The organism is Colwellia sp. BRX10-9 (genome assembly GCF_014077405.1).
Lineage (GTDB): Bacteria > Pseudomonadota > Gammaproteobacteria > Enterobacterales > Alteromonadaceae > Colwellia_A.
Map to the genome: position 1 here is coordinate 1 of NZ_JACGVV010000007.1, position 57,671 is coordinate 57,671.

48 protein-coding genes and 1 pseudogene (1 of these 49 running past the window's edge) are annotated in these 57,671 nt (G+C 38.0%); 28 read left to right on the forward strand and 21 right to left on the reverse strand.

From position 1 onward, the window contains the following. Positions 1-417: 417 nt before the first annotated feature. Positions 418-1,344 carry a LysR family transcriptional regulator gene (locus H4J69_RS06000; protein WP_182244149.1) on the reverse strand — a complete coding sequence of 309 codons (927 nt, stop codon included), beginning with the start codon at positions 1,342-1,344 and terminating at the stop codon, positions 418-420. A gap of 115 nt (positions 1,345-1,459) precedes the next feature. On the opposite strand from H4J69_RS06000, the gene H4J69_RS06005 reads away from it, so the two are divergent. Together H4J69_RS06005 and H4J69_RS06010 are read left to right on the forward strand one after the other, a co-directional pair. Further along, entirely contained in the window at positions 1,460-2,101 is a 642-nt protein-coding gene (locus H4J69_RS06005) for a LysE family translocator (RefSeq protein WP_182244148.1), read from the forward strand. Positions 2,102-2,408: 307 nt separating this feature from the next. Then, entirely contained in the window at positions 2,409-4,661 is a 2,253-nt protein-coding gene (locus H4J69_RS06010; RefSeq protein WP_182244147.1) for a hypothetical protein, read from the forward strand. 172 nt (positions 4,662-4,833) lie between these two features. On the opposite strand, the gene H4J69_RS06015 is transcribed toward H4J69_RS06010, so the two are convergent. From H4J69_RS06015 to H4J69_RS06030, 4 genes are all read right to left on the reverse strand, one after another. Continuing rightward, a complete protein-coding gene (locus H4J69_RS06015; protein ID WP_182244146.1) occupies positions 4,834-5,718 on the reverse strand; it encodes an MYG1 family protein in 885 nt (294 codons plus the stop codon). Positions 5,719-5,985: 267 nt separating this feature from the next. Then, positions 5,986-6,183 carry a CPXCG motif-containing cysteine-rich protein gene (locus H4J69_RS06020; protein WP_070375466.1) on the reverse strand — a complete coding sequence of 66 codons (198 nt, stop codon included), beginning with the start codon at positions 6,181-6,183 and terminating at the stop codon, positions 5,986-5,988. Positions 6,184-6,316: 133 nt separating this feature from the next. Continuing rightward, on the reverse strand, positions 6,317-6,688 hold the full coding sequence (locus H4J69_RS06025; protein WP_070375467.1) for a VOC family protein: 372 nt from the start codon (positions 6,686-6,688) through the stop codon (positions 6,317-6,319). A 170-nt stretch (positions 6,689-6,858) separates the two neighbouring features. Continuing rightward, positions 6,859-7,617 (reverse strand): ABC transporter substrate-binding protein, encoded by a 759-nt coding sequence (locus tag H4J69_RS06030; protein WP_182244145.1) that lies wholly within the window; start codon positions 7,615-7,617, stop codon positions 6,859-6,861. A gap of 338 nt (positions 7,618-7,955) precedes the next feature. Here H4J69_RS06030 and H4J69_RS06035 point away from each other — a divergent pair, with 338 nt between their 5' ends. Then, entirely contained in the window at positions 7,956-8,219 is a 264-nt protein-coding gene (locus tag H4J69_RS06035) for a hypothetical protein (protein ID WP_070375469.1), read from the forward strand. A 251-nt stretch (positions 8,220-8,470) separates the two neighbouring features. Here H4J69_RS06035 and H4J69_RS06040 read toward each other — a convergent pair whose 3' ends face one another. Further along, on the reverse strand, positions 8,471-8,659 hold the full coding sequence (locus tag H4J69_RS06040) for a DUF2892 domain-containing protein (RefSeq protein WP_182203383.1): 189 nt from the start codon (positions 8,657-8,659) through the stop codon (positions 8,471-8,473). 78 nt (positions 8,660-8,737) lie between these two features. Here H4J69_RS06040 and H4J69_RS06045 point away from each other — a divergent pair. Both H4J69_RS06045 and H4J69_RS06050 read left to right on the forward strand, forming a co-directional pair. Next, positions 8,738-9,178: pseudogene (locus H4J69_RS06045) on the forward strand (alpha/beta hydrolase family protein). A 40-nt stretch (positions 9,179-9,218) separates the two neighbouring features. Further along, the gene (locus H4J69_RS06050; RefSeq protein WP_182221322.1) at positions 9,219-10,022 is read left to right on the forward strand and encodes a formyl transferase; all 804 of its coding nucleotides are present in this window, start codon (positions 9,219-9,221) and stop codon (positions 10,020-10,022) included. Between the two features lie 108 nt (positions 10,023-10,130). On the opposite strand, the gene H4J69_RS06055 is transcribed toward H4J69_RS06050, so the two are convergent. Next, on the reverse strand, positions 10,131-12,506 hold the full coding sequence (locus tag H4J69_RS06055; protein WP_182244144.1) for a S8 family serine peptidase: 2,376 nt from the start codon (positions 12,504-12,506) through the stop codon (positions 10,131-10,133). Positions 12,507-12,946: 440 nt separating this feature from the next. Between H4J69_RS06055 and H4J69_RS06060 the strand changes: the two genes are divergently transcribed. From H4J69_RS06060 to H4J69_RS06070, 3 genes are all read left to right on the forward strand, one after another. Then, positions 12,947-14,785 (forward strand): S8 family serine peptidase, encoded by a 1,839-nt coding sequence (locus tag H4J69_RS06060; protein WP_182230517.1) that lies wholly within the window; start codon positions 12,947-12,949, stop codon positions 14,783-14,785. Between the two features lie 294 nt (positions 14,786-15,079). Beyond that, the gene (locus tag H4J69_RS06065; protein ID WP_220465217.1) at positions 15,080-16,774 is read left to right on the forward strand and encodes a S8 family peptidase; all 1,695 of its coding nucleotides are present in this window, start codon (positions 15,080-15,082) and stop codon (positions 16,772-16,774) included. 98 nt (positions 16,775-16,872) lie between these two features. Beyond that, positions 16,873-20,037 (forward strand): two-component regulator propeller domain-containing protein, encoded by a 3,165-nt coding sequence (locus H4J69_RS06070; protein WP_310733588.1) that lies wholly within the window; start codon positions 16,873-16,875, stop codon positions 20,035-20,037. 17 nt (positions 20,038-20,054) lie between these two features. Here the strand turns inward: H4J69_RS06070 and H4J69_RS06075 are convergent, their stop codons facing one another. Beyond that, positions 20,055-23,054, reverse strand: a complete 3,000-nt coding sequence (locus H4J69_RS06075; RefSeq protein ID WP_259367721.1) for an ATP-binding protein — start codon at positions 23,052-23,054, stop codon at positions 20,055-20,057. Between the two features lie 120 nt (positions 23,055-23,174). Further along, complete coding sequence (locus tag H4J69_RS06080; RefSeq protein ID WP_182214469.1) at positions 23,175-23,705, reverse strand: DUF6942 family protein; 531 nt, start codon at positions 23,703-23,705, stop codon at positions 23,175-23,177. Between the two features lie 375 nt (positions 23,706-24,080). Here H4J69_RS06080 and H4J69_RS06085 point away from each other — a divergent pair, with 375 nt between their 5' ends. The 6 genes from H4J69_RS06085 to H4J69_RS06110 all read left to right on the forward strand — a co-directional run bounded on the left by H4J69_RS06085 (position 24,081) and on the right by H4J69_RS06110 (position 30,867). Next, positions 24,081-24,899 (forward strand): alpha/beta fold hydrolase, encoded by an 819-nt coding sequence (locus H4J69_RS06085; protein WP_310733553.1) that lies wholly within the window; start codon positions 24,081-24,083, stop codon positions 24,897-24,899. A 76-nt stretch (positions 24,900-24,975) separates the two neighbouring features. Continuing rightward, positions 24,976-25,611, forward strand: a complete 636-nt coding sequence (lexA, locus tag H4J69_RS06090; RefSeq protein WP_182175283.1) for a transcriptional repressor LexA — start codon at positions 24,976-24,978, stop codon at positions 25,609-25,611. Between the two features lie 565 nt (positions 25,612-26,176). Further along, on the forward strand, positions 26,177-27,733 hold the full coding sequence (coxB, locus tag H4J69_RS06095; protein WP_404842430.1) for a cytochrome c oxidase subunit II: 1,557 nt from the start codon (positions 26,177-26,179) through the stop codon (positions 27,731-27,733). A gap of 11 nt (positions 27,734-27,744) precedes the next feature. Then, positions 27,745-29,337, forward strand: coding sequence for a cytochrome c oxidase subunit I (gene ctaD, locus H4J69_RS06100; RefSeq protein ID WP_182214468.1), 1,593 nt, complete (start codon positions 27,745-27,747; stop codon positions 29,335-29,337). Positions 29,338-29,348: 11 nt separating this feature from the next. Next, positions 29,349-29,930 carry a cytochrome c oxidase assembly protein gene (locus tag H4J69_RS06105; RefSeq protein WP_182214466.1) on the forward strand — a complete coding sequence of 194 codons (582 nt, stop codon included), beginning with the start codon at positions 29,349-29,351 and terminating at the stop codon, positions 29,928-29,930. A 52-nt stretch (positions 29,931-29,982) separates the two neighbouring features. Further along, on the forward strand, positions 29,983-30,867 hold the full coding sequence (locus H4J69_RS06110; protein ID WP_182214464.1) for a cytochrome c oxidase subunit 3: 885 nt from the start codon (positions 29,983-29,985) through the stop codon (positions 30,865-30,867). Between the two features lie 78 nt (positions 30,868-30,945). Here H4J69_RS06110 and H4J69_RS06115 read toward each other — a convergent pair whose 3' ends face one another. Beyond that, positions 30,946-31,161, reverse strand: coding sequence for a DUF2909 domain-containing protein (locus H4J69_RS06115; protein ID WP_070375487.1), 216 nt, complete (start codon positions 31,159-31,161; stop codon positions 30,946-30,948). Between the two features lie 56 nt (positions 31,162-31,217). On the opposite strand from H4J69_RS06115, the gene H4J69_RS06120 reads away from it, so the two are divergent. From H4J69_RS06120 to H4J69_RS06140, 5 genes are all read left to right on the forward strand, one after another. Continuing rightward, positions 31,218-31,949: an SURF1 family protein gene (locus H4J69_RS06120; protein WP_182244143.1), complete on the forward strand. Its 732-nt coding sequence runs from the start codon at positions 31,218-31,220 to the stop codon at positions 31,947-31,949. Between the two features lie 26 nt (positions 31,950-31,975). After that, entirely contained in the window at positions 31,976-32,536 is a 561-nt protein-coding gene (locus H4J69_RS06125; RefSeq protein WP_182214460.1) for a hypothetical protein, read from the forward strand. 1 nt (position 32,537) lies between these two features. Continuing rightward, positions 32,538-33,545 carry a heme A synthase gene (locus H4J69_RS06130; protein ID WP_182221318.1) on the forward strand — a complete coding sequence of 336 codons (1,008 nt, stop codon included), beginning with the start codon at positions 32,538-32,540 and terminating at the stop codon, positions 33,543-33,545. A gap of 9 nt (positions 33,546-33,554) precedes the next feature. Beyond that, positions 33,555-34,499 (forward strand): heme o synthase, encoded by a 945-nt coding sequence (gene cyoE, locus H4J69_RS06135; protein ID WP_182214456.1) that lies wholly within the window; start codon positions 33,555-33,557, stop codon positions 34,497-34,499. 175 nt (positions 34,500-34,674) lie between these two features. After that, entirely contained in the window at positions 34,675-35,316 is a 642-nt protein-coding gene (locus H4J69_RS06140; RefSeq protein WP_182214454.1) for an SCO family protein, read from the forward strand. A gap of 58 nt (positions 35,317-35,374) precedes the next feature. Here the strand turns inward: H4J69_RS06140 and H4J69_RS06145 are convergent, their stop codons facing one another. Then, positions 35,375-36,424 (reverse strand): polysaccharide deacetylase family protein, encoded by a 1,050-nt coding sequence (locus H4J69_RS06145; RefSeq protein ID WP_182221317.1) that lies wholly within the window; start codon positions 36,422-36,424, stop codon positions 35,375-35,377. 93 nt (positions 36,425-36,517) lie between these two features. Here H4J69_RS06145 and H4J69_RS06150 point away from each other — a divergent pair, with 93 nt between their 5' ends. After that, positions 36,518-37,885 carry an MATE family efflux transporter gene (locus H4J69_RS06150; RefSeq protein ID WP_310733589.1) on the forward strand — a complete coding sequence of 456 codons (1,368 nt, stop codon included), beginning with the start codon at positions 36,518-36,520 and terminating at the stop codon, positions 37,883-37,885. Here the strand turns inward: H4J69_RS06150 and H4J69_RS06155 are convergent. Both H4J69_RS06155 and nfuA read right to left on the reverse strand, forming a co-directional pair. Beyond that, positions 37,875-38,129 (reverse strand): hypothetical protein, encoded by a 255-nt coding sequence (locus H4J69_RS06155; RefSeq protein ID WP_182244142.1) that lies wholly within the window; start codon positions 38,127-38,129, stop codon positions 37,875-37,877. The genes H4J69_RS06150 and H4J69_RS06155 overlap by 11 nt on opposite strands. A gap of 58 nt (positions 38,130-38,187) precedes the next feature. Beyond that, positions 38,188-38,766 carry a Fe-S biogenesis protein NfuA gene (nfuA, locus tag H4J69_RS06160; protein ID WP_070375496.1) on the reverse strand — a complete coding sequence of 193 codons (579 nt, stop codon included), beginning with the start codon at positions 38,764-38,766 and terminating at the stop codon, positions 38,188-38,190. A 244-nt stretch (positions 38,767-39,010) separates the two neighbouring features. Between nfuA and H4J69_RS06165 the strand changes: the two genes are divergently transcribed. Continuing rightward, positions 39,011-41,587, forward strand: a complete 2,577-nt coding sequence (locus H4J69_RS06165; RefSeq protein WP_182244141.1) for a M14 family zinc carboxypeptidase — start codon at positions 39,011-39,013, stop codon at positions 41,585-41,587. A gap of 61 nt (positions 41,588-41,648) precedes the next feature. Here H4J69_RS06165 and H4J69_RS06170 read toward each other — a convergent pair whose 3' ends face one another. Next, a complete protein-coding gene (locus tag H4J69_RS06170) occupies positions 41,649-42,455 on the reverse strand; it encodes a ComF family protein (RefSeq protein WP_182221314.1) in 807 nt (268 codons plus the stop codon). A 68-nt stretch (positions 42,456-42,523) separates the two neighbouring features. Between H4J69_RS06170 and bioH the strand changes: the two genes are divergently transcribed. The 3 genes from bioH (at position 42,524) to H4J69_RS06185 (ending at position 44,806) form a co-directional block, all read left to right on the forward strand. Further along, on the forward strand, positions 42,524-43,324 hold the full coding sequence (gene bioH / locus H4J69_RS06175; protein WP_220467855.1) for a pimeloyl-ACP methyl ester esterase BioH: 801 nt from the start codon (positions 42,524-42,526) through the stop codon (positions 43,322-43,324). A gap of 180 nt (positions 43,325-43,504) precedes the next feature. Beyond that, a complete protein-coding gene (locus H4J69_RS06180; protein WP_182221313.1) occupies positions 43,505-43,819 on the forward strand; it encodes a hypothetical protein in 315 nt (104 codons plus the stop codon). 3 nt (positions 43,820-43,822) lie between these two features. Beyond that, positions 43,823-44,806, forward strand: a complete 984-nt coding sequence (locus H4J69_RS06185; protein ID WP_182242181.1) for a putative metalloprotease CJM1_0395 family protein — start codon at positions 43,823-43,825, stop codon at positions 44,804-44,806. Between the two features lie 123 nt (positions 44,807-44,929). Here the strand turns inward: H4J69_RS06185 and pyrE are convergent, their stop codons facing one another. Both pyrE and rph read right to left on the reverse strand, forming a co-directional pair. Further along, entirely contained in the window at positions 44,930-45,583 is a 654-nt protein-coding gene (pyrE, locus tag H4J69_RS06190; RefSeq protein ID WP_182214442.1) for an orotate phosphoribosyltransferase, read from the reverse strand. Between the two features lie 26 nt (positions 45,584-45,609). Continuing rightward, positions 45,610-46,323, reverse strand: a complete 714-nt coding sequence (gene rph / locus H4J69_RS06195) for a ribonuclease PH (protein WP_070375502.1) — start codon at positions 46,321-46,323, stop codon at positions 45,610-45,612. A gap of 154 nt (positions 46,324-46,477) precedes the next feature. On the opposite strand from rph, the gene H4J69_RS06200 reads away from it, so the two are divergent. The 4 genes from H4J69_RS06200 (at position 46,478) to H4J69_RS06215 (ending at position 50,249) form a co-directional block, all read left to right on the forward strand. Further along, positions 46,478-46,975, forward strand: a complete 498-nt coding sequence (locus H4J69_RS06200; RefSeq protein ID WP_182244140.1) for a thioredoxin family protein — start codon at positions 46,478-46,480, stop codon at positions 46,973-46,975. Between the two features lie 4 nt (positions 46,976-46,979). Further along, positions 46,980-47,699: a gluconate 2-dehydrogenase subunit 3 family protein gene (locus H4J69_RS06205; RefSeq protein WP_182214440.1), complete on the forward strand. Its 720-nt coding sequence runs from the start codon at positions 46,980-46,982 to the stop codon at positions 47,697-47,699. Continuing rightward, complete coding sequence (locus tag H4J69_RS06210; RefSeq protein ID WP_182244139.1) at positions 47,696-49,405, forward strand: GMC family oxidoreductase; 1,710 nt, start codon at positions 47,696-47,698, stop codon at positions 49,403-49,405. Before H4J69_RS06205 ends, H4J69_RS06210 begins: the two co-directional genes overlap by 4 nt. Before the next feature lie 238 nt (positions 49,406-49,643). Further along, the gene (locus tag H4J69_RS06215; protein ID WP_182221310.1) at positions 49,644-50,249 is read left to right on the forward strand and encodes an HAD family hydrolase; all 606 of its coding nucleotides are present in this window, start codon (positions 49,644-49,646) and stop codon (positions 50,247-50,249) included. A 59-nt stretch (positions 50,250-50,308) separates the two neighbouring features. On the opposite strand, the gene H4J69_RS06220 is transcribed toward H4J69_RS06215, so the two are convergent. The 5 genes from H4J69_RS06220 to gltB all read right to left on the reverse strand — a co-directional run. Beyond that, positions 50,309-50,974 (reverse strand): YceH family protein, encoded by a 666-nt coding sequence (locus H4J69_RS06220; protein WP_070375507.1) that lies wholly within the window; start codon positions 50,972-50,974, stop codon positions 50,309-50,311. Positions 50,975-51,112: 138 nt separating this feature from the next. Further along, positions 51,113-51,976, reverse strand: coding sequence for a YicC/YloC family endoribonuclease (locus H4J69_RS06225; RefSeq protein WP_182214435.1), 864 nt, complete (start codon positions 51,974-51,976; stop codon positions 51,113-51,115). Positions 51,977-52,086: 110 nt separating this feature from the next. Continuing rightward, positions 52,087-52,845, reverse strand: coding sequence for an ABC transporter substrate-binding protein (locus H4J69_RS06230; protein ID WP_182244138.1), 759 nt, complete (start codon positions 52,843-52,845; stop codon positions 52,087-52,089). Positions 52,846-53,019: 174 nt separating this feature from the next. Continuing rightward, positions 53,020-54,435, reverse strand: coding sequence for an FAD-dependent oxidoreductase (locus tag H4J69_RS06235; RefSeq protein WP_182214432.1), 1,416 nt, complete (start codon positions 54,433-54,435; stop codon positions 53,020-53,022). A gap of 33 nt (positions 54,436-54,468) precedes the next feature. Then, positions 54,469-57,671: the 3' portion of a glutamate synthase large subunit gene (gene gltB / locus H4J69_RS06240; protein ID WP_182214605.1), read on the reverse strand. 1,258 nt of this gene lie beyond the right edge of the window; 3,203 of the gene's 4,461 nt are visible here — the last part of the coding sequence; the start codon falls outside the window, past its right edge; it ends in the stop codon at positions 54,469-54,471.

Consider the following 57,671-nt stretch of genomic DNA (forward strand, 5'->3'; position numbering starts at 1 on the left):
AGCGATTGAATATCTCTGCGGACAACTGGTTAATCATCACCACCGAATTTAGAACACAATTTCATGGTGCTATCGGCCACGAAGGTGTGCTGAGTGATTACTGCGAGCATCAGCAATTAAAGCGACGACATAACTTAAGCCATTGCAATAAACTCTTTGCTTGAAGACATTAAAAACAGGTGTGAATTATAAAGCCATGATTTTGGAGAAATAGCCTTGCCAAAAAATTGTTATTTTGGGAGCAAATTGACAACATCTTCCTTTAACACACGAATATATTGTCAAATATCTCTTATAGCTGAGGACTCCATAAATGTTGAAGTTTATTTGTCATCTATTTAGCTTTTTAACATGAGTGTCATATTAATTACTTTTTGATCTTTAAAGTGAGTGTCTTTAAATTAATGGTTTAATGCCTCACGAGTGGGGCTGTATTTCTTGTAATTTTTGCTTCATAAAATCGATAAAAATTCGGTTCTTATTGGGTAAATATTTACTTTGTACATACTGCAAACAAATATCACCTTGGTAATTACCTTGTAACCGCCAATCTTCCAAAAGTGGAATTAGCTTGCCACTGCTAATGCCCTGTTGTGCGATATAATCAGGCAGAGAGCCAATACCAAAGCCTTGTTCAATAGCGTCTCGACGCATTTCACTGTGGTTAAGTAAATATGAACCAGTGACTTGTACGCTTGTTTGTTGATTTTTTTGACTAAATCGCCAACGGCTATCTGACATATTTTCACCTAAGCAAAGGCAGGGTAAATTTTTTAAATCGTCGGGGTGTGTTGGTAGCTGATGGTTAGCTAGAAAATCAGGACTGGCACATAACACTTGTTCACTGCGACCAATTTTAACGTTGACCAAAGCTTCAATCGGGTTGTCATTGATATGAATTAAGAAATCAACACCGTCATGAATAGGATCTAAAATCCGGTCAGTTACTTTTAAATGCAATTGAATATCAGGGTAGCACTTTAAAAACTCGACAAAGAGTGGCCGCAATACTCGATTGGCAAGTGATTTTGGTGCCGCCACCCTCAACAATCCACTAACTGTCGATGTTGTCGAGCTACTGGCATTAACGGCTTGCTCTGCTGACTCTATCATTTGTTTACAATAATTAAAGGTTAATGTGCCTGACTCTGTTAACGCTAGTTGCCGTGTAGTGCGTTGTAATAGTTTTATGCCTAAAGCATCTTCTAATCTGCTAATTTGGCGACTTACCGCTGAGGGTGTTACCCCAAGTTTTATTGCCGCTTTACTAAAGTTGCCCTGCTCAACGACAGTTACCAAAATAGCCATATCAGACAATAAGGGGATTAGTTTATTTGTGTCCATCAAGCACAAGTCCTTTTACAAATAGGTGTATTGTTTTAAATTTCTCATAGATTAACATAGCTGCACAGTAACAAGTGAGTTGCTATGAGACTATTTTAAATGATGAGAGAGAAATATGGAGTTGTTAATAAGTACTTACATGACAGAAATTATTGCGGTAAGCACCATCGCTATTTTTATGGCTATGTTGCCTGGTGCTGATTTTGTCATGGTGACTCGCACGAGTATCTATAATGGCCGTTTATCGGGGTTATATATGAGTTTAGGTATGTGTTTATCGGTTTGTATACATGCTAGCTATTCGATTGCAGGATTAGCGGTTGTGATTGCAAACTCCGCCTGGTTATTTGCGACAATCAAATATTTAGGAGCGGCTTACCTTATTTATATTGCCTGGCAGTTATTAACAACACGTGATCTGTTAAATAATGATCACAACAATCAAACAGCAGCAATGTCGACTTTTAACGCGATGCGTCGAGGCTTTACCTGCAACATATTAAATCCGAAAACATCTATCTTCTTCTTAAGTATTTTTACGCAAGTTGTTTCTGTAGATACTCCGCTAATAATGCAAGTAAGTTATGGGATAATTATTATGTTGGCTCATTTTATTTGGTACAGCGGTGTGGCGTTATTGCTATCACACCCTAATATAATGCCTCGTTTCAATCGTCACAAACAAAAAATAGATAAAGTCGCAGGATTCATATTGATGATAATTGCTATAAAGCTCATTTTAATGAACGCTGTTTAAGTAATAATTTCTCTGGCGTTTATTTAGGTCTGCCAACTTATATCAGCCTTCCAGTGATTCGCCCTTAGCCCTCACTTTACGTTTGAATGATTTAGCTAAGGCTATTACACCCTCGATAATGGCTTTGGCAATGGAGAATGTGCATGCAATGTATTTGATAACCATTTACACTTTGCAGGCGTTCTTTTTGTGTAATATTTTATATTAAGCAAATTGGCTTATTAAACCTCTCAAGTTTGATTTAAGTCATTAATAGCATTACATTGATTATACATGGCTAAAAAATAAACATATTTATGGATTAAATGTGGCTGAATCTTTGATATCAGAACTGAAAAGGCGAAATGTTTTCAAGGTTGGGATTGCCTACCTTGTTCTTGCTTGGGTTGTTGTTCAAATCACGTCAATTGCTGTTCCGGCATTACACTTGCCTAATTGGATAAATACTGCGGTATTTTTTTTTGGTCTTATTGGTTTTCCTTTTGCCCTTTTTTTTGCTTGGGCGTTTGAAATAACTCCCGACGGTATCAAGCTTGAATCCGCCATATCATCTGGAGATTCTACTGCTGCTCTTACAGGTCGTAAATTAGATTTTATCATTATTGGCCTTATGGCAATTGCCTTGATTTACTTTATTTATGAGAGTCGTTTTCAATCACCAACAGCTTTAGTCTTGCCAACAGAACAAGCTGAAGTTATTGCCCAAGATTCCATCAAAGTTAATGCAAATAATCCATTAATATCAGAGCCAAAGGGTACCTCGATTGCTGTACTTCCTTTTGTAAATATGTCTTCTGATAAAGAACAAGAATACTTTTCAGATGGTATTTCAGAAGAAATATTAAATGTATTAGCAAAAATACCGAAACTACAAGTAACCTCTCGTTCATCGGCGTTTGCCTATAAAGATACTAAGATTAATATTTCGGAAGTTGCTAAAATTTTGGGTGTAAAAAACGTACTCGAAGGCAGTGTGAGAAAGTCGGGTGTAAGAGTGCGTATAACCGCTCAGCTCATCAATGCTGAAACAGATAAACACTTGTGGTCTGAGTCATATGATCGCGAGCTTGATGACATCTTTCAAGTACAAGATGAAATATCAGCAGAAATTGTCGATGCACTGAAGGAAACCTTAGGCATATCATTAGTTAAGACAGTATCTTCTGCGCAAACGATTAACCCTAAAGCTTATGATTTATATCTGCAAGGTCTAAGGGGACTTCATACCTATACCTTTGAAAGTTTAGATAATGCCGCTGCTGCTCTTGAGTTAGCAACAGATATTGCCCCCGAATTTTTGATGGCGCGCATTAAGCTGGCAGAAACATATGCTCGTCAAATTATTACGGGTAGTCGCTTTGATTGGCTAATACTTGATAAGGCAGAAGCGCTAATTAAAGAAGTACTTAGCATTAATCCAAACTCTGCTGAAGCTTATTTTGTTCGGTCATTAATTATAAAAACAGATCGTAAGTTACGTAATCAGTATGCAAAAGAAGCTTATCGGCTAAATCCTAATAATGTTGATATCATCATAAGGCATGCACAATCAAATGGTGCTGAAATGGGAGAAGATAACGCCAGGGCTTTATTTGAAAGGGCTCAAAAAGTTGACCCACTTAATGCTGATTTACCGTATTTTTTTGCAGTATATTTAGTACAAACATTACAAAAATATTCAGAAGCGGAACAAACGCTTAAACAAGCTATTAAGGTTAACCCGAAGAATACTTTTTATCCTTTTTATTTAGGACAAATATATGCACAGCATATGGGGCAAATTGTTGATGCTATTAAGCTGGCTGAAAATGGTGCAAGGTTAGACCCTAACGACCCTTATTTTCCTCAAGCACTTTCGATCTACTATTTATCTTTGGGATCTGGTCTTAAGTCTCTTGAATATGCAGAAAAGGCAATGTCGATTAATGCCAATAACGCTGAAATTATCAATCAAAAAGTGAACAGTCTTATTTATCTTGGGCAAACCGCTAAAGCGTTAATACTCATTAACGATACCATAGCCGATGCTAATACGGTATATCCCAGTAAACAACTCAAAGAGCGCTTTATTACTGGTGCCATATACTTATTACTCAAGCAGCAAAAATTTGCCGATGCAGAGGCATTGATTAATCTACATATTCCGGGGATAAATGAATGGGTTAATCAACCACCCCCCGCAACATTGGATGCTATAGAAAATGTAAATGGCATTTTGCTACTTGCCCGTGTTTATAAAGCACAAGGTCAGTTAGCCAAAGTTGAAAAGGTTGTTGAGAGAGTAAAGGGACGAGATGAGTCTTTTTATCTTACAGGTCAAGCACGCTTGTTGGGTATTGAATACATGAACCTTGCTATCAGTAGCTCACTCGAAAATAACGATGAGCAGACGATTAAGTACCTCGAAGCTGCCATTGATAATGGTTATTTATATAATTGGCGTGCTAACTTATTACAATCACCTTATTTTATCGATCTAGCGCAACAGCCAAGATTTACGGCATTAATAGGACGATTAGAAACTGAAATGCTAAAACAAATAGCGGTACTTAAGCAATAGTTAAGATTTTGATATAACGATATTTATACTCTTTTCTGTATAGAGTGCAGTATTTCTATAGTTAAATCAGAAATTTTTGTGGCAGAACGTTTGGTTTATGGCTGATATCACTAAGGCGAAATCAGCCATATAATCGCAATGTGATTGGTACAGTGCGAATAATGCGATTTTTTTATGCTTCTTGCAAAGCAATAGCAGCCATTTTCATAGTACTTTCAAAAGTCTCTGCTCCGGCTATGAACAGGCCATTATGACAGAACATTGCATCGTCAATACCGGTTACGGCTTTTAGCGCATCATCAGATAAGCCAGCCCATGCTTGAGGTAGTGATTTTCTATCTTCGAATGAACCCGGTTCAACAGGCACTGTTTGAATTCTCCAAGGACCAGAGCCAGAAGGATAAACCATATATAAAGCTTGTGCAGACAGAGCATGAACGGTTCTTTTCCATGGCGTATATTTATCTAAAACAATCACTCTTGGATCTTCTGCATTATCAATCGCTTTAGCGACAATTTCTTTTGCACTAATTCCGCCATTTGCAGAGGCAATAAACCGAGTCAAAATACGTGTCGCAAACTCAACCGCCTCATCAAAACAGCTATCAAAGTGACTATCTTCTTGCCAAGTAGGGTTGAACATTGAAATCGTTTGGCTAAGGCTAATACCTTGGTTTATACCTTTAGAAGCGCCTTCGGTATAGCCACAATCAATAGCGTCAATTGTTGAAACTAGCCCTGCATCAACAGCGTTTGCTACGTCTTGGTTACCCTGACATATTTCTAAGCCATATTTCTGCCAAACCAAGCCAAATGAAGAATAAGGAATTCCATTTTCGCGCTCACCGGCACCACCACGCTGATGGTGATCGAATCGACCTGCATCTGCGTTATATTCACCACCAACATCAATAACAAGATCTGCTTTACCGATAACCTCTAAATTGCGTGTGCGTATCAGGTTAAAGTTAGGGAAAATGTGTTTAAGAGCAGCGATACCAAACACGTCATCTGCATGAAAATTACCGTTGTGAGTTGCTATAGTTATATCATTCATTTTTTATATCATTTTAGAAAGGAATAAGAAGATGTTGCTAGTTAACTTCACTATTTTGACTGGCCGATTTGGGACAACGTCAAGGTGTAGAAATTATAAGGCAGATTCTATACGAAGACAGCTCACAAAAATAGTGGGCTTTTAATAACACTAGTTTTCAATAACGGTACAAAAATGAATAAAGAACAATAATATCCTTGTTAATAATGTTGATTGAATCTGCGTTTAGCTAAGGGGGAATGATAGGGGGTATTTTCTAAATTGGGCTTAAAACGCATCATCTTCGCTGTAAACATTAACATCAAGATCACCGTCCATGCTTTCTGAAACTAAAAAAATTATTGGTTTACAGCAAACTTGGCAATCTTCAATATACTGCTGGTCTACGTCGGCTGAATCAATGAGTACCTTAATTGTTTCGCCACAATAAGGACATCCTATGCGTTTTTTAGTCAATTGATTCAATTGTTACGGTTTCCTATAATTGTCAGTAATATAATCATTCATTATCGAGAGTTATTTTAAATGATAGGTGGGAAAGGTGTAATGATAAAGTCATATTCAAGCATAACTCAACGCTATGCCTGAATACTGGTAATTAACCAAAATGATTAAAAACGATTTTGTTACCATCTAAATCACGAAAATAAGCACCATAAAATACGTCAGGTATACGCTGCCCTGGTTCTCCATCACAAGTCGCACCTAAGGCAATGGCTTTATGATACATTTCATCGCACTGCTCTTTTGAGCCCGGCGCAATAGCAAGCATATTGCCGTTACCACAGTTTTGAGGCGCTTCGTTATAAGGTACACAAATAGCGAGCATGGGCTCTTTCATACTTTTACCAATAAATATAATGCGTTCCATTTTTATTAACGTTTTAGCGCCTATAGGTGCCAAGAGTTCATTATAAAAGGCTTCTGATTTTTCTAAATCGGTTACACCGATGGTGGCATAGCTAAGCATATCTATTCCTTTTTAATTATGATTAAGGTGATTCATTTTAAGTAGAATGTTAACTACAACAGGTTAGCCAAATCATGTCAATAACGCTTGTTTATTCAGATATTATGGGATGGATTTATAACTCGTACAATATGATGAATATTAACTATTTTAACAACGTGGCTAACTATTTATTGGTATTTAGCAATAATTTTCTCAATGCTTTTATTATCAATCATTTGTTGTAATGCTTTATTTAATCTTGGTAAAAGTTCAAGTTTTGTTGGGTGTACACGCATCATAACTTCTACCGAGCTCACCACGTCTCCCACGACAATATCCCTTAAAGTTGGAAGATGTCTTTTCATATATTGTATTGAGGATTTACTGATAAAAATTTGGTCAACACGTTCAGCCAACAATTGCTTAATGAGCAAACTTTCTGATTTATTTAATACCTTGTTGATGTCATTATTGGTAAAGGATGCCTCAAACCTAGGATAAGTGAAGCCTCTAACTATGCCTACTTTGTGTCCAAATAAATCTCTTGGTCCTTTTACTTCAAATTCATCACCAGAGCGAAAAACAATCACTTCTTCAACACGTTCATAGGCAATGGAATACAAACCTATTTCTTTTGAATTACTGCGCCAAATAGGGTTGATTCCGGGTTCAATATCAACACGGCCAAGGTCAAATTCAAGCATAGCTCTAGCGGCTGGCATTTTAACCATTATAAAAGTATCGCCGGTAATTTCTCCTATTTGGTGAAACATGTCGGCAAATATGCCTGATATTGTAGCCTTGCCTTGTTGATCTATTGTAGAGATATTGTGTGGAGGATTGGCAGGATCGTAAGAAATTACCTTATAGGTATCAGCGATGAGTGGCCATGATGTGATAAGAAGGATATTAATAAAGCATAACTTTATTTTACAACGTAGAGTCATTTTACTTTCTTTTCAATCGGTGATCTTACAATAAACATAACAGAATATAGGTGGTTAAGGGAATAAATCTCATAGTGAAATTATAAATATTTAATGGGTTTTAATCCTGCTAAGTTTGTGGTGCTATGGCAGACAGCTTAATCGTTATAAGGTGAACTGATTGAACTGTATCGCCAAAGTGATACTGCGAAATAATAGTAATCTTCGCTAAAGCTTAGCTAATATAGCCATATTTTCAAGTTGTCGTTTTTTAAGTGATTGAAATAATGATAAAATATATAAGGAATAAACTTTGCAAGATAGCATTTTTATTTAATGAATAATGAGACAACCTAACCATGAATATAAACCTTTGGGTATTTTTAAGTATCGCTGTGATTTTTTTAGTGAGTTTTTTAATTATTTTGGTATTAAGTACCAATAAAAAGAAAATAAAAGAATTAGAAGTCGAAGCGTTGAAATTAGAAAAAGCTAATTTAGAGACAGAAGTCGCGGCAGCGGTTAATAAAACACTGGGTGACCAATTAAGTCGAATAGAGGTATTGGAAGCTATCGTTACCGATAAAAACTACAACCTAAACGAAAAAATAACTCGATTATAAAGAGTAATACGATTAATTTTTTCTGATACATTAATCGTATAAAATATTGATGTATTAGCGGTTAAGACAGACTGACCAGCAGATAAAATAGGCGATCAGCTAATCGCCATAGAAGGATGCAAATTTCTGGCTGTCGGTATACTAAACTAAAACATTAATGAATAAGCCCAAAGGGAGTAATTGCCTTTAATACTCCTAATAAGGATGGTTCAGAATATTCACTGAGTTTGTTGCTAGAATAAAATCTTTGGTTAATCTTTTAGGCCAATTTTTTCTAATAAAACCATCATAGGGCACCATTTAGTAAATGATGACTGTATTAAGTTGACCGCAATAAAAGCAGTAAACCATAACCAGTTTATTGATAATGTTACGGTTAAAATAAGTGAAATAAGTATCATTGTGCCTGCTATTAGTCTTAATGCATCGTTCTTAGTCATGGTAACTCCGTGATATTGGTATGGTTAAATTAGTATTACAGTAGATTATATTAGGTTTTATTAAATTAGCAAACGCTAATGTATATTGTTGGCGCAAGTTATGGTGGTTATGCGGCGGCCATGGCAGCGGTAAAAACACCTGACTTATTTCGGTGCGCCGTCAGTTTTGCCGGAGTGAGCGACCTTTGAAATATTGTTTTTAAGAGTCGTTACTACACTAATAAGAAATTTGTAGAACACCAAATGGGTAAAGATGTTGACAACTTAATCGCCCACTCACCCTTTTATCAGGCAAAGCGAATTAATATAGCTATGTTATTAATCCATGGTGCCAGCGATACCGTGGTTAATGTTCGTCAAAGCCAAAGATTTTACCAGAAGCTATTAGACTTAAATAAGCCAGTTGAATATATTGAATTGGCAGACGGCGACCACTATTTGTTTATTCAGCGTAATCGACACAAAGCTTTTACAGCCATTGCCGAATTTTTTAAACAACATTTAGTCAGCCTAAAGTGAAAATGTATTCTTAATATAAAATAGGCAAAAGAGCTTAATTATGAAAATTTTATTTTTGGCTAATAAAGATTTAGCGAGTAATTTTGCACTGAATAAACTGCTACCAGAGGTCTGTAAACACCATGAGGTTCATCTGTGGTTATCAGCAAAAGTAGGCAAAAGCAGTGTGATACCAACACCATTAAAGACGCTAAAGTTTTTCGAGCAAGACTTGTTTAACCAACTGCTAAGTCCGCTAATTCCTAAGACTAAAAGTAATAACGATAGCTATAAAACTTTTGATGGCTTTAGCGTCTTTTTAAATTCAGCGATTCGAGACGTCAAGCAAATTAATTCGCCTGAGATGATTAATGATTTGAAAGAGTTGGCGCCCGAACTTATTGTTTCAATACGCTTTGGTGGCATCCTAAAAGAAAAGGTTATTAATATTCCTACCAAAGGCATTATTAATCTGCATTCTGGCATATTACCTAAGTATAAAGGTGTGATGGCGACGTTTTGGGCAATGAAAAATAACGACGATAAAATAGGTACGACACTGCACACCATTGACGATGGTTCGATAGATACAGGAAAAATAATCAAGACTTCTACCACACTAGTTAATAGAGAGAAATCTTATTTATGGCATGTGCTTGAGCTTTATAAGCAAGGTGCAACCGATATATTAGCGGCTATTGAAACACTTGAAAATGACGAGTTACTTTGTTCTCAGCCACAAGAAAAGAGTGCTAGCTATTTTACCTTTCCAAATAAAAATGAATGTCTAGACTTTGAACAAAGTGGTTTTAAAATCACCGATGAGCAAGAGTACATTGAATTTATACAACAACATTACCTGTAAGTATAAATTTTAGTTTAACTAATATGTTGTTGCAAATAAAAGGGGGAGCATTAATAATGCTCCCCCCTTTAGTCTTTACCATTAATATAATCGCTAATTTATGACGTTCTAAGGATTATAAACAACATCCAAGCTTACACCACTAGCAGCTGAATAGCCGTAAATACCGATATGCCAAGTGTCTGCTACAGGGCTGGTAAATGAACAAACTTCATTATTGCCACCTTTGTATGGGCGACAATCATAAGTTGATGATGTTGGCTGTGCGCCACGTCGAATATATAAATCAGCATCACCAGTACCACCACTCATCGTGAAGTCTAATGTTGCCATGCCGGCTGGTACGTTAATGGTGTAATAAGTCCATGCTTGACGAGCGACACTAATATCCGTTAAAGATGCACTGCCACCCGTTGCTCCGCCACCTGTTGTAGGTTCAGTAAAGCTACCTGTTAAGTTAACACCAGAGAAAGCTGAGTAGGCAACAACTTTCACATAATAAGTGCCCGCTTGTGCCGTACTAATAGGACAACTTTCACTATTACCACCAGCATAAGGACGACAGTCATAGCTAGTACTTGTAGGTGCTGAACCAAATTTAACATATAAATCAGCATCACCTGTTCCACCAGCCATATCAAAGGTTAGGTCTGTTGCACCCGCTGGAACTTCCATTGTAAAGCTAAGTTCAGTACTTGAAGCTAAGCCAGTTTTGGTTGTGCCATTACTTAATACATCATCACCAGTTGGTGGCGGTGGTGGTGTTACGCTACCACCACAAGTTGTAGCTAATGCATCAGACGCTGCTTTTGCTTGTACTAAGCCAAAACCTGTCTTGTCATCGCGGCCAGCAACATCAAGATCAATAGCCGTTGATTTTAATGCACTTCGAACTTCGTCAGCGCTACAATCAATGTTATTACTCCAAACAATCGCAGCAACACCTGTAACATGAGGCGTAGCCATTGAAGTGCCGTTGTAATAAGCATAGTTTTGCGAGCGGTTTACCGTTAACGTTGCCGCACTGCCTAACTGCGTCAATAATTGCTGACCCAACGCACGACTAACCGAAACACTGGGCACTGAAACAGCGTTAGTAGAATCAACTAAGAATGGATTTTGTAAACCAGGACGAGTACTGTCACTATAAACAATAACACCAGAGGCACCTGCATCAGCACAAGCTTTAGCTGGGTTTATTTCGGGGTAATTACTGCCTTTTTGGTTGTCATTACGTTCTGCTAAACAAATATTACCAGCAACATTACTACAGCTGTAGCTACTTCCTGAAAGTGTACAACTTGCTAAAACACCGTTTGCACTGCTATCTACATTGCTTACGATGAAGCTACCACCACTTTCAATGTAATGAGTTTGTGGCACAATATCATTAGCATAAGTTGTTGAACCTAAGTTAATAAAACCTAAGCGACCATCGCCAGCAACGGTTGATAAAACCGCTTCACCAGGCGCAGAAATTTCAACTTGTGGTGTGTATTGAGAAAACTCAGCATGTTGATTGTTGCTATCAAGTGCGCCAACAGCCATAACAGCGTCATAAGAAGCAGGGTAAGATAATGTGGTATTGCCATCATTACCTGAAGCGGCAACTAATAATACGCCAGAATCAGCAGCGGCTTGTAATGCGTTTTTCTCAGTAACACTTGAACCTGCACCACCTAAACTCATGTTAATAACTTTTGCGCCATTATTTACACAAGTATCAACTGCATCACTTAACTCGCCAACATAACCCCAACCCGCTTCATTAAATACTTTAACAATATGCAGATTTACATTGGTGTTCGGCATAATACCAACAACACCTTCACTGTTATTAACACCAGCAATAGTACCGGCTACGTGAGTACCGTGAGACCCCCCGTTTTGATACCAATTTCCAGTACCTGAGTTATTGGTACCTGAAGCATTGTTAGCATTTAAATCAGGATTTGCCTGTTCATAACCAGAATCAATAATACACACGGTCATATTTGCGCCGTCGTTATCAGTTAATTGGTCTGATTGTGTTTGTGCTATACCCCAAGGTTGATTTTGCGCCATTAAAAAGCGTTTGTAATCAGGCTCAATGAACTCAATTGATGAGTCCTTTTTCATGCGGTTGATCATGGTTTTCACATCTTTAATGTTCTTTTCTTTACCAAAAGAAATAATGTGATGACCATTTTTCAAAATCTTTTCGTGTTTTAACGATAAGCCTGCTTTTTTCGCTAATCCTGGTGGGATTGCTTTTCCGTTTTTCTTGTTTTTATATTTAACAATTAAACGATCAGTAAAATCCTGCTTTTCGAGCATTTGTTGTGCACGCCAATCAGCAAAACTTAATGTTGTTGATTGGGCAGATTCCATTCCGCTTTTATTTACTTTATTAATTTTAGCTTGGCTCGCATAACTTGCCGCGCTAGTTACGGTTAGAATAGATAAGGCTACTGCACTGAGTGCAAGGCGTCTGTTATTTCTCATCTGATATAAACTCCATCGTTTATTTTTACGTTTAATTTGAACGTTTGCCTAGGCTACCTTCAACGTATTTTATTATGTATTGCTTTAGTGGGTGAAAACCCATTGCAAAAATAATGGCTTGTTTGCGATATTTTAACTAGCAAACCACAGACTATTTTTCATAGTAAAGCGACAAGCTGGTTTATGTTTTTGTAGTTATCTACATGAAACAATAGATTTTATTTTTATTTTGTCGTTTTTTTTCGAAAAGCTGTCGCTATTTTGCTAGGGAATATTTTCTGACTTGATATTATCGAATTATGCAAGATGCACGATACTGATTTAACCAAGATAAATAAGTCATCATCAAGATAGTAAGGACTGCTCAATAAAATAAAACATAACGTTGATCATAAAAATAATATAAACAACGTCCCTATATATAAGAGAGAGTAGAACATATGAAAGCTTCTAAATTTACGACATCAATTATTGCTTTAGCCGTTACCGCAGCATTTTCAGCACAAGCTGCCGATGATCGATACATTATTAAAGTAGACGAAAGTAAAAAAGGCCTTGTTAAAGCTCTCGCTAAAAAATTAGGCGGCGAATTAAAAGTTGACGGCAAAGGTTTTATCGCTGCTTCATTCGCTGGTAAAGACTTAAGCCAAGTTAAAGGTTTATTAAATAACCCACATATTCAAATGATCGAAGAAGATCAACGCCGTGTACCACTTTCTGTATATAGTGATACTGCAGGCAACCCTGCTACAACTCAACTTACTCCTTATGCGGTTGTTCAATCTCAAGCTGACCAAGTTAACTTTAACGCTGGCGCAGGTATGAAGGTATGTGTTATCGATTCAGGTTTAGATCGCTCTAACCAAGATTTTATTTGGAACAATATCACTGGTACTAATGATTCAGGCACAGGTAACTGGGATGAAAACGGTGGCCCACACGGTACTCACGTAGCCGGTACCATTGGTGCTGCAGATAATGGTTTTGGTGTTGTTGGTATGGCACCTGGCGTTGATATGCATATTGTTAAAGTATTTAACGAAGCAGGTTGGGGATACTCTTCTGATTTAGCTTATGCAGCAAATATTTGTTCTGGCGCTGGCGCGAACATTATCAGCATGAGTTTGGGTGGTGGTGGTGCAAACAGCACTGAAGAGAACGCATTTAAAGCATTTACAGATGCGGGCGGTTTAGTTGTAGCAGCAGCAGGTAACGATGGTAACAATGTTCGTTCATTCCCAGCGGGTTACTCTTCAGTAATGATGATTGGTGCAAACGACAATAACAACGCTATTGCAGACTTCTCACAATTTCCAAGCTGTACAGCTACTTCAGGTAAAGGCAAAAATGCAACGACTGTCACAGACGAAACTATTTGTGTTGAAGTAACAGCTGGTGGTGTCGATACATTATCTACTTACCCGGCGGGTATGGCAACTAGCGCTTCAATGAGTGCTGATGGCGTTGCTTTTGCTTCCTCTGCAATGGAAAACTCAGGGTCAGTTTCAGGTAATACTTACAACATGGGTACTGCAGAGTCTACTGATTCAGGTGCAAACGGTATGGTTTGTGTTATAGAGCGTGGCGTTATTTCTTTCCATGATAAAGTGAATAACTGTGAACTTTCAGGCGGTATCGGTGCGGTTCTATATAATAACGAACCTGGTATGCTATATGGTACTTTGGGAGACACTAACGCAACTAGCATTCCTGCAGTAGGGGCTTCTCAAGAAGATGGAGCAGCGTTATTAGCAGCAAATACAGTTGATATTAACATTGGAGCTAGCGATTACGGTTTCATGAGCGGTACTTCAATGGCAACACCAGCAGTATCTGGTATTGCTGCGCTAGTTTGGTCTAATCATAACGGTTGTACGGGTACAGAAATTCGTGATGCACTAAAATCAACAGCGGAAGATAACGGCGCTACAGGTCACGATGACTACTTTGGTCACGGTATCGTTAAAGCAAAAGCGGCTAGCGATTACTTAACCGCTAATGGTTGTGGTGGTGGCGTTGTTACTCCTCCTCCAGTAGAAGGTGGCGATATTACTGCTGACGCATCAGGATACAAGGCTAAAGGTAAAAACAAAGTTGACGTAACTTGGTCAGGTGCAGCTACTGCAAGTGTCGATATTATCCGTAATGGTTCTTTAAGAACAACAACGGCAAACGATGGTGCTTATACCGACAGCTTTAGAACTTCTGGTTCGTTTACATATAAAGTCTGTGACCAAGGAACTAGTAATTGTTCTACGGAAACGACAGTTAATTTCTAGATTTATACGTTATTAGTACAAGGAAGTAGTCTTATTAACTAGTTGATATCCAGTTCATTATTTGAGCTGGATATTTTTATTTTAGTAATATGTAATGATTTTTAGTTATATGTATATACTCATAAGTTATTACAGGTTGGGTCCGGTTTAGTTTATGTTCACAATCAATGTGTATTTTGTAACTAATTATTAAAAATTGTTTAAATGTACAATTGTTTAAATTTAAATTACAAACATTAAGTTAAATTACCCTGACGTTTTTAAAAGATGTAACGGGAAAAGGGGATAAAAATTTTGAATATTTCTGTAAAAAACATTATAAAACCACTCTCACTTTTAGGTCTTATCAGCGTAACTGTTTGGCTGATCCATACAACACTTAATAAAAATGTAGATGCACAAAAGCAATCGTACATTATTTCTTCAAATAACTATCAATTATTGCAAACAGAATTAGCAACGCTAAACGTTCAACCAACGCATAAATTAGCTATTATCAATGCTGTTGCCGTTTCTCTTAATATTGAACAGTTGGCTCAGTTACATGCACAGTTAGATATTCAAGTTACGCAAAATCATAATGTAGAAATGTCTGGTGGTAATGCTTGGGGCAAGCGCAAATGGCAGCCAAAGTCTGTCGTTAATGACTTAATTGAGGCCTCTGCTGCTCATTCGGCCTACAATTTTGGCGATGGTGTAACTATTGGTTTTTTAGATACAGGCCTTGATCAATTAGAAGGAACATCTTCAGGTTTATCTACTGATTTATATGGTCGGGATAAGTTCTGGGGAACTTATGATGCGGTTAATAACAATATCAGTAATTATAGTAATGAAGAAAGTGGCCACGGTACACATGTCGCCAGTATTGCTGGCAATGCAGATTACGACGCTTACGGTAAAGTGTATGGTGTTGCGCCGAATGCTGCATTAGTTGGGATTAAAGCCTTTGATGCCGAAGGCAAGGCGACCTATGCAGACGTTATTCGTGGCATAGATTGGGCGCTACAAGTTAAAGATCAAATCAATTTAAAAGTATTGAACATGTCGTTCAGTGGGCCAGCTCGTTCATACTATTGGGAAGACCCACTTAACCAAGCAGTAATGAAAGCATGGCAAGCTGGTATTGTTGTCGTTGCTTCTGCTGGTAACAGTGGTCCTGGCCCTATGACAATCGGCGTTCCAGGTAATGTACCTTATATAATTACCGTTGGTGCGATGACTGATAACTATACGCCTTCTTATTTAAGTGATGACATAGTCGCTAGTTTTAGTTCGGCCGGCCCGACAGTCGAAGGATTTGTTAAACCAGAAATTGTCGCACCAGGCGGCCATTTATCAGGATTAATGGCTTTTGATACTCAAATCGTTCAGGAACATCCAGAATTTCACGACGGCGGACGATATTTTGAAATGTCAGGTACATCGCAAGCTGCTGGCGTTGTTTCTGGTGTAGTGGCATTGATGTTGACCCAAGATCCAACGTTAACTCCTGACGAAGTTAAGTGTAGACTAATGGACAGTGCTCATACCGCATTCGATAATAACGGTGAACTTGCTTATAGCGTATTTCAACAAGGTTCAGGCGTGGTTAATGTGGCGGATGCATTAGCTAGTAACGCTTCAGCATGTGCGAATCAAGCATTAGATATTGCACAAGACATTGCTGGTAATGAACACTATTTTGGACCTGCCAATATTAATGATGATGGTAATTTTTATGTTGAAGGTTTAGGCGATGAATATGTGTGGAAATTGGATGAAAGCAACGTTGATGGTGATAGTGTCATTTGGCGAATGAATTTCATCGAAAATGCTATCGATTGGAGAAACACTGCCTCAACAGATAGTGTTATCTGGCGAATGAACATCGAAACGGACAGTGTCATTTGGAGAATGAATGTCGAATCTGACTCGGTGATTTGGAGAATGAGTGTTGCTGATAGTACAACCGGAATTGATGTTAATAATTGGGTAGCACCACAATAGTGTAACTCACTCTAAGCCACTGTTATTAAAGTGGCTTTTTATTTTTTTATTTCATAATAGAAGATTCTATATACCCTCATCTTAGTAAGAGCTATCTTGTGAAAAATATACTCCCCTTTTTCTTATCAATTATCCTTAGTTGCAATATATTTGCACAAGATGTTAAGCAATTTAAAAACTTTGGGATTGATAACCCAATGTCTTATAGCTTTGTTAGAACCATGGCTCAAGATGAAGATGGTTTTATGTGGTTCGGCTCATCGGAAGGCTTAGACCGTTTTGATGGGCATCAAACACTAAATTTTCAACATGATAGTACCCAGCCTAACTCACTAAGCTCTAGTGTGATCAGTAGTATTCTTTTTGATAAACAGCAAAGGCTTTGGGTCGGTACTTTTGGTGGAGGCTTAAATTTATATAGACCAGAAAGCCAAGATTTTATCCATTTTACTAGAAAAACAAAAAATGCCACACTGACCAATGATACCGTAAATGCTTTATTTGAAGACAGTGAAGGTAAAATTTGGATAGCTACCGAAAATGGTGTGAATGTTCTCAGTACAGATGAAGAAAAATGGTCAACTCAGCATATATTTCAAGAATCAGGTAACCCAAATAGCCTGACCCATAATACTGTACTTTCAATAATTGAAACTCGTAACCAAGAAATTTGGATTGGTACTAATGGCGGTGGGGTTTCGATATTTGATCTACAGGGAAATTTTATTAAATCGATTAAGTATGGCGATCAAAAAAGTGCGACTTATGTTAATAAATTTGTCAGTAGTTTATATCTAGCTATTAATGGTGATATTTGGATAGGCACAGTTGATAGTGGTTTATTAAAATATACACCAAGTACAGAGCAGTTTATTCACTATCAAGATAATGTGAATGTTCAGTCAACAATTAGCAGTAATGCAATTAGTAATATTTATCAGGATTCAGAACAAAATATTTGGATTGGCACCGATAGTGGCTTATCTATTTATAATAATGAAACCAAAGACTTCAGTCGCTATAACAACTCCCCAAATAACCCTTACAGTATAAGTAATGATTTTGTTATTACTTTTTTTGAAGACAACCATAAGATGATGTGGGTAGGGACTTTTTCAGGTGTGAATCGTTGGGATCCGAATATGGCAACCTTTCGACAATATAGTACGCAAACAAATCCTATTTTAAAAAATAACAATATCACTAGTTTTGCGCAATTTGAACAAGGAAAATTTTTTTTTAGTACCTATGGTGGTGGTATCTATCAGTTGTCAGAAGCTGATAATTCCATTACCACCGTCGATTTTAATGCTTCTTTTTCAGAATATAGAATTATGAATCTATTTGCCGATGGCAACACTTTATGGGTGGGAACGAGAGGCTCAGGCTTATATTCAGTCAATTTAACAACCAATAAAGTGACTGGATATATCCATGATGCTAAAGATGAACATTCTATTTCAGCTAATAGTATTACCGATATTATTAAAGATATTAATGGCAACCTTTGGATATCTACTTTTCAACAAGGACTAAATTTATATAATGAAAACGGTACTTTTACTCGTTTTATTAAAAATGAATTAAACACTAAAAATGGTCCTAGCACTAATAGCATATTACAATTGCTGGCTGATGAACAAGGAATCGTATGGTTGGCCACATTTGGTGCAGGGTTAAATCGTTTTGATCCGGCCCTTGGGACGTTTACTCATTTTAGACATGATGAAAATACCCCTAATAGTATTTCGGATGACTTTACCTGGATAATGCTATTAGATCATGACAAGAACCTATGGTTTGGCACTCAAAATGCTGGCTTAAGTATATTAAGCCAAGAAGATCGTTACAGTAATAACTTTTCATTTTCCCATCTTAATACTAAAGATGGCATGAAAAGTTTGACCGTATATGGCATCACCCAAGATGCTAATGAAGATATTTGGTTTAGTACCAGTAAAGGTATTTCTCGGTTTTCAATCAGTGATAAAAATTTTAAACACTTTAATCTGACTCATGGCTTAGTTGATTTAGAATACACTCATTCTTCAGTATTTCGCTCAAAAGGTAACACCTTATATTTTGGTGCAGGCAAAGGCATGAGCACTATTAATCCAGAAAAAATTAATACCAGCTTGTCCGTTCCAGAAGTACGATTAACGAGTATATTAAAGCTGAATGAACCTATGCCTCTTGGCAGTAAATTATCTAACTTAAGCCAATTGGAATTTGATTACAGTGATCAGCTGATTTCCTTTGAATATGTTGGTTTAAACTATGCCAATCCGGAGTCAACTCTTTATAAGTATCGCTTGTTAGGCTTTGATGAGGAGTGGATAGCTGCAGGTAAATCACGACGAGCCACTTATACAAATTTACCTGCAGGTAGTTATACACTGCAAATTATTGCTGGAAATAACGACAATGTTTGGAGTGAACCGGGTTATTCATTAGCTATTACGGTTAAACCAGCACCTTGGAATACTTGGTGGGCTTATTTATTGTATGCCATGGCAGTAGCTTTAACTTTATTAGTCTATTCACGCTTTTTGAATCGAAAACTATTGGTTGAACAACTACAAAAATCTTACCTTAAAGAGCAGGTCAAAGAGAAAACGCAAAAGTTACAATCGCAAAATAGCGAACTTGAACATGCCAATATTCTACTTGAAAAGTCGGCAACGGTAGATAAAGTAACTGGGGTACGAAGTCGCCGCTATCTTGATATTTATATTGAGCAAACTAGCCAGCTGATGAATCAAATTCATCAGAATATTTTACCAGTACAGCGGAGCACTTTACCCCGTCTTTACGTCTTAATGGTTCAGGTTAATGAGTTGACCAATATCAGTAATAGCCAGTTGATTAACATTACTGATTTATTACTGTTTAGCAGAAATACCGATGACCTAGTTGTTCGTTGGTCCGATGATACCTTTGCTGTTATTGGTTATGAAAAAGACAACAATGCTGGTGAGTTAGCAGCGCGGTTAGCAAGTAAATTTGAAAAACAATTCGACGATAAAATTTCGATGAATATTGCTTATTCTTTTTATCCGTTTAATAGAGAACAACCTATGGAAATATCGTGGGATCAAGTCAGTGTGATGATTGAACTTGGCTTAACATTAACAAGCGAAGAGCCAGCGATTGCTTGGCTTGGCTTATGTGAACCTAAGATACAACCCTTTAGCTACTTAGCGGTGATTCAAGGCGCTGATCTAGCGACACTTAAGCATAACATCCAAGTTAAGCAAGGTTAGCCTGAGTAGCTTTGTGGTTAGCTTTTAATGAATTGTTGTTGATATTGTTTTGGGGTGCAGTTAAACGACTCTTTAAAGCATCGACCAAAATATGTTTGTGAAGAAAAACCAACATCTAAGGCTATTCTGCCAATTTTAGAACCATTTTGTAGCAATATCTGTGCTTTTGCTAGACGGAACTCTTTAATGAAGTTATTAGGTGTTGTGCCCAATGTTACTTTCATTTTTCGCTGCAGTTGGCGTTCACTCATCGCCATATTACTGGCTAGATCTTGAATACCTAAATCAGTTTCCAAGTACATCTTAGCAACAATGGTTTCTAGCTTTTCTATAAACTTTTCATCAACGGATAAGATAGCACTTTCGCTTGGAGTTAACTGCGACACTTTTTTTACGCTACTTTCTTTTTGTTGTTCTTTTTGATGGTCACGAAATTTATGTAAATAGTTCTGCTGGAGTAATTTACGATTTTCAATCAAATTTTCAATACGTATTAATAATTCCTGTTGATTGAAAGGTTTACTTAAATACTCATCTGCTTGTAAATTTAGGCCGTGAAGTCGACTATCTAAGTCTGAACGGGCGGTAAGCAAAATAACGGGAATATGAGAAGTAAGTTCATTTTCTTTTAATTGTTTAAGTACTTCGAAGCCATCAATGCCCGTTAGCATTATATCGCATACGATAAGGTCTGGTATATATTCCTCGGCGATGAGCAGTCCTTGTTCGCCGCTCATTGCTAATAAACAATGATGTTGCTGTTCAACCACACGTTTTATGTGATTTTGCATATCGAGATTATCTTCAATAACTAACACGACATTATGTAAATGATTTTTTGCTTTAGTTTTATTATTATTTTGTTCTAACAGCAATGATGATACTTCGCTTTGAGATACACTCATTGGCACTTGAGTTTCTATTTCGACAGCGGTAGCTAAAGGGATTGATAGAGAAAACTTACTGCCTTTATTGTATTCACTGACTAAATTGATACGCCAGTTATGCGCTTTTACCAATTCATTAACTAAAGATAAACCAATACCCACACCAAAAACAGCATGATTTTTTTCATCATCAGCTCTTTGAAAGCGTTCAAAGATTTTACTTTGTGATGCTTGATTAATACCTATGCCGGTATCTGTAATCTCTAAAATAACATTATCTTGATCAACATAAGCACTGACCTTGATACTACCGCCAGCAGGTGTATATTTAATCGCATTAGCAAGTAAGTTGAAGATGATTTTCTCAAAACCTTGAGCGTCACATTCTAGCCAAAGGTCATCAGATATTTCAGCATCAAAACTTAAATCATTTTGTTTAGCTAAGCGTGAAAATGAATCAATTGGCATAGCCATTAACTGACTTAATCGATAAGTAGACAATGAAAGCTTAGGGTTGTCAGTAAGGCGAGAGAGTTCTAATAGTTGTTCAACCATACGAACTAAACGCAAACCATTACGCTTAGCGGTAGTAAGTTCCAACCCTTCTTCTTTACTGTGAGCTTTGAGTAGATATTGGTCTAAAATGCCATTAATAATTGTCAATGGCGTCCTAAACTCATGGGAAATGTTCGCAATAAACTTATCTTTTAAATCTAACATCTGCTTTTCAGCTAACTTTCGTGAAGTTAAATTAATAAAGGTAATAACAATAAGGGGTTGTTCTTCGCGATCTGCCCACTGCAATTCAACCTGAACTGGGAATTCAGTACCATCGGCACGTCGAGCAGCACACTCTACTGAAATACCGATATCTTTACGTTGTAAGGCGTATACATTACTTTTGAAGCCAAAAAAGTAATGCATAGTGTCTTCTGCAGAAAAAAGTGCGCTGACATTCGTGCCTTTCAATTCATGTTCTAAACTTTGGAACAATTGAACTGCGGCAGGGTTTGACGATAATATTTCGCCGCCCGTTGATGTCGTCAAAATAGCATTATTAGATGCTCGGACAATGGCTTTGTCTTCACTATTAAGAATTGAGCTGAGTAATTTATGGTTGGTCTGTATTAACTCTTTTTGTTCTTGTTGCTGAGTGAAAGCGTTTTCCTTGAATTCGAGCGTGTTTTTTCTTTTATTGTAAGCAATAAGAATGACTAAAATAAAAGCAATAACGCCCCAAATACCAATAACAAAAGACTGCCAGAAAGAATTTGTAATGTAGTGTGCCCCAACTTCTAAACCAACGATATGAATGCTAAAAATAATACTCACCAGCAATAAAATGTAAAATTCGGGAAAGGTATCTTTTGAAATAGGTTTGGTCGGTCTTTGAATGTTTAATGATGCACTTGCGGCAAAAATAAGACCACAGTATGGGATTAACGCTATTAAGCTGTTCGTATAATTGTCTTTATAAAGGGCTTGCTCTTGAAGAAGAAAATAACTATTAGTGTTATCAACTAACAAAGCTAATGAGGCAATGGCTAATGGCCAATAAATAGCGCGCCAAAATTTTTCATGACAAAAAATAACACAGCTGATTAGTCTAATAAAAATGAGGCCAGAAATAGTGATATGAAATAATAATGACGGTAATAACCTGTGATCTAACGCTTTTGAAAACTCTTCTGGCAGCAGTACGAAATAACAAAAACAGGTGACTGTAAAAAATAGTGCTGGCACTCGACCCGCAATGTATTTATTGAGTGGCGTTTCGCTGAGATGCGGGTTGGTTTCTATGGCCAGTAAGATAAAAAAGTAACTGAACAAAGAGAAAAAATCTTGCAGGATCGGGGGGGTGTTTATGTAGTTACCTGCGAAGATAACACCCGAAATAAGATCAATGATAATAGCGAGAGAGAAAAACTGCCAGAACAATTTTAATGAACGTGATCTGGTCTGTAAATAGCTATGAACAACAAAGAATACTGCGGTAGCCTGTAATAATATAGTAGGAAGTGATAGCAAAAAAGCAGAGGAAATATCAAGCGTGCTGGTGATCGTTGCATAGGGTAATAAGGTTAAAATTATTGTAATAAATAAAAGTGTTTTTTTATTAAAATATAGCAATGATGTGATCCAATATTAAAGTGACGTTTAGTATGTTGCCTAATCATGAGGCTTATTATTTTCTCCTTTAATAAATATAGTATACATTAATTTAACACTATATAAATGAATGAAAAGCTTTCACTGGCTATTTATATCGTTGAGTAAAAAGGCTAATTTTTCAATATTAGCATTCGACAATTGCCGATAATCAAAATAGGGACACACAATTAAATTTTTAGCTTTATCAATAGCAAATTGCTCATCTAGCCAAGTGAAATTAGCGTTTAGTTGATTTGTCGCTAACAAATTTTTGGCGTAGGTTTTTCCACAAATAATATGCAGAGTTTGCTTAGTGGTTGATAACTGAGGCGGAGAAAATAATAAAGCCGTTTGAGAGCCTTGCTGCAGCAAAAATCGCTCTCGATATTTTTGCCAAGTTGGCGCAAGTGTTGAGTAAGCGAATTTTTCTTTATCGAGTGCGTAAAGCAGCTTCGCATAAACATTGAAAACTTTCCGCCAACCATTGCCACAAGCTTGATTAACCATCTCTATTTCGCCCAAGGTTAGCGGCGATAGACAAGATAATTGCTGATATTCAAGCATACTCGGTTTATTGCCAATATAAACGGCGACGCTAAAGTTTGAGCAACCTAAACCAATAACATTCAATGGTACTTAACTCATTTTACGTGGGGGGTATGTTGAATTGTAAATTTATAATCGAGACAAGTAAAACGTCCTTAAAATTTTTTTGCTTGAATGTATGTAGTTACTGGTAAAGTTAGATCGATTGAAGATTATCAATGTCTAACAGATAACTAATATAAAATGTTAATATCGTATAGCTTTCTATGGCTATTTAAAGGTCCACGCGAGAAGTTTATCGAAAAAAATGACATTACAAGGGTAATGGTTTCAAATTTTGTTGGAGAAAACTGTTTTATATTTTATATTTGTGGCAGCTAAAAATATATTGCTTAGCTGCTGTTTAACATGACTACAGTATCAATAATGAATTCTAAAAAAAAATGATGGAGCGCAGCTATGAATGAAAAAATTGCAGCACTTAAGTCAGACCTAGCGCTACTTAAAGAACAATTTAGTAAAAAAATTACTGATGCAGAAACTCGTTTAAAAAATATGATTGAACAAGAAAGCTTAGATACTTCGGTTGAACGTGGCTATAAAATTCAAGCTTCTTTTGAAGAGCCAGCAGATTCTTTAGCTAATGGTGAATGTGTAATTTTACTGCATGGGCTTGCACGTTCGGCTAACTCCATGAAAGCTATTGAAAAACGATTGTTAGCAGAAGGATATTTTGTGATAAATATCAACTACCCTTCTAGAGATTATTCGATAGAAGAGTTGGCTGAAAAAGTGATTTCTAAAGCGCTATTAATTTGTGAAAATCGCCAAGTTAACTTTGTTACCCATTCAATGGGCGGTATATTAGTTCGCCAATATTTAAGTATGCATAAAATACCTAATTTACATAAAGTCGTGATGCTAGGTCCACCAAACAAAGGCAGTGAAGTTGTTGATAAACTAAAAAATACACCTGGTTTTAGTTTCATCAATGGTGATGCGGGTATGCAATTAGGTACCGGCGAATTCAGTGTCCCTAGTAACCTTGGCAATGCTAATTTTGATTTGGGTGTTATTGCCGGTAATCAAAGTATTAATTGGATATTATCAACACTTATTCCTGATAAAGATGATGGTAAAGTTTCGGTTGCTAGTACCAAACTTGATGGTATGAATGATCACATTGAAATGGAAACGACCCATCCATTTATGATGAAAAACGAAAAAGTTATCGAACAAGTTATCCATTATTTAAAATCAGGGAGTTTTCAAAAATAATTCGACTAGAAAACTTGCCTTTACTAACGACCTGTATATACTCACAGTAACAACTGTGTAAATTTACAGGCTCCCTATGCTAAATGAAATCAGCGAATTACGCCCTCTAACGAACCGACAACAACAAGTTTTTGATCTGATCAAAGACAAAATAAGCGATACGGGCATGCCACCAACGCGTGCTGAAATAGCCAAGTTTTTTGGCTTTAAATCAGCAAATGCAGCAGAGGAACATTTAAAAGCTTTGGCTAAAAAAGGCTATATAGAAATGTTGCCAGGTACTTCTCGCGGCATTCGTTTGACTGAGAAGTTAATGGAAGAAGCCGGTTTACCTTTAATCGGCAGAGTGGCTGCAGGTGAACCTATTTTAGCTGCAGAGCATGTTGAAGATCATTACAAAGTTGATGGTAATTTGTTCCACCCAGCTGCTGATTACTTATTGAGAGTTAATGGCGAAAGCATGAAAAATATCGGCATACTTGATGGTGACTTGTTAGCGGTTCATCAAACGACCGATGTACAGAATGGCCAAGTAATTGTTGCTCGTGTCGAAGAAAATGTTACGGTTAAACGTTATAAACGAGAAGGTAACATCGTTTACTTACATGCTGAAAATGATGACTTCTCTCCTATAAAAGTCGATTTGTCTGATCAAGAGTTTAATATTGAAGGGTTGGCTGTTGGCGTTATTCGCTCGGCAGACTGGATGTAGTTAAGTTAACCTATCCAATAAACTTGGTGGTAACTAAGCCAATTTATCTAACAAATATAGTATTAAATATGTAAAACTGCTCCGCAAACTTTAGTGTATAAAATAGGCTAAAGTTTGCTTTTCTAACCTTTCGTATTCTTTTCATGCAAACCTTTCTCTTTACTAAGAATAATTTTCATTCTAAAGCCCATTCAAACAACTTTATCTTTCTCTGATTAAAAAACAACCAAGATCAATTTTTACAATACGCGTATTTATACTCAGCTGTTTATTTTTAATACTACGGCTACAGCCCTTTGTTATTAGGCCTTTGCCTGTATTAGAGTTGATACTCTATTGTTTTTATTGGTTTTTATTTTAAAATAGCTCGATTTTTAAATTGACCCAGATCAACTTTTAAGTAATTCTAGTTTGGAATGTGTACAAATATAAATATAAGGCGATGTTGTCGACGCTAACTGGTTGATAACAAAATCGCTAAGAAAATAATAAAAATCCGTACTAAAGGATGTGTTTTGTCCTAGGTATCAAGTTTTAAACTTTTATAGGGTGAAGGAGATGTCGTGTGAAAAGACGTAACCTAGGTTGGCTGTTGTTGGGGAGTGTTCTTTCCAGTTCAGCTTGGGCAGATATGCAATTAAATCTGACCAAGGGTGTAACAGAAGTAAGTAGAGATGTTTACGATCTACATATGCTCGCAATGTATATATGTGTAGCAATTGGTGTGGTCGTTTTTGGTGCTATGTTTTGGTCAATGGTTTTCCATCGAAAATCCAAAGGGGCTAAATCAGCAGATTTTCATGAAAGTACAAAAGTAGAAATCCTCTGGACAGCAATTCCCATTGTCATTCTTATCGCTATGGCTGTACCAGCAACAAAAACACTGATTGAAATGGAAAATAACGACGATTCTGACGTTACCATTCAAGTTACCGCCTCTCAGTGGAAATGGCATTACAAATATTTTGATCAAGATATTGAGTTCTACTCCGTTTTATCGACGCCAAGATCACAGTATGAAACACAAGAAGGTAAACACCTTAATGTTGATGCTGGCGATAAAGTCAAAGGTGAAAATTACCTACTCGAAGTTGATAAACACCTTGTCATTCCAGTTAATAAAAAAGTACGATTTTTAATCACTTCTGACGACGTTATTCATGCTTGGTGGGTACCTGCTTTTGCTGTAAAGCAAGATGCTAACCCAGGATTTATTAATGAAGCATGGACAAAAGTTGACAAGCCTGGGATATACCGAGGTCAGTGTGCTGAACTTTGTGGCAAAGACCATGGTTTTATGCCAATTGTTGTCGAAGTAAAGTCTGAAGCAGACTATGCAAAATGGCTTGATGAACAACACCAACTCAACGCTCAAGCCGCTGCTGCTGAGAAAGCATCTCTTAACGCTTCCGCATCAATGGATGAATTGATGACCTTGGGTGAAACTACCTATATTGCCCACTGTGCTGCCTGTCATCAAGTTTCTGGTGCTGGTCTACCTCCTGCATTTCCTGCACTTAAAGGAAGTCCAGTTGCTACGGGTAGTATTGCCGAGCATATTGATATTGTACTCAATGGTAAAGCGGGTACAGGTATGCAAGCTTATGGTAAGCAGTTAAGTATGAAGCAAATTGCTGCAGTTGTGACCTACGAGCGTAATGCTTGGGGTAACAATACCGGTGATGCCGTACAAGCCGCTGATGTTAAAGGTGCTGCTAAGGGATCAGGCAATGACACAGAAACACCGGTAGCAGTTGCTGAAATGGTTGCTGAAGAAGCCCCAGTAGAAGATCTAACTAAAGTGTACAGCGAAGATGAACTGATGGTTATGGGTGAGCAAGTTTACATGAAAGCTTGTGCTGCTTGTCATCAAGTTTCTGGTGCGGGTTTACCTCCGGCATTTCCAGCACTAAAAGGTAGTGCAATTGCACTGGGTGATATTGCTGTGCATATAGATATGGTTATTAATGGCAGTAAGAAAAACCCTGCTATGGCTGCTTTTGGTAGTCAGTTAACTAAAACCGAAATAGCGGCAGTTGTTACTTATGAGCGTAATGCTTGGGGCAATAACACCGGTGATTTAGTACAACCTGCAGCTGTTGATGCTGCTAGTGCGAAGTAGGAGGATATAAAATGACTACAGACGTTATAGAACAAGAATCGCACGACGATCATCATGATGACCATAAAATGAAAGGCATCAAACGTTGGTTGTACACGACAAACCATAAAGATATAGGTACGTTATATCTATGGTTTGCTTTTATTATGCTATTAACCGGCGGCGCTTTAGCCATGGTTATTCGAGCCGAGTTATTCCAACCCGGTTTACAAATAGTGGAGCCTGATTTTTTCAATCAGCTAACAACCGTACATGGTTTGATCATGGTATTTGGTGCAATTATGCCGGCCTTTACCGGGTTTGCTAACTGGATGATACCTATGATGATTGGTGCTCCAGATATGGCCTTACCACGTATGAATAACTGGAGCTTCTGGATTCTACCTTTTGCTTTTGGGATTCTTTTGTCTACATTCTTTATGGAGTCAGGTGCGCCTAACTTTGGTTGGACATTCTACGCACCACTTTCTACAACCTATTCAAATGGTAGTACGGCATTTTTTGTTTTTGCTGTTCATATTATGGGTATCTCATCAATAATGGGCGCAATTAATATTGTTGTTACTATTATGAATATGCGTGCGCCTGGTATGACTTACATGAAAATGCCATTGTTTGTTTGGACATTTTTTATTACCGCCTACTTATTGATTGCGGTGATGCCCGTGCTCGCAGGTGTGGTAACTATGTTGTTAACCGACACTTATTTTGGTACGAGTTTCTTTGATGCCGCTGGTGGCGGTGATCCGGTATTGTTCCAGCATCTTTTCTGGTTCTTCGGGCATCCTGAAGTTTATATCATGATTTTACCTGCTTTTGGTATTGTTTCGACAATTATCCCAGCGTTTGCTCGTAAGAAGTTATTTGGCTACAGCTCAATGGTTTATGCAACGGCATCGATTGCTGTGTTGTCATTTATTGTTTGGGCGCATCACATGTTCACGACAGGTATGCCGTTATTTGGTGAACTGTTCTTCATGTATTGCACCATGTTAATTGCCGTACCTACGGGTGTTAAAGTGTTCAACTGGGTCGCAACTATGTGGCGTGGTTCAATGAGCTTTGAAACGCCGATGTTATTTTCTATCGCGTTTGTCATCTTATTTACTATAGGCGGATTCTCTGGTTTGATGTTGGCATTAACACCTGTTGATTTCCAATACCATGATACCTACTTTGTTGTTGCTCATTTTCATTATGTATTAGTTACCGGTTCATTATTCTCGATTTATGCTGGTGCATACTTCTGGTTGCCAAAATGGACAGGTCATATGTATAACGAGTCGTTAGCTAAATGGCATTTTTGGTGTTCATTGATTTCAGTTAATTTACTATTCTTCCCTATGCACTTTTTAGGATTAGCGGGCATGCCTCGTCGTATTCCAGATTATGCGTTGCAGTTTGCTGATTTCAACAAGTGGGTCAGTATTGGTGGTTTTGCCTTTGGTCTTTCGCAACTAATATTCTTAGCGGTAGTCATTAAGTGTATTAGAGGTGGAGAGAAAGCATCGGCTAAACCTTGGGATGGCGCTGAAGGTTTAGAGTGGACTGTTGCAAGTCCTGCTCCGTACCATACATTTTCAACACCACCAAAAATTGATTAAGTTAATAAAATATGAATAAAGGTGACGAATTGCAAAATTCAAATAACAAAGATAGCACTGCTATAACGAAAAACAATCAAGTGATAAAAAAGCTGGTTATGATTGTTTTTGGTATGTTTGGTTTTGGTTTTGCACTTGTCCCTTTATATGATGTGTTTTGTGATATTACTGGTTTGAATGGAAAAACGTCAACCACTGCCGCCGCTGTCTATAATGTTGAGCAGATTGACACAAAAAGGATTGTTACGGTGCAGTTTATTAGTCGAACCGCCCAAGGTATACCTTGGCAGTTTGAACCTATGGTCCGTGAAATAAAAGTTCATCCCGGTGAAATGAAACTTGTTAAATTTTATGCAAAAAATGAATCCACCCGCGATATTATTGGCCAAGCAGTTCCGTCAGTATCGCCCGGTTTAGCGGCAGCGTATTTTCAAAAAATTGAATGTTTTTGTTTTACGCAGCAACCGCTAAAAGCGAATGAAGAGGTAGAAATGGCGTTACAGTTTTATGTTGACCCAGAATTACCTGAAGATATTTCAACGCTAACTTTGTCTTACACTTTGTATGACGTGACCGGAAAAGTGGAATCGTAGCAATTTATACTGAGCACTTAGCGTGTAACAGTATTTGTTTAGGGGAATAATAATGACAACAAAAGAATATGAAAGTTATTACGTACCATCACAAAGTCATTGGCCAATTGTTGGCGCAGTGGCACTGTTTTTAATTGCTGTTGGCGCCGGGAACTATGTTTCTACGTTAAATAGTAGCGAAGGTGGCATTGGCGGTTACATATTGCTTGCCGGCATTTGTTTAGTTATATACATGCTCTATGGTTGGTTCAGTAACGTTATAAACGAATCGATGGCAGGTAAGTATAGCCATCAAATGGATAACTCATTTCGTCAAGGAATGAGCTGGTTTATCTTTTCTGAAGTGATGTTTTTTGCAGCATTCTTTGGTGCCTTATTTTATGCCCGCACGTTATCAGTACCTTGGTTGGGCGGCGCAGATAATAATGCCATGACTGGTGCTGTTTTATGGCCTGAGTTTGTCGCAAGTTGGCCGTTATTAGTCACACCAGATGGAACCGAAACAACTCAAATGGGCTGGTATGGCCTACCGTTAATTAATACTATTTTGTTATTAACGTCTTCAATTACTGCACATTTAGCACATTCAGCCTTAGAAAAAGATAATCGTAAAATGCTGAAAATATGGTTAGGTTTTACCATATTATTAGGTGTTGTCTTTTTATTCTTGCAAGTTGTCGAGTATATGCACGGCTATTCAGAAGAAATGAAATTGTACTTAACTAGTGGTATCTATGGTTCAACTTTCTACTTACTGACCGGTTTTCATGGTATGCACGTTACCTTAGGTACCGTCATGCTTATTGTGGTATTTTTAAGGGTGTTAAAAGGCCACTTTACCCCAACAAATGCTTTTGCTTTTGAAGCGGCAAGTTGGTATTGGCATTTTGTTGATGTGGTTTGGGTGATACTGTTTGTTTTTGTTTATATCGTATAAAAAATTACTGATATAAACGTTTAAGAAATATTGTAGGTGAAGCTAGCTTCACCTACTTTTTATTTTTAAGCGAGTTGATTAGAATGGTCGTGGGTGTGGCGTAATAACGCCTGTTAAAATAGCGACTAGCATAAGTATAATAATGAAGGCTGAAATCATCACGCGTCGGCCAATAAATTTTGACATTGACGGTTTACTTGGGTCATTTTTGTTTAAGACAAAGAGTGCCTGAAACAGGCTAAATACCATGAAGACTAAGCAGCCAATAATAATTATTTTTATCGCAAATGCCATTTAAAAATTTCCTATGTTGTTATGTTCGCTTTAAGCATATTTAAGGAATTAATTGTTTGAAAAATTTTATATCAAACATTCGCCTACCTTGGTTGATATTTACCCTACTTGTTTTTTCCGGATTAGTAAAACTCGGATTATGGCAAAGTGATCGTGCTTTACAAAAAGAGCAACGCATCGCAACCATTACACAATTGAGCCAAACACAAGCCTTGTCACTTTCTCAAGTGCTCTCAGAAAAAAATGAAATTAATGATCTACCGATCACTATGTTTGGGGAATTTGATAATAATACTATTTTTTTATTAGACAACCAAACGAATAAAGGACAATTAGGTTATCGTGTTTATCAAGTGTTTAATAGTGGTGAGCAGGCGGTCTTAGTTAATTTAGGTTGGGTAGTAGGTTCTATAAATCGTCAAGAAATTCCCGATGTGCAGGCTATTACTGGAAAGTATCAACTATCAGGTCACGTACGTAAAATAGAGCAAGGCATAATGTTAATGGAACAAGTCTTGGTTAAAGGTGAGTGGCCATTGCGTGTTCAGCAGATAGAATTAGATAAATTTTCAACATTAATTTCACGTCAACTCTTGCCCTTTGTCGTCTACTTAGATAAAACAGAGAGTGTGGGTTATGAAAAAAATTGGCAACCAATTGTTATGCCGCCTGAAAAACATCGTGCTTATGCCTTTCAATGGTTTAGTTTGGCGATAGCATGGTTATTGTTGATGATATGGGCGTCAATTAAATTGGGTAGAAATAGTGAACAAGCGTTAAATCACTAATAAAAAAAATAATAAGGTCTAAGTGTATGAATGATGTATCACAGAAAAAATCTCGTCGTAGTATGGTCATGGTGCTGGGCGCTTTTATCCTCCCTATCGTGTTAGCAAAACTCGCCTTAACTCAAAATTGGCTTGATTATGGTGTGACGAACAAGGGCACTTTAGTTGAGAATGAACTGACTTTAGAAAAGTTAGGCTTGAGTCAACCCGCTTTACAAAAAACTTGGTCAATTATTTATAGCTTGCCACAGCATTGTGATGATCACTGTGAACAAACGTTACTTAGTGTTAATAACTCTTACATAGCCCTGGGTAGAGAAATGCCCAGAGTAAAGCGCGTCGCACTTTCTCCTAATCCACTCTCACCTCAGCAAACGGAAAGGTTAACTGAAAACAGCTGGGTGATCATTTCTACTCCAAGTCTAGTTGATGACTTTTTATCAGATACCAAAGTCTTAGTTGTTGACCCTTTAGGTAATGTGGTTTTATCTCATAAACCACCGACAAATGATGATGCTCAAGCAATGTTTGGTAAAGAAATCTTAGCCGATATGAAGAAATTACTTAAGTATTCAAGGGTGGGTTAAGATGAAAAATCGTGTTAATCATCGTGTTCGTACCTTAGTCTTAATTAGTATTCTATTAGCACTAATCGTGGTTAGCTTAGGTGCTTATACGCGCTTAACGCATGCGGGTTTAGGTTGTCCAGATTGGCCAGGTTGTTATGGATTAATTGATGTACCTGCAACCGCAGAACAAATTATTAAAGCAGAGCAAGCATTTCCAGAAAGAAAAGTTGAAGCGCATAAAGCATGGAATGAAATGATCCATCGATATTTTGCTGGTGCGTTGGGTTTATTAATTCTAGCGATAGCATTTATGTCTTACCGACAACGCGATCAAGGTACGCCATTAAGGTTGCCGATGTTGATACTCGTGGTGGTCATTTTCCAAGCGGCCTTGGGCATGTGGACCGTAACCATGAAACTAATGCCGATTGTCGTTATGGGTCATTTACTTGGTGGTTTTACAACCTTGAGTTTGTTATTTTTATTATACTTACGCTTGGCTGACTTTAGGGTACCAGGTGGTGATTTCGCCATTAAGAAATATGGCAGATACGGCTTAATTGGTATTGTACTGTTAACCGCACAAATAGGTTTAGGGGGCTGGACATCGTCAAACTATGCTGCCTTGGTTTGTACTGAATTACCTATTTGCCAATCAGGCTGGCAAGAGCAAATGACCTTCGAAGATTCATTTGATTTGATCCCACCAGAAAAAGATAGTTACGAATTTGGTCATTTATCTCATGCTTCACGTGTAACGATTCATGTTGTTCATCGATTAGGAGCCATTGTCACTGGGCTTTATCTTTTTTGGTTAGCATTAATGGTATTTCGAAAATCTCAATCTGCATTTTTTAAGAATGCAGCTATTAGCTTAGCGTTTATTCTTAGTTGCCAAATATTATTGGGTATTAGCAATATCTGGTTCTCATTACCGTTAGCAGTTGCGGTGAGTCATAACGTGGTAGCAGCATGTCTAATGTTGTCTTTGATCACGTTAACCTACAGTTTACGACGGAAATTATAAGGAATACTTATGAGCGAATCAGTATCAACAGAAAGCCCAAACGGGCCAGCAACTACACCTGAAGTTATAGAGACTAAAACCGCTATTTGGCGAGATTATTATGAAATCACTAAGCCTCGTGTAGTGGCACTCTTAGTGTTAACCGCTCTGGTGGGGATGTGTCTTTCTGTACCGGGTACCATTCCATGGCAAGTACTTATTCCTTCAATGGTGGGTATTGGCTTTTTATCATCAGCCGCCGCCGCGATAAATCACATTGTTGATGAACGAATTGACAGTATTATGGGGCGAACTTATAACCGGCCCGTTGCTACGGGACGTTTAACGCCGAGAAATGCGACTTTGTTTGCTATGTTTTTAGCGGTCAGTGGTTTTGCCATTTTATATAGCTTGGTTAATCCCTTAACGGCATGGCTTACTTTTGCAGGTTTGGTGGGTTACAGTTTTGTTTATACTATGTATTTGAAACGTGCTACGCCTCAAAATATCACGATAGGTGGCTTAGCTGGAGCCATACCCCCACTGTTAGGTTGGACAGCAATGACCAATGAAATACACCCTAATGCTTTGTTATTAGTGTTATTGATTTTTACTTGGACACCTCCTCATTTTTGGGCTTTAGCGATACATCGTAAAGATGAATATGCAAAAGTAAATATTCCCATGTTGCCGGTAACCCATGGGGTAAACTTTACAAAAACCCAAATTTTACTTTATACCGTGTTACTTTTTGTTGTTGGCTTGTTACCTTATTTAGTGGGAATGAGTAATTGGTTATATTTAATTGGCGCAGTAACATTGAATCTGATGTTTTTTGCTTACGCCTGGAAACTTAAGTTTAATGCCGATGAGAATACGGCAATGGACACCTTTAAGTTTTCAATCGTACATTTAATGGGCTTGTTTATTATCCTATTACTTGACCATTATTTGTTACCTATGATACCAAGCTGATCAATTATCTGATCATTGTTAAGGGTAAGGACAAAGCTACTTCGATATAATATTTAGTAGTAGGATAACGACTTACTAAATTTTATATCGGGTATTTATCTATTTTTCCAAATGAAAAGTAGACCATTTAATCAGTCAAATGGTTATTGGATAAGACAAACGGAAATAATTAAATATGAACAAGTTGTTGTATGTCATTGTCGCCCTTGTTGCTGGTGCGGTAGGTTTTTTTGTCTTTCAAAAAGCGACAGTATTACCACAGCCTGAACACGCTTTATATTATCAGCAGGTTCGGGAAGTTAAGCCATTTCAATTAACGAATCATCATAACCAAGCCTTTACCAAAGAACAATTAGCCAATAAATGGTCGTGGGTATTTCTAGGGTATACTTCTTGTCCTGATGTTTGCCCGACTACATTACAAGAACTAAACTTTGTTTATGACGATTTAAAAGCGATCAGTAAAGATACACAAATTTTGTTGGTTTCTGTTGATCCTAGTAGAGATACGCCAGAAAAATTAGCTCAGTATATAGCTTATTTTAATGAGGAGTTTATTGCGCTTACGGGTGACCATGGTGTGTTATTTCCGTTTGCTCGTAACCTTGGCATGATGTACGCGATTAACGAGCCTGAAGGCGATGAAGCCGACAATAATGGTTACTTAGTCGATCACAGTGCTTCTTTAGTGTTAATTAATCCACAGGGAGATATCGCGGCTATTTTTAAGCCTAGACAAGCCTTGGGTGTATTACCTACCATTGATGGTGAGAAACTGGTCAGTGATTTTGCAAAAATTGTAAAATTAGCTGAATAAAGGAAACTTGTCATCCTTAACTTTATGGGCTGACAAGTTTATTAAATCGCTATATTTGTTAAAGCGGATACCACTGCATACCTTCTTTTAAGACAAACCAAGGCTTTGAGTACCAATAATAACGTCCTGGCTCACTAATACTTGGCGCGGTACAGTTACAGCGAACACGGCCAATGGGCAAGGGCGCGCTATAATTAATGGTAAAGCTATTTTCTTCTTGCCATTCTATTTTTTGTCGACCTAAACCCGAAATATAACAGTTCAATTGTGCGGGAAGAAAATCTTCAACGACAACATCAAAAGTCACTGATTTTGATTGGTTATACTCGACAATAGTACTTGCATTCTCATTACGTAAAGTCATGTTGAAAGGTAAAGATTTTAATTTATCACGCAGACTAGATATTTGATCATAGGGTTTTGACGCAGGAAAACGTGGCACGCTTGTTAAATCTGTCGCTAAGCCTACGGCTCCTGATTGTTGTGAAAAAGCAATGAAATCGTTTTGTGCTACCCATTGTTGTACTGCCGGAGTGTACTCACCATAAGGGTAGGCAAAATAGCGCCAACTTTGTCCGGTTTTTTCTTTAATAATACTTTCAGCCTCTAATAAAAGTTCAGTATGTTTTATTAGCCATTGCTGTTCGGTTAAACCTTCACTAATACGGGCCATAGAGTCATGTTCCATGCCATGGTTAGCTATAATAACGCCTTGATCAGCCATCGTTTTAAGTTGTTGCCAAGTAAGATAGTTACTCGAACCACGCTCAACAATGGCAGGGTTGATAAAAATCGTAAAAGGATAATTAAATTTGTCGAGAATAGGCTTACCATTGAGTAGAATATCAAGATAAGCATCATCAAAAGTTATTGCCACTGTTTTGTCAGTAATAGGTTGCTGTTTCTTGATAGAATTCATTAAATCTGAAAGCGCGATAACATTGAAATTGTTATCAGATAAATACTGCATATGAATTTGAAACTGTTCCGGTGAAATACTAGTACTTGCCGGTGTTTTGTCACTAACATGGTGATATTGTAAAATTACAGCGGCAAAGCTAGAAAAGTGAAAGCAAGATAGCAATAGTGCAGGTAATAAAAATTTCATGAGTGAAGCCCTTGTTTAGTCAGTCATAAAAATAGCGCGTTTTGCTTTCTTTTTATAGTAAATTTTCAGGTAATTTTTATATGGAATACTTTTTTGAACGTTAATACTATCAACCACCATAAACAACTATTCCTCATCGCCTTACCGATGATTTTTTCAAATATCACCATACCTCTTCTAGGCTTAGTTGATACTGCTGTTTTAGGACATTTAGACCAAGCCTATTACCTAGGTGGCAGTACAGTCGGGGCAATGATTATTACCTTTGTTACTTGGTTGTGTGGCTTTTTACGTATGTCGACTACAGGTCTTACCGCTCAGGCATTAGGTGAAGAAAACGCACAAAAAAGTTTATTGGTTCTGCTACGAGGTTTGTTAGTGGCTTGCTTAATTGGTGGTGCACTGATTTTGTTACAGTCTTTTTATCTTGATCTGAGCTTAGGTTTAGCCGGAGGATCTGAACAAATACAATTTTATGCTAAGCAATATTGTGATATCCGTATTTGGGGTTTGCCTGCTGCGTTATCAAATCTTGTTATATTAGGATGGTTGTTGGGCAATCATAAAGCTAAGGCTGTAATGTGGATATTGATCGTCACTAACCTAATTAACTTGTCGCTAGATCTATTGTTTGTCTTAGTGTTTGATTGGCAAGTGCAAGGGGTGGCGTCAGCAACGTTAATCGCTGAATATTCAGGTGTTATTATAGGGTTGGCTTATATTATTTTTGCGCAACAGACAGGTAATCGACACCCCCTAAAAAGTATATTAATAAAAATGGTGGGAAAATTTACAGCTATCAGAGATCAGTTATTTGAGAAGTCAGCGCTGACCAATTACTTTCAACTTAATCGAGATATTCTTATTCGAACACTGTGCTTAGAGATTTGTTTTGTCTTTATTACTTTTCAAGGGGCTAGGTTAGGCGATGATGTTATTGCAACTAATGCCATTTTAATGAACTTTGTTTTGTTAATCTCATTTGGATTAGACGGCATTGCCAATGCAGCAGAAGTGTTAGTGGGGAAAGCACAAGGGCAAAAGAATCTTAAACAGCGTAATTTTGTCGTTAAAATCGCTTTATTTTGGACGGGACTCTTTGCGCTCACTTATAGTGCACTCTTTGCCATAGCAGGTGATTTCTTGATTAGTTTACTAACCGATATTCCAGAGGTTGTTTTCTCGACCGAACAATATGTACATTGGATGATTATTTTACCGGTATTAGGCTGTTGGTGTTATTTATTTGATGGTGTTTTTGTCGGTCTAATGAAAGCCAAAGTGATGCGAAATAGCATGATAATTGCGACCTTTGGTTGCTTTTTTCCAATGTGGTGGCTATTACAAGGCTTTGGTAATCATGGGTTATGGGCTGCATTTAGTGTGTTTTTGCTGGTTCGAGGATTAAGCTTAGCTTGGCATTATTATCGCGTTATAGAAAAACAACCCATTAGTCTTTAATTTTTTTATTTGTCTGACGATCAAAAATATTGAGTAAACGATTAGCAAAGATCCCACTGTAACCCCAAGCAGAGGTTAACAGACCAATAGCTAAAAAAACAATGCCGGCGATTTGCCAATAATAATGGTAATAGTAACCGATAAAAATTAAGCAAGCGCCAATAGCAAAAAGACCAAGTCCGCGAGTAAAAAGCACTAAGCTTCTTTGCGGGTCTTGGCCTAATTTTTCAAGTATTGTCATCATTTTAAATTAATGAATAACTCAGCAGTCAGTATAGTTGTCAGGTTAACGAACAAATAACTTAATAGTAAGAATGATCACCACGTTCGTGTTCAGTCATATCACGAACACCTTTTATCTCGCCTGCCATTGTTTCGAGAAGTTGTTTTTCGATGCCATCTTTTACAGTGACATCAATTTGACTACAACCATTACAGCCACCACCAAATTGTAGAATAGCGAAACCGTCGTCAGTAATTTCCATTAACGTACACTCACCACCATGGCCAGCTAACTGTGGATTAACTTCTGCTTTTAAGAAGTAGTCAACACGTTCGAATAATGGCGCATCGTCATTTACTTTTCTTAATTTAGCATTTGGCGCTTTTAAGGTTAATTGTGAACCCATTTGATCTGTGGTGAAATCTATTTCAGCATCTTCTAAGTACAGCTTACTGTCACCGTCAATATAAGCAGAGAAGTGTTCGAATTTCATTTCAATATCTTCAGGTTCTATCGCGTCAGCTGGGCAGTAAGACACGCCACACTCTGCACTAGCAGTACCTGGATTAACAACAAATACACGTATACTTGTGCCTTCTGCTTGTTGTTCTAATAATTTAGCGAAATGCGATTGTGCTGTTTCGGAAATATTGATCATCACGGTTATTACTCTCTTACACTTGTTACCAAAATTTCTCTAAAGTTTCTCACGGACCTTAGAGATTGAAAATATTAATACCTGACTAATTTAGTCAGGTATTAATATTTTACGCTGTTATCTACCTATACGCTAGTGAAATTATAGTTAATTGAAATAACAATATGATAAAAAGAGACAGTTATTCTGGTGTGTTTCGATAGATTTTGGTATTTTATTGTTATTGAATTCAAGGATATATTTTATGTTACCACGATTGTTTTTAGCCGTGCTGGTCGGTTTTTTTATTTTTTCACCATTGAGTTATGCGGCAAAAGTTACCGACTATTTACCAACAGATCACACTTACAATCAAGCTATTCCAACCCCAGAAAGCTCATTAGGCTTTGGCATTGGCGAGCGACATATTCGTCATGATCAACTCCTCAACTACATCAAAGTATTAGCAAACAGCTCAGAGCGGATCACACTGACGGATATTGGACAGACCCAAGAACTACGCCAGCAAGTGCTATTGACGATTTCTTCTAAAGATAATTTAGCTAATTTGAGTAAAATATTGGCAAAAAGATCAGCCACGGGGAGCGCCGATGACATCAGTTCACCGTTAGTCATTTGGCTTGGCTACAGTGTACACGGTGATGAAATTAGTGGCGCTAATGCGGCAATGGCCGTGGCATATCATTTGGCGGCAAGTGAAAACACAGATATAAAACAAATGCTAGAAAATACCCTGATTGTTATTGAGCCAAGTATTAACCCTGATGGCATGGATAGATTTGTGCAATGGGCGAATATGCATCGCGGCAGCACACCTAATGCGGATCCTAATCATATCGAGCATCACCAAGGTTGGCTTACCGGTCGTACCAACCATTTTGGTTTTGATCTTAACCGTGACTGGTTATTACTCGCACAAAAAGAAAGTCAACATAGATTAGCGTATTTTCACCAATACCAGCCTCATGTATTAGGCGATTTTCATGAGATGAGTGCCAATGGCAGTTACTTTTTTCAGCCAGGCATTCCAACGCGTACTCACCCATTAACGCCAAGTGCCAATACAGAAATGACACAACTTTTAGCAACCTATCATGCGAAGGCACTTGATAAAAATGATCGCCTTTATTACAGCCAAGAAAATTTCGATGACTTTTATTACGGGAAAGGCTCTACTTACCCAGACATTAACGGTGGAGTCGGTGTTTTATTCGAACAAGCAAGTAGCCGAGGTATGCAACAAAATAGTGATAATGGCTTATTAACCTTTGAGTTTGGTATTCAAAATCACGTATTAACTTCACTCTCGACCATTGAGGGGGCATGGAAAAATAAGACCAAGCTACTGAGTTACCAGAAAAACTTTTATAAAGAGTCAGAAAAATTGGCTGATCAAGAAAGCTTTAGTGGCTACTTATTACATGAAACACATGATTCTTATCGCCTCAACGTCCTACTTGATAAATTAAAACAACATCAGATTAAGGTCTATCCGCTAACTGAAGACTTTCGTTTAGCTGGCGTTGTTTATGCTAAAGAACATAGCTTCTATGTGCCATTAGACCAGCGTCAGTATCGAGTTATTCAAGCGTTGTTTTCGCAGCAAACTCAGTTCGAAGACAATACCTTTTATGATGTTTCGGGTTGGACAATGCCACTGGCAATGGATATAGACTTTTATCGGGTTGGTCGTACTTGGGGACTAAAACTGGCAGATAATGCTTGGGAGAAGCCAACAGATATAGCGGATAACAGTGGTATTGAGCAACAGGCGTATGCCTACGCATTTGAGTGGCATCATTTTTTAGCACCCAAATTACTCAATGACTTACTTAATAAAGGTATTAAAGCAAAGGTTGCTACAAAAACGTTTTCGTCACGATTTAAACTTGATGGAAAAATGGTTAATAAAGATTTTGCGCGAGGCAGTATTATTATTCCTGCGGGCATACAAACGCAATTAAATTGGCGTGATATTGTCACGCAAAGTAGTCAAAAAATTGATATACCTATTAATAGCTTGTCGACGGGATTAACCGTTAAAGGTATAGATATAGGTAGTGGCTCTTTCCGGTTATTATCGCCAGTAAAGGTTTTAATGCTTGGTGGTAAAGGCGTTTCTCAATACGAGAGTGCAGAGATGTTATTTTATCTTGACGATACCCTGTCAATCCCTGTAACGGTTGTAGAGCAGCAGCGTTTAGCAAAAATTGAGTTAAGTGGCTATAGTCATATTATTATGGTTGATGGCAAATACGATTCTCTTGGACAAGATAATGTCGATAAAATAGCGGCATGGACAAAAAGTGGTGGTGTTATTTTTGGGCAGAAACGAGCAGCTAAATTTTTATCAGAATATGAATTACTGGCGATGAACTTCGTTACTACTAATGAAATCAACCAGTTATTTGATACGGATAATGTACGCTACCAAGACAAAGAAAAACTGGCTGGGCGTAAACGTATTGCTGGCGCGATTTTTGAGTCAACACTCGATACCTCGCATCCGTTAGCTTATGGTTATACGGATAACCGTTTACCGTTATTTCGCAACAGTACATTAATTTTGCAACATAGTTCAAAGCCGTTTATCTCAGTGGCGAAATATAATGCACGGCCATTATTGAGCGGTTATGCTGATAAAAACATGGTCAATCGAGTGGCAAATTCTTCAGCTATAGTCGCCCATAATTATGGTAATGGGCGAGTGATTGCCAGTACTGACAATTTAGCTTTTCGTGGCTATTGGTTAGGCAGTTCAAAGCTAATAGCGAACAGCTTATTTTTTGCTAAAGCATTTAACGCTTCTACTACTCATTAATAATTTGTTGAAAGATGAAAAGATTTAAATTGTGTAAAGCTAACACCGTATAAGTTAACTTTTATTGAATTTTGTTATTAGGTAAAGATAAACAAAGGCTTAATACGGTAACTTTTTTAACGCCATTAGCTTTCAATAAACGACAAATTTCATTACACGTTGAGCCTGTTGTTACCACATCATCAAGGAGCAATACGTGTTCAGGTAAACGTGATTGTTGATCGCTTTTATTGACTAAATATTCGCTTGACAGTTTAAAGGCATGGCGTAAATTTTTACGGCGAATAACACCGGTTTGACCCGCTTGGCTTTTATCGTGACTAATACGCTGCAATGCATCTGGACAATAGGGCATTTGTGCAAGGCGGGCAAAATCTTCTGCCAATAAATGCGCTTGATTAAAGCCTCGCGTTTGCCATTTTTTCATGTGTATTGGTACGGACAATAGTAAGGGTTGATGGGGACAATGCGTATAAGGTTTATTTTCATACGGTAAGGCGTTTTTCCATTGTTTAAATAATAAAACACTCAGTAAAGGGACTAATTCAAAACGGCCGTGATACTTTAGTTGCCTGACCCATAAGTCTATGGGCCATTGGTAAGCTGATACTGAGATTAACTGATCAAAAATTCTTTTAGGTAATATAGTATTTATCGCTGGCCAGGTTAATAAATCACCGTGTAATTTTTTTAAATCAAAAAGTGGTAAATCAGCCAAGCAAAAATCACAAATAAGCGCTTGGCTTTGACAGCGACCACCACATAAGTCACAACAACTTAATTGTGTTTTAAACAACTTTAAACGATCAATAAAGTTAAATGATTTTTGTTTTAAATATTGAATAAATTTTACGTGGTTAAATTCCATTTAATACCTTCTTTAAGTAAACTGTCGTTAACTTCGTGTAATAAAAATTAACGGTAATACCCTCTATTATGAGCATGGCAGAAACTTTAAAAATATCGAGTCAAGGGTGCGGACTTCCGCTAGTTTTTATTCATGGCTGGGGATTAAACTCGGGCGTTTGGCAACCGAGTGTCGAGGTATTAAAAGAGCACTTTGAAGTGATCACTGTCGATTTACCTGGTTTTGGTACCAATTTAGAACACTCAATATCTCCTTATACTTTAGCTGAAGTTGCATCATTAATAGCGCAATCTGTAGCAAAACCTGCGGTATATATAGGTTGGTCGTTAGGTGGTTTGATTGCCAGTGAAATAGCATTAAATTTTCCAAAGCAAGTGAAAGCATTAATCACGGTCGCTAGCTCGCCTTGTTTTGTTGAGCAAGAGAACTGGTTTGGCATTAAGCCAGATGTTTTAGCGATATTTCATCGACAACTAGCAGAAGATACCGCCAAGACGATTAATAACTTTTTAAAAGTTCAGGCGATGGGCAGCCCTCATTTACGTCATGATATTAAATTGCTACGAGAACTCGTTTTGCAGTTTCCAATGCCAACCAAATCAACTTTAGATGAGTCGCTGCAATTATTGACAACCGTTGATCAGCGCGAAAGTCTCGCCCAAATATCGATACCCTACTTGCGGTTATACGGAAAGCTTGACGGCTTAGTGCCGCGCAAGGCAATTACAGCTATTACTGCATTATCACCTAACAGTGATGTTGTTATTTTTGAGCAGGCATCACATGCACCTTTTATTTCTCACCCGGAGGCGTTTATCGAAACACTAACGACTTGGCTAGCCCCTTTAGTTGAAGGTACTTATCGATAAATCGATCCTTTACTTTTTAGTCGTATTGTATGATAATTGAACAAAGATGTTGCAGGGTTAAATAGCAAAAACTGAGTACTTAAGTCGATTACTTAAGCTAAGTATTAAATTAAATATGTAAATTTAGTATTTACTTATTTGTACATTGTTATTCTGTTAATAGGTATAGAGGAGTTTGTTATGGAAATACAATCAGCATTAGCAAGTGGTCTACAAGGCTTTCAAAAAGCGCAAGGCGATGTAACAGAAGCTGCAGCAGATATTGCGGCTAACTTAGCTGTTAGTCCTGAAGATTTTGGTATTGGCCAAGAAAACAATACTGATAATGCACCTAGCCCAGATACAGCTAGTAAGAATGCTAGTTCAGCAGAATTACCAGACCTTACCAAAGCCGTTGTCGATTTAAAAGTTGCAGAATTTCAAGCGAAAGCGTCCGCCGATGTTATTCAAACAGCTGATGAAACTTTAGGCACGCTATTAGACGTTCGAGCATAACCGATGAACATCACGCCGCAAACGCCTACTCTGTCTATTCCTACTGCGGTTAATCCGCAAACGGATAGCTTGCGTCGTGAAAATAATATCCGCGAAGTTATTGCAAAACCAGCGGCCTCAAACCAGTCTGCAGCAGAAAAAGGGGTAGCTTCTGACAGAGAAAGAGGCAGAACCCCTGCACAGAATAATGAAAATTTTGATTTTGAAAGCATCCGCAAGCAAGCGGAATCAGCAACAAAAACGATTAGCGGTGATAGTAATCGCGAGAGTGGTTCATCAGAGCAACAATCTGCAGCTGAGACTTTTCTAGCAAACGAAAATGCTATTGAAGATGATAGTGAAAATGGTCAAAATTCAGCAAGCTCCCCTGATGGCAAACCGGCTCCTAACAGTCGAGAAGCTTTTACCGAACAAAGAATTATTAATGAGCTACAACTAAGAGATCAAGAAGTACGTGCTCATGAATTGGCACATGCTTCTGTCGGTGGCGCATCAACGGGCTCACCTTCATATACTTTTGAAATGGGTCCAGACGGAAAGAAATATGCTGTTGGTGGTGAAGTTTCAGTAGACCTTTCTACGGTTAATGGCGATCCAAGAGCAACCATAACGAAAATGCAAAAGGTCTATGCCGCCGCACTAGCACCTGCCGATCCATCAATTCAAGACACCCGTGTTGCAGCTTCAGCGTCGCGAGCTATTTTACAAGCGCAAACAGAGCTGGCCGCGATTAGTTCAGCAGACACCAGTGAAGCAAAAAATGTAACAGTCCAAGGTAAGTCTCGTGATGTCTTTTCAGCAGAAGAAAATCAAGAAACAGAAGATTTTGATACACTAGTTAATCGCACGTTAGCGTCTCAGGACGAAATTATAGCTAACCGTGATAGTTCTGTTGATGAGCGAGCTTTAAGAATTGAAAGCCTCTATGCTGGCATTACTCAAGCTTATGAAAAAGAACCCAGTTTTCATTTCCAATTAACGGCCTAAAACCTCTTAAGCCTAAACCTCTTAAGTTATTGCGCTATAAAGAAAAAGCCTCATTATTAATAAATAATGAGGCTTTTTATTGTGCTTGTATCATTAAGCTAAAGTGATATTAATGATTGTCAGCTAAATACCGTAATTCTCACGGTATTTATTAATACTCGCTAAACTTGTCGCTAATGCAGGTTGCAAAGCAAGGTTCTCTTCAAGGTAAGTAACCACGTCAGCTAGGGTAACAATGGCAATAACTTCTGTACCAAAGTCACGTTCAACTTCTTGAATAGCAGATAATTCACCTTGGCCTTTTTCTTGGCGGTCAAGAGCGATTAATACACCAGACAATTGAGCGCCATGGGCCTTAATAATTTCCATTGATTCACGAATAGCAGTGCCGGCAGTAATAACGTCGTCCACTAACATTATCTTACCTTGTAAAGGAGAGCCAACTAAGCTGCCACCTTCACCGTGAGTTTTTGCTTCCTTACGGTTAAAACAATAAGGCATGTCCATACCGTGATGATCAGCTAATGCTACTGCAGTGGTGGTTGCAATTGGTATGCCCTTATAAGCTGGACCGAAAAGCAAATCAAACGCGATAGTAGAATCAACGAGTGCTTGTGCGTAAAAACGACCTAAGCGTGCTAAATCACCGCCGGTATTAAATAAACCCGCATTAAAAAAGTATGGACTTGTACGGCCTGACTTCAAAGTGAATTCACCAAAGCGAAGTACTTCTTTCGCTAGAGCAAATTCAATAAATTCACGTTGATAATCTTTCATCTTTATTCCCACTTTAATCAGAGTATTTAGCTAAGGGCTAACTTTTGTAAATCAAATAATTCGTTAATACTGTCTTTTGCTAACGCTAGCATATTGTGCATTTCATCAAAACTAAACGGCGCTTCTTCTGCTGTGCCTTGAATTTCAATCAATTTACCTGTGTCTGTCATAACGACATTCATATCGGTATCGGCAGCAGAATCTTCTGGGTAATCAAGATCCGAAACGGCTTCACCTTTATAAATACCAACAGAAACTGCTGCTATCATATGCTTTAATGGATTAGTTTTAATAATATCTTTAGCGCGCATATAATTTAAAGCATCGACTAATGCGACACAAGCACCGGTAATGGAAGCAGTACGTGTACCGCCATCAGCTTGTATAACATCGCAATCGACGCTAATGGTATTTTCACCTAGGGCTTTCAAATCGACAGCTGCGCGCAATGCACGAGCGATTAAACGAGATATTTCCAACGTACGACCACTTTGTTTGCCGTTAGCTGCTTCTCTGCGCATACGGGTGTGGGTAGAGCGAGGTAACATGCCATACTCTGCTGTGATCCAACCTTTACCTTGTCCTTTTAAAAAACGTGGTACACCGACTTCTACTGAGGCAGTACAAATAACTTTGGTGTCGCCAAATTCAATTAATACTGAACCTTCAGCATGAGTAGTAAATTGACGAGTAATGGTTACAGGACGTATTTGACCTGGAGTTCTGCCGCTTGGACGCATGTTAATATACCTATGGTGAAATAATTGTTGCGCATTATAATCGTTCAGCAACAAATTTGACATAATCACGTGAAAACAATTTGAAATATAGTTAATCTAATTAGGGTCTAGTTAGCAGTACTTTACAATATCCTAATTTATATTGAGCCTACTTATGAAAAGCTTTGTTGTGTTAATGCTTGTTACTTTCGCTTCTTTTTTGTTAATAACACCCGCCTCAGCCATTAACGCTGATGATTTACCTAAATACAGTAAAGTCTATGATGAAAAAAGTGATCCCTTTAAAGATGCGAATACGGCAATAAAGCTAGCTCAAAAAACTCAGCGTAATGTGCTAATTGAAATTGGTGGCAACTGGTGCAGTTGGTGTAAAAAAATGGATGTTTTTTTGGCTGAAAACCCTGAGGTTTATCAGAAGCTCCATAGTGAGTTTGTCTTGTTAAAAATAAGCGTCAGTGACAGTAATGAAAATGAAGCGTTTATGAAATCGTTACCACCCGTTTTAGGCTATCCTCATATGTACGTATCAACAAGTAGCGGTAAAATGCTTTTATCAAAAGATACTGCCGAATTACTCGTTGGTGAACAATATTCTAAAGAGCAGTGGTTAGCCTTTCTTAATAAATGGCAAAGCAGTGAGACAAAAGGATAAATCAATGTCAGGTACAGCATTAAATAAAATCAACAGCTTCTTTGATAAAAATTATCAAACACCATCTTGGTTATCACATAAGTTTTCTCGTCGTAAATTATTAAAATCAGCGGCGGGAGCAACGGCAATCTCTGCACTTCCTGCGGTAGCGTTCAGTCAACATGAAAAAGATAAAGTGTTTGAGACTTTGCAGGCAGAGCCTTGGTTAACCTTGAATGCCGTGCTTGATCATCTCTTACCAGAATCAAGTAGTGGTCCAAGCGCCAAAGAGTTACAAGTCGTTATTTATTTATATAACGTTGTTTATCAGCAACCCACTGAAAAAAGTGAAATTGACTTTATTTTTAAAGGTGTCGGTTGGTTAAATGGTTATACACAAAACCAATTACAAAAAAACTTTACTGAGTTAAGCAAAGTCGAAAAAGAAACTATGTTACGAGGGATCAGTGGCTCGAGAGCGGGCGAAAACTGGCTCAATAATCTACTGGGTTATATTTTTGAAGCTATGTTATCGCCACCTGCTTATGGCGGTAATCCAAAAGGTACTGGTTGGCAATGGCTAGAGCATCAAGCGGGCTTTCCATTACCTGAAGCGGGTCAACGTTATTTCGAGTTACCCAAACGTTCGGTGACCAGCGACAAAAGTGCCAACAACATTATTCAATCAAAAGACTTATTAGCAAATAAAAAGTGGTCGACAGTTAAAGGAAGTAACAAAGCATGAGTTTTGATATTTGCATAGTTGGTAGTGGTGCAGGGGCCTCACCTGTCGCTTATACATTAGCGAAAGCTGGCGCTAAAGTATTAATACTGGAAAAAGGTCCGTGGTTAACCGAGAAAGAATTTTTCAAAGATGAATTAGCGATTAGTTTACGTGATTCTTATAATCCCAAACTGGCTGATGAACAGCATGTTATTGAAGAAGAATATCAAACCGCTGACGGAGAAAACTATTGGCAAGGCGAGCCAACAAGTGAGTCGGGCTGGAGCTTCTGGAACGGTAATGTTGTCGGTGGTTCATCTAACTTTATGAGCGGTTATTTTCATCGATTAAAGCCGGTAGATTTTAAATTAAAGTCAACCTTTGGTGATATTAAAGGCGCTAATATTGTCGATTGGCCGATCAGTTACCACGAGCTTGAACCTTTTTATGCGCAAGTAGAACGAGATGTTGGTGTCTCGGGGAAAGTTGTTTCACACCCTCATCAAGAACCACGCTCAACCGATTTCCCATACCCGCCATTAGTTGATCATCAAGTATCAGACTGGATTGACAAAGCAGCAAAAAATATTGGCTATCACTCAATGCCAGTACCTCGTGCCATCTTATCGACTCCAGCCATGGGACGAAAAAGTTGCGAGTATTCAGGGTATTGTAGTAGCTATGGTTGTTCAACCGGTGCCAAAGGTAGTGGTCGAGCTGCTTTGTTAAACCATGCCGTGGCAACGGGAAATTTAACCATTAAAGCGAATGCTAAGGTTTATCATATAGCGAGTGATGATGAAGGTAAAATATCTGCCATCCATTATTACGACTCACAAGGTCGAGAACAAAAAGCCACAGCAAAAATTTATGTTGTTGCTTGTCAAGCGGTTGAAACATCACGTTTATTGCTGGCTTCCAAAGGGAAAAAATTCCCACAAGGGCTTGCGAACAATAGCGGACAAGTGGGTAAGAATTTAGTGTTTAGTGGTGGAGGTACAGGTAAAGGGGACTTTTTATTTGCTGATTTAACAACGCAAAAGCAAGCTCAATTAAAGCAAGTTGGCCCTTTTATAAATCGTGCTTTACAAGACTGGTATCAAATTGACGATAAAAGCTTCTCTGGTGCTAATCAACAAGGTCAAGCAAAAGGCGGCACCATAGACTTTCTCTTTTATCAAAACCCTATTGCTCGTGCACAAGGGCAACAATTCAATGATGCAAATGAGTTAGTGTGGGGCGAGCAATTACAGAAAAACTTAAAAGAAGAATTTACCACTTATAAAACCTTACGTTTTGAAGTCTTTAATGACTGGTTACCCACCGACGATTGTTTTGTTAGTTTAGACCCAGAAGTCACTGATAAATGGGGGCAAGCAGTCGCTAAGGTAAGAATTGGTGCACACCAACATGATAGGGTGGTTGGAGAGTATCTAGCGGAGAAAGGCAAGAAGTTGCTGGAAAGTATGGGCGCAAAAAATATTACTAGCTCTATCAGCAGCTACCCGCCAACAAACTTAATGGCAGGAGGTTGCCGGTTCGGTAATGACCCCAAAACATCGGTATTGAATAAATACTGTCAAGCCCATGAAGTCAATAATTTATATGTTACCGATGGCTCATTTATGCCCACAGGCGGTAGTGTTCCCTACACGTTTACCATTTATGCCAATGCATTTCGAGTTGCAGAGCATATTAAACACCGTTGGCAAGAGTCTATCATTTAGCCATTGTTATTGGGGGGAGTGTTGTGAGGAGATAAAAGCATACCCTCACAACAGTTTATTGATTAGGTTTTAACGAGACATCAATTTTCTAAGGCTAATCGACGAGTCTGATCTGAATTCGCTATAGCCACGTATTACTGCACAGTTTAATTATAACTTGGTGTAATAAATTGCTAATCAAAGCGAATGTTATTATTACACTTAATTCGTTTGTCCGATAACGAGGAGTAATACAGTATTGTTAGCACATAAACCATTAGGGGTGATATTTGATCTCGACAACACCTTGGTCTCTTCATCTTTAGATTTTGACAGTATAAGAGCTTCCTTGGGGTGTCCAAAAGGCATAGATTTATTAGATTTTATTGATGCTTTACCAGAACATCATCAAGTTGAAGCTCATGAGGTGATAGTAGAATATGAAATAAATGATGCTATGACAGCAAATAAGTTGGCGGGAACCGACCAAATTTTAACTTTATTAGCTGAGTTGTCTCTACCTTGTGCGATTGTTACCAGAAATTGTCGACAAGCAGCGGCGATAAAAGTAAAAAACAATAATATCAATATTGAGATATTACTGACTCGAGAAGATCACAAAGCTAAACCAGCCCCTGATGCGTTACTACATTTAGCTGAGCTTTGGCAGATAGCCCCTGAAAACTTATTGTATGTTGGTGATTATTTATATGATTTGCAAGCGGCGCGAAATGCTAACACCATGTCTTGTCTTATCAATTATGGTATAACAGCAAGCTATGAAAATTTGGCAGATGTTGTCGTTCTCGACCTTAATGAATTAAGCGAGACAATTAAGCAAGTATCGATTGTAGAACATGCATAATGGAATTATCTGCAGTGTATGTTCTTTACTGCAGACTTTCATGCACATTAAATCGTTAATTACTTATTTTCAAGTAATGCTGTTAGGCATGATACTTGTTCGCTCAATACGGTAACTTGCCTTTCTAGATCTGCTACTCTTTGCTCCAGACGAGGCTGATTTTCAGATGAACTATCGTCTATATCGACAATGTTAGTATCAGCTAATTGATTTTCATGGGTATCAGAAAGTAAATGAACATAGCGAGAATCACGTTTGCCAGGCTCTCGCGCTAGCTTTTTGACTAATATCTTACTGTTTAAATTTTGCAATTGATGCAAAGTCGTTTCAACTTCACTGACATCGGTAAAGTCAGCTAAACGATTGGTACGAGTTCTTAACTCTCCCGGGGTTTGCGGCCCTCTTAGTAATAACACACAAATAATGGCTTTTTGCTGGCGTGTAAATTTTAAATGACCAAACTCAGTATCACAAAAACGATGAAAATATTTATTTACCCTTACCGAAGCTTTTCTATCTACCATTAATTGATTCATTTCTACTAATTCATCGACTAAGTTTTGCACATCACTTTCAGAAAAATTCGTTACCGGCTCACGGTTACTTTTTTGATTACAGCCTAGGGTAATACCATTTAATGAGAGTGGATATTGCTCAGGTGTTGTGATTTCTTTCTCAAGCATTACACCAATAATGCGGCATTGGTTGGCGGATAGTGTGATCATTTTTAAAGTTTCCTGACAAAAGTCTTTGCTGATGTTATACCAAGCTATGTCTATATTTACTATGTTAAGTTGTCTTTTCAGCCATAAAAAAAGCCATAGTTTGCTATGGCTTTTAAAAGAATCAAACCTACTTAATACCTATTCGATATTCGCGATCTGCTCACGCATTTGCTCGATAAGTACTTTTAGTTCGACAGCTGCATTGGTGATATCAACATTAATCGATTTAGATCCTAAGGTATTCGCTTCACGATTAAATTCTTGCATCATAAAATCTAGGCGACGACCTTGTGCACCACCTTTTGTTAGGATGCTTCTTGTCTCTTTTACATGGCTAAATAGGCGATCAATTTCTTCGTCAACATCCATTTTTTGCGCAAGTAACACTAGCTCTTGTTCAACTCGGCTTGAATCAAGCTCAATTTTGGCGTCGGTGAATTTATCGGTGATCCGCTTACGCTGCCATGCAATGATTTCAGGCATAAATGCTTTTACTTTGTCTGACTGCTCAACAATACCTTCAAGGCGTTGTTCAATTAATACTTTTAAGTTTTCTCCCTCACTTGCCCGAGCATCAATAAAGTCTTTTAGCGCTTGTTCAAATCCTTCCAAAATTTCTTTTTGAATGTTGGTCATATCGGCTTCTTCAGCTTCCATGACACCAGGCCAGCGCATAATTTCTAAAGGATTTAATTGACTATTAAGTGTTTGTTCGTTTATCCAACCTGCGTGCTGTAAAAGTTGTTCAGCTAAGCCTTTATTAAGTGATAAATTGTTTTTTGCTGATGGGTTAGCATTGAAACGCAAGCTGCACTCTACTTTGCCACGATTTAATTGTTTACGAAATCGCTCGCGCAATGCCGGTTCAATGCTACGAAATTGTTCTGGTAAACGGAAGTAAGTTTCCAAAAATCGTTGATTTACAGATCGAATTTCCCAAACTGCATTACCCCAATCACCTTTCACTTCAAAGCGAGAAAAAGCCGTCATACTATGGATCATATTGTTATCCGTTTACTGAATCTAAAAATTAAGGTAATTATGCCAAACGCGTAATCAGGTAGCTACTATATTTTATACGCTTAAAGAATGAATTTTTATTTATACTAGGGTTAATCTAATTTCCATTTTTCTTTAATTTTTGCAAGTTGACCTGTGGTTACTAGTTGTTGAAATGCCGTTTGGTATTTTTTTATCAATGTTGGTGACGTATTAAGACTAAAAGCAATACTGAGTTTGTTATTTAAAGCGGCTACTTCGTTTAACCTTTGTAACTCATTAAAATCATAGCCCAGATTTTTAGCTCTGGTTTCTATGGTGATTTGTGTGGCAAGTATTAGGTCAACTCTATCAATAAATAACATATTCATGGTTTGTCGCTCGTTAGCAAGTTGGTAAATATTGGAGAAGTCTTGAGCGATTAAATATTGTGCTGAATTAGAATTTCTAGAAACAGCGATCTTACGGTTTTTTAATGCGGAGACTTTATAGTTAGTTTTAGGGTAATGTTTTTTTAATCCCCAAAAATATAAGCGCTCTTCTTTAAGGGCACCGATCCAATGAAATTTTTTATTTCTAAGCTTTGTATGTGCAATAGAGTAAATTAAAACATTAGGGTTATGAAGTGCAACGTCGTATGCCCTTGCCCAAGGCATTACCTGAATCTTAGGATGGTCTTCAGTTATTTTAAATAAAGCTTCAACGACATCGGTAGAAAAACCACCTAAGCTACCATCCGGGTTTTTAATTTGATAAGGCTCTAGAAGCTCGGTAACAACTTCAATGACTTCAGCTTTGCCATTAAACGGTACCAATAAAAGGAAAAAAGTTATTATTAAAATGGTGAGATAATTGTTAAATAATTTGATCATATATATTTTAAGTATCCGTAATATACTCGGTAGCAATACTATTTATAAACCTTAACCAAGATTTTTATTTTTATTAATATAGCTCATTTTATTTGAATGGGTGGTTATATTATTAAATTTAGGCATAAAAAAAAGCAGCCTAAGCTGCTTTTTAAAATAAACGCTAGATATAGGTTAACTTAGCACAAAGTCTAAAATACCTATTGCTGCTTTGCGGCCCTGATCAACAGCTGTAACAACAAGGTCTGAACCTAGCACCATATCACCACCGGCAAAAATATTTTGTTTAGTGGTTTGTAAAGCAAATTCGCTATTATCAGCGGCTAACACCAGTCCACGTTTATCTATTTCAACACCGGCATCTTTCATCCATTGTGGTGGACTAGGTAAGAAACCAAAAGCAATAACGACGGCGTCAGCTTCCATAATAAACTCACTACCCGCTATCGGTTCAGGGCTTCTTCTGCCTTTCGCATCCGCAGCGCCTAGTTGAGTTTTTACAAATTTAACACCACAGGCATTACCTTCTTTATCAACAGCAATATCAAGAGGTTGTATGTTAAATTGAAAGTTAACACCTTCTTCTTTAGCATTTTGAACCTCACGTGGTGAACCCGGCATATTGGCTTCGTCACGACGATAAGCACAGGTTACTTCGGTAGCACTTTGACGAATTGAGGTACGTACACAATCCATTGCCGTATCACCACCACCGAGTACAATGACTTTCTTATTTTCAAAACTAATAAAAGGTTTAGCATTTTCAGTAATTTTCATTAAGTTTTGTGTATTACCGATTAAGAAATCGAGTGCGGTATAAACACCAGCAGCGCCTTCGTGTTCAAAGCCACCTGTCATATCTGTGTAGGTACCGAGCGCTAAAAATACCGCGTCGTACTCTTCACTTAATGAATCAATGGTAATATCAACACCGACATTGACATTTAATCTAAATTCAATGCCCATGCCTTCAAAGATTTCACGACGCGTTTGAATAACATCTTTTTCTAGTTTGAATGATGGAATACCAAAAGTGAGCAAGCCACCTATTTGAGCATGTTTGTCGTAAACAACAGCGTCGATACCATTACGTGTTAGTACGTCAGCACAAGATAAACCTGCAGGGCCAGCACCAATAACAGCAACACGTTTGTTCACTTTTACTACGTCTGATAAGTCAGGTTTCCACCCTTGTGCAAAGGCAGTGTCGGTAATATATTTTTCGATATTACCAATAGTAACCGCACCAAAATCTTCGTTTAATGTACAGGCAGACTCACAGAGTCTATCTTGTGGACAAACACGGCCACACATTTCTGGTAAGCTATTTGTTTGATGACATAAGTCAGCAGCTTCAAAAATCTTACCTTCGGTAACCAACTCTAACCATTGTGGAATATAATTGTGAACAGGGCATTGCCACTCACAATAAGGATTACCACAATCTAAACAACGATCTGCTTGGCCAGCACTTTGGTCAGTACTCAATGGCTGATAGATTTCAACAAAATTTATTTTACGTTGTTCAATCGCTTTTTTAGGCGGATCGATGCGTTTAACATCGATAAACTGATAAACATTTTTACTCATACTGTTTTCCCTTAATTCGCATTCTCGACACGACTACTGTGCTTGAACGCGAAGTTCAGCAGATGAACGACTACGATGACCTAATAAGGTTTTAACATCGGTTGCCGTAGGTTTAACTAATTTAAATCGTGGTGCGTAAGCATCAAAGTCAGCTAATATTTCTTGAGCGCGTGCACTACCTGTTTCATCAAAATGTTGGTTAATAATACCGCGTAAATGTTCTTGATGAATAGTCAGATCACTTATTGGTAATAATTCGATAGATTCGCTATTTAAGCGGACATCTAAATCACCTGATTCATCAAACACATAAGCAAAACCACCTGTCATACCGGCACCAAAGTTTACACCAACTTGCCCAAGAATGGTCACTATGCCACCCGTCATGTATTCACAAGCATGATCACCAGTGCCTTCAATTACAGCATGAGCACCCGAGTTACGCACCGCAAAGCGCTCACCCGCACGGCCACAGCCATAAAGTCTGCCACCGGTTGCGCCATATAAACAAGTATTACCCATAATCATGGTTTTATGACTTAAATACTCAACACCTTTAGGTGGCTTGATGGTTAGCTTACCGCCAGTCATTCCTTTACCAACGTAATCATTGGCATCACCGGTCAGGGTCATTTCTAAGCCACCGGCATTCCAAACACCAAAACTTTGGCCAGCTGTGCCATTAAGATAAATTTTAATAGGAGATGACGCCATCCCTTGGTCACCATGATGACGAGCAATTTCACCCGATAATGATGCACCGACAGAACGATCAGTGTTTTGTATAGAAAAACGGAACTCACCGCCTGCGCTGTGTGAAACAGCATCAGTACAAGCCGCCAATATTTCTTTATTTAATACGCCTTTGTCAAAGGGCTCATTTCCTTCTGTTTGATAAAGAGCCGTATCAGCACCTGCTACAACAGGCGCAATAATAGGTGATAAATCTAATTTTTGCTGCTTAGCTGTTAAACCTGTCAATTGAACGAGTAGGTCGGTTCGACCAATTATCGCTGTTAAGCTTTCGACCCCTAAACGGGCTAAAATTTCACGTACCTCTTGGGCAATAAACTTAAAGTAGTTCATTACTTGCTCAGGTAAACCTTTAAAGAATTTTTCACGTAAAACATCGTCTTGTGTTGCAACACCTGTAGCACAATTATTTAAATGACAGATACGTAAGAATTTACAGCCCAGAGTGACCATAGGCGCGGTACCAAAACCAAAGCTTTCTGCGCCTAAAATTGCCGCTTTAACAATATCGATACCAGTTTTTAATCCGCCGTCAACTTGTAAACGTACTTTATGACGCAAACCGTTAGTCACTAATGACTGGTGTGCTTCGGCTAAACCTAACTCCCATGGACAACCGGCATACTTAACCGAACTCAATGGACTAGCTGCAGTACCGCCGTCGTAACCTGAAATGGTAATAAAATCGGCGTAAGCTTTAGCAACACCAGAAGCAATAGTGCCAACACCAGGTCCTGAAACCAGTTTTACTGAAATAACCGCTTTAGGGTTAACTTGTTTTAAATCGAAAATAAGCTGAGCTAAATCTTCAATTGAATAAATATCATGATGTGGTGGTGGAGAAATCAAGGTCACACCGGGTACTGAAAAGCGCAACTTAGCAATTAACGGTGAAACCTTATCACCGGGTAATTGACCACCTTCGCCGGGTTTTGCACCTTGAGCGACTTTTATTTGTAGTACATCGGCATTAACTAAGTAATGCGGTGTCACCCCAAATCGGCCAGAAGCAATTTGTTTGATACGTGAATTTTTTACGGTACCAAAGCGGCGTTCGTCTTCACCCCCTTCACCTGAATTTGAATAACCGCCTAAACGATTCATGGCAATTGCCAATGCTTCATGAGCTTCAGGGCTTAATGCACCAATAGACATAGCGGCACTATCAAAGCGTTTAAACATTTCAGTATCAGGTTCTACTTTGCTAATATCTATGGCTTGGGTATCTTCTTTAAAGCCCAATAAATCACGTAACGTTGCCACTGGGCGATTATTTACTTGATCGGCAAACAGGCGGTAATCTGCATAATCGCCAGATTGAACTGCTTTTTGTAAGTAAGTTACGACATCAGGGTTATAAGCGTGGTATTCACCGCCGTGTACATACTTAAGTAAGCCGCCGTGATTGACTTTTTGATGAGCTAAAAAGGCTTTACGAGCAAGATTAATATTGTCTTGTTCTATGTCTGAAAAATCAGCGCCTTGAATACGACTTGGTAAATCAGGGAAGCATATTTGCATGATATTTTGATGCAAACCAATCACTTCAAACAAACCTGCACAACGGTAGCTGGCGATTGTTGAAATACCCATCTTAGATAATATTTTCAACAAGCCTTTATTAATGCCATCACGATAGTTCATTACAGCTTGACGCGCCGTTAACTCAATTTGTCCTTGTTCAACTAATTGCTCAATTGTCTCAAAAGCAAGGTAAGGATAAACAGCGGTAGCGCCTAAACCTAGTAACACAGCAAAGTGATGTGAATCTCTTGCCGATGCCGTTTCAACAATTATATTTGAGTCACAACGTAATTGTGTTTCAACTAAGCGTTGTTGCACTGCGCCTACTGCCATCGCTGCAGGTATAGGTAAAAACCCTTTATCAATTTGACGGTCTGAAAGTATTAAAATAACGGTGTTTTTATCACGAACTAATGTCTCGGCTTCATCACATAAACGAATAATCGCCGCTTCTAAACCTTCTTCTGTGCGGTAATTTAAGTTCAGTGTGTCGCTGCGGTAATGCTCAGGGGCAAGTTCACGTAGCTGCTTTAATCCGGTATACATTAAGATAGGTGTTGCAAACAAAATTCTGTCGGCATGGCCTGTTGTTTCGTTAAAAACATTATGTTCACGACCAATGCAGGTACCCAGCGACATAACATAGCGTTCACGTAATGGATCTATGGGGGGATTTGTTACCTGAGCAAATTGCTGGCGGAAATAATCATAAATTGTACGAGGTTGGCTTGAAAGTACTGCCATAGGGGTGTCATCACCCATAGAACCCGTTGCTTCCATGCCGTTTTCAGCCAATGTTTTCACAATTTGATGAATTTCTTCGTAACTGTAATTAAACATTTTATGGTATTGCGATAGGCCTTTATCATCAAAAATACGTTTACCAATAAGTTCGGCATCGAGTTGATGAAAGGGCACTAAACGGCGGATGTTTTTATCCAACCATTCACGGTAAGGGT

Bases quoted from the DNA above. Each gene is read 5' to 3' on its own strand.
- cyoE (WP_182214456.1), top strand. From the start codon at position 33,555: ATGAGCGAATCAGTATCAACAGAAAGCCCAAACGGGCCAGCAACTACA.
- lexA (WP_182175283.1), top strand. From the start codon at position 24,976: ATGCTAAATGAAATCAGCGAATTACGCCCTCTAACGAACCGACAACAA.
- H4J69_RS06050 (WP_182221322.1), top strand. From the start codon at position 9,219: ATGAAAATTTTATTTTTGGCTAATAAAGATTTAGCGAGTAATTTTGCA.
- H4J69_RS06165 (WP_182244141.1), top strand. From the start codon at position 39,011: ATGTTACCACGATTGTTTTTAGCCGTGCTGGTCGGTTTTTTTATTTTT.
- H4J69_RS06085 (WP_310733553.1), top strand. From the start codon at position 24,081: ATGAATGAAAAAATTGCAGCACTTAAGTCAGACCTAGCGCTACTTAAA.
- ctaD (WP_182214468.1), top strand. From the start codon at position 27,745: ATGACTACAGACGTTATAGAACAAGAATCGCACGACGATCATCATGAT.
- H4J69_RS06140 (WP_182214454.1), top strand. From the start codon at position 34,675: ATGAACAAGTTGTTGTATGTCATTGTCGCCCTTGTTGCTGGTGCGGTA.
- H4J69_RS06005 (WP_182244148.1), top strand. From the start codon at position 1,460: ATGGAGTTGTTAATAAGTACTTACATGACAGAAATTATTGCGGTAAGC.
- H4J69_RS06145 (WP_182221317.1), bottom strand. From the start codon at position 36,424: ATGAAATTTTTATTACCTGCACTATTGCTATCTTGCTTTCACTTTTCT.
- H4J69_RS06025 (WP_070375467.1), bottom strand. From the start codon at position 6,688: ATGCTTAGCTATGCCACCATCGGTGTAACCGATTTAGAAAAATCAGAA.
- bioH (WP_220467855.1), top strand. From the start codon at position 42,524: ATGAGCATGGCAGAAACTTTAAAAATATCGAGTCAAGGGTGCGGACTT.
- H4J69_RS06155 (WP_182244142.1), bottom strand. From the start codon at position 38,129: ATGATGACAATACTTGAAAAATTAGGCCAAGACCCGCAAAGAAGCTTA.
- H4J69_RS06015 (WP_182244146.1), bottom strand. From the start codon at position 5,718: ATGAATGATATAACTATAGCAACTCACAACGGTAATTTTCATGCAGAT.
- H4J69_RS06180 (WP_182221313.1), top strand. From the start codon at position 43,505: ATGGAAATACAATCAGCATTAGCAAGTGGTCTACAAGGCTTTCAAAAA.
- H4J69_RS06185 (WP_182242181.1), top strand. From the start codon at position 43,823: ATGAACATCACGCCGCAAACGCCTACTCTGTCTATTCCTACTGCGGTT.
- H4J69_RS06205 (WP_182214440.1), top strand. From the start codon at position 46,980: ATGTCAGGTACAGCATTAAATAAAATCAACAGCTTCTTTGATAAAAAT.
- H4J69_RS06200 (WP_182244140.1), top strand. From the start codon at position 46,478: ATGAAAAGCTTTGTTGTGTTAATGCTTGTTACTTTCGCTTCTTTTTTG.
- H4J69_RS06035 (WP_070375469.1), top strand. From the start codon at position 7,956: ATGAATATAAACCTTTGGGTATTTTTAAGTATCGCTGTGATTTTTTTA.
- H4J69_RS06225 (WP_182214435.1), bottom strand. From the start codon at position 51,976: ATGATCCATAGTATGACGGCTTTTTCTCGCTTTGAAGTGAAAGGTGAT.
- H4J69_RS06040 (WP_182203383.1), bottom strand. From the start codon at position 8,659: ATGACTAAGAACGATGCATTAAGACTAATAGCAGGCACAATGATACTT.
- H4J69_RS06060 (WP_182230517.1), top strand. From the start codon at position 12,947: ATGAAAGCTTCTAAATTTACGACATCAATTATTGCTTTAGCCGTTACC.
- H4J69_RS06110 (WP_182214464.1), top strand. From the start codon at position 29,983: ATGACAACAAAAGAATATGAAAGTTATTACGTACCATCACAAAGTCAT.
- H4J69_RS06030 (WP_182244145.1), bottom strand. From the start codon at position 7,617: ATGACTCTACGTTGTAAAATAAAGTTATGCTTTATTAATATCCTTCTT.
- H4J69_RS06235 (WP_182214432.1), bottom strand. From the start codon at position 54,435: ATGAGTAAAAATGTTTATCAGTTTATCGATGTTAAACGCATCGATCCG.
- nfuA (WP_070375496.1), bottom strand. From the start codon at position 38,766: ATGATCAATATTTCCGAAACAGCACAATCGCATTTCGCTAAATTATTA.
- H4J69_RS06055 (WP_182244144.1), bottom strand. From the start codon at position 12,506: ATGAGAAATAACAGACGCCTTGCACTCAGTGCAGTAGCCTTATCTATT.
- pyrE (WP_182214442.1), bottom strand. From the start codon at position 45,583: ATGAAAGATTATCAACGTGAATTTATTGAATTTGCTCTAGCGAAAGAA.
- H4J69_RS06170 (WP_182221314.1), bottom strand. From the start codon at position 42,455: ATGGAATTTAACCACGTAAAATTTATTCAATATTTAAAACAAAAATCA.
- rph (WP_070375502.1), bottom strand. From the start codon at position 46,323: ATGCGTCCAAGCGGCAGAACTCCAGGTCAAATACGTCCTGTAACCATT.
- H4J69_RS06125 (WP_182214460.1), top strand. From the start codon at position 31,976: ATGAATGATGTATCACAGAAAAAATCTCGTCGTAGTATGGTCATGGTG.
- H4J69_RS06130 (WP_182221318.1), top strand. From the start codon at position 32,538: ATGAAAAATCGTGTTAATCATCGTGTTCGTACCTTAGTCTTAATTAGT.
- H4J69_RS06105 (WP_182214466.1), top strand. From the start codon at position 29,349: ATGAATAAAGGTGACGAATTGCAAAATTCAAATAACAAAGATAGCACT.
- H4J69_RS06115 (WP_070375487.1), bottom strand. From the start codon at position 31,161: ATGGCATTTGCGATAAAAATAATTATTATTGGCTGCTTAGTCTTCATG.
- H4J69_RS06230 (WP_182244138.1), bottom strand. From the start codon at position 52,845: ATGATCAAATTATTTAACAATTATCTCACCATTTTAATAATAACTTTT.
- H4J69_RS06000 (WP_182244149.1), bottom strand. From the start codon at position 1,344: ATGGACACAAATAAACTAATCCCCTTATTGTCTGATATGGCTATTTTG.
- H4J69_RS06210 (WP_182244139.1), top strand. From the start codon at position 47,696: ATGAGTTTTGATATTTGCATAGTTGGTAGTGGTGCAGGGGCCTCACCT.
- H4J69_RS06220 (WP_070375507.1), bottom strand. From the start codon at position 50,974: ATGATCACACTATCCGCCAACCAATGCCGCATTATTGGTGTAATGCTT.